The 57671-nt window shown below is 43.9% G+C and carries 50 protein-coding genes (2 of these 50 cut by a window edge); 15 read left to right on the forward strand and 35 right to left on the reverse strand.

Translation table 11 applies throughout. The features are described from left to right. The 7 genes from aguA (FD05_RS05380) to menB all read right to left on the reverse strand — a co-directional run. Positions 1 to 62 carry the 5' end (the start) of an agmatine deiminase gene (gene aguA, locus FD05_RS05380; RefSeq protein ID WP_039932554.1) on the reverse strand. 1027 nt of this gene lie to the left of the window's left edge, so 62 of the gene's 1089 nt are visible here — the first part of the coding sequence; it begins with the start codon at positions 60 to 62; its stop codon lies beyond the left edge, outside the window. Positions 63 to 200: 138 nt separating this feature from the next. Then, the gene (gene arcC / locus FD05_RS05385) at positions 201 to 1160 is read right to left on the reverse strand and encodes a carbamate kinase (protein WP_020280620.1); all 960 of its coding nucleotides are present in this window, start codon (positions 1158 to 1160) and stop codon (positions 201 to 203) included. 12 nt (positions 1161 to 1172) lie between these two features. Then, entirely contained in the window at positions 1173 to 2270 is a 1098-nt protein-coding gene (aguA, locus tag FD05_RS05390) for an agmatine deiminase (protein ID WP_020280619.1), read from the reverse strand. A 24-nt stretch (positions 2271 to 2294) separates the two neighbouring features. Then, a complete protein-coding gene (locus FD05_RS05395; protein WP_020280618.1) occupies positions 2295 to 3710 on the reverse strand; it encodes an APC family permease in 1416 nt (471 codons plus the stop codon). Positions 3711 to 3745: 35 nt separating this feature from the next. Beyond that, a complete protein-coding gene (ptcA, locus tag FD05_RS05400) occupies positions 3746 to 4780 on the reverse strand; it encodes a putrescine carbamoyltransferase (protein ID WP_020280617.1) in 1035 nt (344 codons plus the stop codon). A gap of 262 nt (positions 4781 to 5042) precedes the next feature. Next, a complete protein-coding gene (locus tag FD05_RS05405; protein WP_191980516.1) occupies positions 5043 to 6458 on the reverse strand; it encodes an o-succinylbenzoate--CoA ligase in 1416 nt (471 codons plus the stop codon). Between the two features lie 14 nt (positions 6459 to 6472). Continuing rightward, positions 6473 to 7294, reverse strand: a complete 822-nt coding sequence (gene menB, locus FD05_RS05410) for a 1,4-dihydroxy-2-naphthoyl-CoA synthase (RefSeq protein ID WP_020280615.1) — start codon at positions 7292 to 7294, stop codon at positions 6473 to 6475. Positions 7295 to 7330: 36 nt separating this feature from the next. Here menB and FD05_RS05415 point away from each other — a divergent pair, with 36 nt between their 5' ends. Next, positions 7331 to 7717 (forward strand): PaaI family thioesterase, encoded by a 387-nt coding sequence (locus FD05_RS05415; RefSeq protein WP_020280614.1) that lies wholly within the window; start codon positions 7331 to 7333, stop codon positions 7715 to 7717. A gap of 337 nt (positions 7718 to 8054) precedes the next feature. Here FD05_RS05415 and FD05_RS05420 read toward each other — a convergent pair whose 3' ends face one another. The 9 genes from FD05_RS05420 to FD05_RS05460 all read right to left on the reverse strand — a co-directional run bounded on the left by FD05_RS05420 (position 8055) and on the right by FD05_RS05460 (position 19905). Continuing rightward, complete coding sequence (locus tag FD05_RS05420) at positions 8055 to 8738, reverse strand: ABC transporter ATP-binding protein (protein WP_020280613.1); 684 nt, start codon at positions 8736 to 8738, stop codon at positions 8055 to 8057. Between the two features lie 2 nt (positions 8739 to 8740). Then, complete coding sequence (locus FD05_RS05425; RefSeq protein ID WP_020280612.1) at positions 8741 to 9805, reverse strand: ABC transporter permease; 1065 nt, start codon at positions 9803 to 9805, stop codon at positions 8741 to 8743. After that, entirely contained in the window at positions 9805 to 10329 is a 525-nt protein-coding gene (locus FD05_RS05430) for a TetR/AcrR family transcriptional regulator (protein ID WP_020280611.1), read from the reverse strand. The genes FD05_RS05425 and FD05_RS05430 overlap by 1 nt, the downstream gene beginning before the upstream one ends. Positions 10330 to 10464: 135 nt before the next feature. Further along, the gene (locus FD05_RS05435) at positions 10465 to 11526 is read right to left on the reverse strand and encodes a hypothetical protein (protein ID WP_020280610.1); all 1062 of its coding nucleotides are present in this window, start codon (positions 11524 to 11526) and stop codon (positions 10465 to 10467) included. Between the two features lie 81 nt (positions 11527 to 11607). Continuing rightward, positions 11608 to 12720 carry a hypothetical protein gene (locus tag FD05_RS05440; protein WP_020280609.1) on the reverse strand — a complete coding sequence of 371 codons (1113 nt, stop codon included), beginning with the start codon at positions 12718 to 12720 and terminating at the stop codon, positions 11608 to 11610. A gap of 232 nt (positions 12721 to 12952) precedes the next feature. Beyond that, positions 12953 to 15520: an FtsX-like permease family protein gene (locus FD05_RS05445; protein WP_039932552.1), complete on the reverse strand. Its 2568-nt coding sequence runs from the start codon at positions 15518 to 15520 to the stop codon at positions 12953 to 12955. Positions 15521 to 15532: 12 nt separating this feature from the next. After that, positions 15533 to 16015: a glutathione peroxidase gene (locus tag FD05_RS05450; protein ID WP_020280607.1), complete on the reverse strand. Its 483-nt coding sequence runs from the start codon at positions 16013 to 16015 to the stop codon at positions 15533 to 15535. Positions 16016 to 16105: 90 nt separating this feature from the next. Next, positions 16106 to 17764: a peptide ABC transporter substrate-binding protein gene (locus FD05_RS05455; RefSeq protein WP_020280606.1), complete on the reverse strand. Its 1659-nt coding sequence runs from the start codon at positions 17762 to 17764 to the stop codon at positions 16106 to 16108. 350 nt (positions 17765 to 18114) lie between these two features. Further along, positions 18115 to 19905 (reverse strand): ABC transporter ATP-binding protein, encoded by a 1791-nt coding sequence (locus tag FD05_RS05460; protein ID WP_020280605.1) that lies wholly within the window; start codon positions 19903 to 19905, stop codon positions 18115 to 18117. 148 nt (positions 19906 to 20053) lie between these two features. On the opposite strand from FD05_RS05460, the gene FD05_RS05465 reads away from it, so the two are divergent. Next, entirely contained in the window at positions 20054 to 20392 is a 339-nt protein-coding gene (locus tag FD05_RS05465; RefSeq protein ID WP_020280604.1) for a hypothetical protein, read from the forward strand. Between the two features lie 108 nt (positions 20393 to 20500). On the opposite strand, the gene FD05_RS05470 is transcribed toward FD05_RS05465, so the two are convergent. Continuing rightward, the gene (locus FD05_RS05470) at positions 20501 to 21538 is read right to left on the reverse strand and encodes a lipoate--protein ligase (RefSeq protein WP_020280603.1); all 1038 of its coding nucleotides are present in this window, start codon (positions 21536 to 21538) and stop codon (positions 20501 to 20503) included. 135 nt (positions 21539 to 21673) lie between these two features. Between FD05_RS05470 and FD05_RS05475 the strand changes: the two genes are divergently transcribed. Further along, positions 21674 to 21907, forward strand: a complete 234-nt coding sequence (locus FD05_RS05475; RefSeq protein ID WP_020280602.1) for a hypothetical protein — start codon at positions 21674 to 21676, stop codon at positions 21905 to 21907. Positions 21908 to 21940: 33 nt separating this feature from the next. On the opposite strand, the gene FD05_RS05480 is transcribed toward FD05_RS05475, so the two are convergent. Further along, a complete protein-coding gene (locus tag FD05_RS05480; RefSeq protein ID WP_020280601.1) occupies positions 21941 to 22447 on the reverse strand; it encodes a pyridoxamine 5'-phosphate oxidase family protein in 507 nt (168 codons plus the stop codon). 178 nt (positions 22448 to 22625) lie between these two features. Here FD05_RS05480 and FD05_RS05485 point away from each other — a divergent pair, with 178 nt between their 5' ends. Continuing rightward, on the forward strand, positions 22626 to 23951 hold the full coding sequence (locus FD05_RS05485) for a dihydrolipoyl dehydrogenase family protein (RefSeq protein ID WP_020280600.1): 1326 nt from the start codon (positions 22626 to 22628) through the stop codon (positions 23949 to 23951). Positions 23952 to 24186: 235 nt separating this feature from the next. Here the strand turns inward: FD05_RS05485 and FD05_RS05490 are convergent, their stop codons facing one another. The 4 genes from FD05_RS05490 to FD05_RS05505 all read right to left on the reverse strand — a co-directional run bounded on the left by FD05_RS05490 (position 24187) and on the right by FD05_RS05505 (position 28441). Then, positions 24187 to 25254, reverse strand: a complete 1068-nt coding sequence (locus FD05_RS05490) for a PTS sugar transporter subunit IIC (protein WP_020280599.1) — start codon at positions 25252 to 25254, stop codon at positions 24187 to 24189. A 1-nt stretch (position 25255) separates the two neighbouring features. Next, complete coding sequence (locus FD05_RS05495) at positions 25256 to 26251, reverse strand: D-2-hydroxyacid dehydrogenase (protein WP_191980519.1); 996 nt, start codon at positions 26249 to 26251, stop codon at positions 25256 to 25258. Between the two features lie 15 nt (positions 26252 to 26266). Further along, complete coding sequence (locus tag FD05_RS05500; RefSeq protein WP_020280597.1) at positions 26267 to 27445, reverse strand: aminotransferase class I/II-fold pyridoxal phosphate-dependent enzyme; 1179 nt, start codon at positions 27443 to 27445, stop codon at positions 26267 to 26269. Positions 27446 to 27724: 279 nt separating this feature from the next. Further along, positions 27725 to 28441, reverse strand: a complete 717-nt coding sequence (locus FD05_RS05505; RefSeq protein ID WP_020280596.1) for a demethylmenaquinone methyltransferase — start codon at positions 28439 to 28441, stop codon at positions 27725 to 27727. Positions 28442 to 28504: 63 nt separating this feature from the next. On the opposite strand from FD05_RS05505, the gene FD05_RS05510 reads away from it, so the two are divergent. Continuing rightward, the gene (locus tag FD05_RS05510; RefSeq protein ID WP_020280595.1) at positions 28505 to 29419 is read left to right on the forward strand and encodes a 1,4-dihydroxy-2-naphthoate polyprenyltransferase; all 915 of its coding nucleotides are present in this window, start codon (positions 28505 to 28507) and stop codon (positions 29417 to 29419) included. Here the strand turns inward: FD05_RS05510 and FD05_RS05515 are convergent. The 7 genes from FD05_RS05515 to FD05_RS05545 form a co-directional block, all read right to left on the reverse strand. Then, positions 29416 to 30015 (reverse strand): TMEM175 family protein, encoded by a 600-nt coding sequence (locus tag FD05_RS05515; protein ID WP_020280594.1) that lies wholly within the window; start codon positions 30013 to 30015, stop codon positions 29416 to 29418. The two genes, FD05_RS05510 and FD05_RS05515, sit on opposite strands and share 4 nt — an antisense overlap. A gap of 69 nt (positions 30016 to 30084) precedes the next feature. Further along, a complete protein-coding gene (locus tag FD05_RS05520; RefSeq protein ID WP_020280593.1) occupies positions 30085 to 31143 on the reverse strand; it encodes an SGNH/GDSL hydrolase family protein in 1059 nt (352 codons plus the stop codon). A gap of 182 nt (positions 31144 to 31325) precedes the next feature. Continuing rightward, positions 31326 to 32270 (reverse strand): L-lactate dehydrogenase, encoded by a 945-nt coding sequence (locus FD05_RS05525; protein ID WP_020280592.1) that lies wholly within the window; start codon positions 32268 to 32270, stop codon positions 31326 to 31328. Between the two features lie 93 nt (positions 32271 to 32363). After that, positions 32364 to 33434 (reverse strand): hypothetical protein, encoded by a 1071-nt coding sequence (locus FD05_RS05530; RefSeq protein WP_039932543.1) that lies wholly within the window; start codon positions 33432 to 33434, stop codon positions 32364 to 32366. 241 nt (positions 33435 to 33675) lie between these two features. Further along, entirely contained in the window at positions 33676 to 34599 is a 924-nt protein-coding gene (locus tag FD05_RS05535) for an L-lactate dehydrogenase (RefSeq protein ID WP_039932541.1), read from the reverse strand. Between the two features lie 175 nt (positions 34600 to 34774). Next, the gene (locus FD05_RS05540) at positions 34775 to 36415 is read right to left on the reverse strand and encodes a peptide ABC transporter substrate-binding protein (RefSeq protein ID WP_020280589.1); all 1641 of its coding nucleotides are present in this window, start codon (positions 36413 to 36415) and stop codon (positions 34775 to 34777) included. Between the two features lie 391 nt (positions 36416 to 36806). After that, the gene (locus FD05_RS05545; protein ID WP_020280587.1) at positions 36807 to 37436 is read right to left on the reverse strand and encodes a histidine phosphatase family protein; all 630 of its coding nucleotides are present in this window, start codon (positions 37434 to 37436) and stop codon (positions 36807 to 36809) included. A gap of 388 nt (positions 37437 to 37824) precedes the next feature. Here FD05_RS05545 and serC point away from each other — a divergent pair, with 388 nt between their 5' ends. The 5 genes from serC to FD05_RS05570 all read left to right on the forward strand — a co-directional run bounded on the left by serC (position 37825) and on the right by FD05_RS05570 (position 41854). Beyond that, positions 37825 to 38901, forward strand: coding sequence for a 3-phosphoserine/phosphohydroxythreonine transaminase (serC, locus tag FD05_RS05550; protein WP_020280586.1), 1077 nt, complete (start codon positions 37825 to 37827; stop codon positions 38899 to 38901). 11 nt (positions 38902 to 38912) lie between these two features. Then, positions 38913 to 40079, forward strand: a complete 1167-nt coding sequence (locus FD05_RS05555; protein WP_020280585.1) for a phosphoglycerate dehydrogenase — start codon at positions 38913 to 38915, stop codon at positions 40077 to 40079. A gap of 260 nt (positions 40080 to 40339) precedes the next feature. Next, positions 40340 to 40750, forward strand: a complete 411-nt coding sequence (locus tag FD05_RS05560; protein ID WP_020280584.1) for a type II toxin-antitoxin system HicB family antitoxin — start codon at positions 40340 to 40342, stop codon at positions 40748 to 40750. A gap of 152 nt (positions 40751 to 40902) precedes the next feature. Then, entirely contained in the window at positions 40903 to 41217 is a 315-nt protein-coding gene (locus FD05_RS05565; RefSeq protein ID WP_020280583.1) for a DMT family transporter, read from the forward strand. Positions 41218 to 41302: 85 nt separating this feature from the next. Beyond that, a complete protein-coding gene (locus FD05_RS05570) occupies positions 41303 to 41854 on the forward strand; it encodes an NUDIX hydrolase (RefSeq protein WP_020280582.1) in 552 nt (183 codons plus the stop codon). Between the two features lie 64 nt (positions 41855 to 41918). On the opposite strand, the gene FD05_RS05575 is transcribed toward FD05_RS05570, so the two are convergent. Beyond that, positions 41919 to 43190, reverse strand: coding sequence for a dihydroorotase (locus tag FD05_RS05575; RefSeq protein ID WP_020280581.1), 1272 nt, complete (start codon positions 43188 to 43190; stop codon positions 41919 to 41921). Positions 43191 to 43211: 21 nt separating this feature from the next. Next, positions 43212 to 44159: an aspartate carbamoyltransferase catalytic subunit gene (locus tag FD05_RS05580; protein ID WP_020280580.1), complete on the reverse strand. Its 948-nt coding sequence runs from the start codon at positions 44157 to 44159 to the stop codon at positions 43212 to 43214. 564 nt (positions 44160 to 44723) lie between these two features. Between FD05_RS05580 and FD05_RS05585 the strand changes: the two genes are divergently transcribed. From FD05_RS05585 to FD05_RS05595, 3 genes are all read left to right on the forward strand, one after another. After that, on the forward strand, positions 44724 to 45782 hold the full coding sequence (locus tag FD05_RS05585; RefSeq protein ID WP_020280579.1) for a carbamoyl phosphate synthase small subunit: 1059 nt from the start codon (positions 44724 to 44726) through the stop codon (positions 45780 to 45782). Then, on the forward strand, positions 45782 to 48847 hold the full coding sequence (gene carB, locus FD05_RS05590) for a carbamoyl-phosphate synthase large subunit (protein ID WP_020280578.1): 3066 nt from the start codon (positions 45782 to 45784) through the stop codon (positions 48845 to 48847). The genes FD05_RS05585 and carB overlap by 1 nt, the downstream gene beginning before the upstream one ends. Before the next feature lie 163 nt (positions 48848 to 49010). After that, entirely contained in the window at positions 49011 to 49361 is a 351-nt protein-coding gene (locus tag FD05_RS05595) for a hypothetical protein (RefSeq protein ID WP_020280577.1), read from the forward strand. Positions 49362 to 49495: 134 nt separating this feature from the next. Here FD05_RS05595 and lepB read toward each other — a convergent pair whose 3' ends face one another. Together lepB and FD05_RS05605 are read right to left on the reverse strand one after the other, a co-directional pair. Beyond that, complete coding sequence (lepB, locus tag FD05_RS05600) at positions 49496 to 50089, reverse strand: signal peptidase I (RefSeq protein ID WP_020280576.1); 594 nt, start codon at positions 50087 to 50089, stop codon at positions 49496 to 49498. 152 nt (positions 50090 to 50241) lie between these two features. Beyond that, a complete protein-coding gene (locus tag FD05_RS05605) occupies positions 50242 to 51330 on the reverse strand; it encodes a PTS sugar transporter subunit IIC (RefSeq protein WP_039932537.1) in 1089 nt (362 codons plus the stop codon). Positions 51331 to 51740: 410 nt separating this feature from the next. Here FD05_RS05605 and FD05_RS05610 point away from each other — a divergent pair, with 410 nt between their 5' ends. Together FD05_RS05610 and FD05_RS05615 are read left to right on the forward strand one after the other, a co-directional pair. Next, positions 51741 to 52616, forward strand: coding sequence for a DegV family protein (locus tag FD05_RS05610; RefSeq protein ID WP_020280574.1), 876 nt, complete (start codon positions 51741 to 51743; stop codon positions 52614 to 52616). Positions 52617 to 52698: 82 nt separating this feature from the next. Then, a complete protein-coding gene (locus FD05_RS05615; RefSeq protein WP_020280573.1) occupies positions 52699 to 54543 on the forward strand; it encodes a hypothetical protein in 1845 nt (614 codons plus the stop codon). 71 nt (positions 54544 to 54614) lie between these two features. Here the strand turns inward: FD05_RS05615 and FD05_RS05620 are convergent, their stop codons facing one another. Both FD05_RS05620 and FD05_RS05625 read right to left on the reverse strand, forming a co-directional pair. Then, positions 54615 to 56096 (reverse strand): MFS transporter, encoded by a 1482-nt coding sequence (locus FD05_RS05620; RefSeq protein ID WP_020280572.1) that lies wholly within the window; start codon positions 56094 to 56096, stop codon positions 54615 to 54617. 143 nt (positions 56097 to 56239) lie between these two features. After that, positions 56240 to 57671, reverse strand: the 3' portion of a protein-coding gene (locus tag FD05_RS05625) for an alpha-galactosidase (protein WP_020280571.1). It continues 791 nt past the right edge of the window; only the last 1432 of its 2223 coding nucleotides appear in the window; its start codon lies off the right edge, out of view; it ends in the stop codon at positions 56240 to 56242.

Consider the following 57671-nt stretch of genomic DNA (forward strand, 5'->3'; position numbering starts at 1 on the left):
CGGTGCCATTCGGGTGCCACACTGTATTGATCCTGTTGTGGAGTTGTGTTCTTTATTTTCATAATTCACCTCGATATTTTCTCGTTCAATAATAACATTTAATTAGTGTAAGCACTAACAACATTGCAACAACAGTTATTTAAAATAAAAACGAGGATCAAGCAAAATGAAATTTTCGCTCAAGCCTCGTCACATTTTCGTTATTTAACCGCTGCAGGAACAGCATGCTTCACAATCGTGGTGCCTTCATTGCCTTCGATAATCTGTTGAACATCTTCCAAATCACCGATGACAGCTGGGTTACCGGTATTGCGGACAAATGCGACCGCAGCTTGAACCTTAGGCATCATACTGCCTTTGGCGAACTCATTGGCATCGATGTGCTTTTGAATGTCGTCAATGCCGACTTCCTTTAATTCAACCTGATCAGGCTTGCCGTAGTTATAATAAACGCCACCGGCTGAAGTCAGGATAATCAATTTGTCAGCGTCGATTAATTGGGCAATCTTTGAAGCACTGAAATCTTTGTCGATAACGGCTTCTTTGCCAATCAAACGATTTCCTTTGCGGACAACCGGGATGCCACCGCCACCAGAAACAATTGGCACGATGCCGGCATCGACAACTTTCTTAATCGCCGCATATTCATTGATTTCCAAAGGTTTTGGTGATGGCACAACTCGTCGATAGCCACGACCTGAATCCTCGATGACGTCCCAATCCGGATGCATCGATTTAAGTTCGGGGAGATCAGCTTCCTTATAGAATGGGCCAATCGGCTTGGATGGATTTTCAAATGCCGGATCATTTTCATCGACAATCGTCTGGGTCACAATCGCCATGACATCTTTATCGATACCACTATCCAGGAGTTCTTCTTTCATGGCATTTTGGAACCAATAGCCGATGCTGCCTTGGGTCATCGCACCACACGTGTCGAGTGGCATTGCCGGGTTGGCTTCACTGTCGGCAGCATTTTGCTGAAGCAATAAGTTGCCGACTTGAGGGCCATTTCCATGGGTAATGATCAATTGATCACCATTCTTGATAAATTTAACTAACTCTTTGGCAGTCTTTTTAACTGCTTTCATTTGCGCTTCGGCTGAGGCGTCCTTTGAAAGGATCGCGTTTCCACCTACTGCAACAACAATTTTAGCCATTGAAAGTTCCTCCTATCTGCCAGCTGGCACTTGTTGGGTGATGCAGTGAATATTTCCGCCGCCAAGTAAAATTTCACGGGCAGGAACACCGACAATCTTTCGGTCAGGGTACAACCGTTGCAGAGTTTCTTCAGCTTTGGCATCGTTTGGATCACCAAATGTTGGGAAGACAATGCCGCCATTTGCGGTGTAGTAGTTCACATAACTGGCTGCCAGACGGTCGCCTTCCTTACGTGGTAAGGTCCCGTCAACTGCGTCAACGCCTTCACTTTCTTCTTTGGTGATTGTCACTGGTTTTGGTACATATAATTTTTCGACTTGAATCTTTCGACCGCGTGCGTCAGTCGCATTGCTTAAAATGTCATAGTTTTCTTTTGAAATTTCATATTGAGGATCGTTCTTGTCATCAGTCCAGGCCAGCGCAACCACACCAGGCTTCACAAAATTGGCGATATTATCAACGTGGCCGTTGGTTTCATCCAAATAGATCCCACGCTTGAGCCAGATAACTTTATCCAAATTGAGATATTCTTTGAGGACATTTTCAATCTGTTCTTTGGATAATTGTGAATTTCGACCCTCTGAAAGCAGGCATTCTTCGGTGGTGATTAAAGTGCCTTCGCCATCAACATGAATGGAGCCGCCTTCCAGAATGAAATCATCCAATCGATAACGGTCAGCATGTTCCAATTCAGTCACTTTTTGAGCAACCCGGTCATCTTTATCCCATGGGAAGTATAAACCATCTACCAGGCCACCCCATGCATTGAAAGTCCAGTCAACTCCGCGAAGGTCGCCATCGTCATTGGTGACAAATGTTGGCCCGCAGTCACGGATCCATGAATCATCGCTGGACATTTCAACAACTTCTACTTCGTCAGGCAACATGTGGCGGGCATTTGCATACTGGGCGTCAGAAACGCCAACGGTAACATGCTCGAATTGAGAAATCGCTTTCGCAACATTCACAAATGTGTGTTGGGCTGGTTTAGCGCCATTTCGCCAGTTATCTGGACGTTCTGGCCAGAGAATGTAGACACCCTTGTGATGTTCAAACTCGCCAGGCATCCTGTAACCGTCTTTTTTAGGTGATGATTGTAAAGTTTTCATCGTATTTTGCTCCTCTTGTGTGAATTAGTTCTTGCTTAAGATTTCTTCTGTGTGGTGACTGCTCGCTTTGGCCTTTTTCTTCAGCGGATGATCCTTTTCAGCAACTCTGATGCAGACCTCACCAAGTAATATTGTGATAATTGTTCCAATTAAAATTGGAATCTTAGTGTTCATTTCCTCGGCACTGCCATTGAGTGGGAATGCTGAAAGAATGGTCGTAATTGCCAGCAAAGCAACCGGAATCCAAGTCATTAAGTTAATCATCAAATGGTTACCGGGCACTTTGAATGGTCGCTCCGTATTAGGATCGCTCTTCCGCAGTTTCCAGAATGATGGGAACATCAGTAAGTATGAACCCAGCAAAGCAACGACGTTCAGTGAGAAGAATGCCCAGAAAACATTTTGATTAGGGATCAGTGGTGAAATGACAACCAAGATTGCAGCAATCCCGCCGTTAAGTAGGTTGGCGCCGGTTGGTAGGCCAGTCTTCTTGCTTTCGATACCAAAGATCTTTGGTAAATCATGATTTTTGGCCGCATATGAAGCAACGTAATTCACGCCGGCTGACCAGGAAATTAGGTTGGCAGCTAAAGTATACATGAATAACAACGCGATCAAAATAACGAACCAGTTGTTACCACCGATTAACAGTAAGATACTTTCCATCAAACCACTTGAAGTTGAAAGCTCACTGCTTGGAATTGCCACGCCCATGCCGAATGCGGCAAAGACATAGAAGACAGCGATCAAGATGCCACCCCAGATAATTGCTTGGGGAATTTGTTTCTTCGGATTAGGCATTTCACTGGCCATGGAAGTAACCACTTCAAAGCCCAAGAAGTTGAACAGAATCACTGAGATATAGCCCAGACTCTTAACATCCATTTGTGGCAACATCGTTTTCACAGTGAAGTTGCTTGCAACACCCTTGGTCATAGCGACATAGATTCCTAAAGCCCCTAAGCTGACCATAATGATTACTTTGGCAATGGCAGCTAAGTTCAGAATCCATTTACTGTCAGCGACTGGGTACGAAGAAATCAATGTGACGATTCCAATGAATACCAGCTGGATAAGGACGTTCGTCCAAGTCCCAAAATGAACTGGGAAGACTTGGCCAATCACCCCGGTAAACAAGACTGCCAGACTGGCCATCCAAATCGGAAAGTTAATCCAGTACAGCCAAGCAGCTCGACCACCCCATCGGCGACCAAAGGCTTTTCTGACCCAATCATAAATTCCGCCATCCCCATCATAGGTGGTTCCAAGCTCTGCAGAAATCAATCCGTAAGGCAGGAAGAAGAATATTAACAGAAGTGCCCACCAGAAGAACTGCGAAGGCCCAATTGCTGCCGCAGGTGCCACTGACTCAACAACCAGAACAACAACCACCGACATCAGCACGGCATCAAATAATCTAAATTTTTTCTCTTTTTGCATTTCTTTCACCTTCACAAACTATCGTTGCAACCCGATTAATGAGTGGTGTCGTCAACTAAGTTTAAGATCATCGATTTCAATTTAGGATCGTTGAGATCATCCAATTGTTTTTCGGTGTAGTTCATTCGTGGTGCCATCAAGTAAACCAGGAGTGCTCTCATAGCAGTCAAACGGTTTTCAGCTTCATCCCAGGCGATTGAATGTGGTGAGTCAATCACGCTGTCAGTGACTTCTTCACCACGGTTAGCTGGCAAGCAGTGCATGAACATTGTATGGCTGGTTCCCTTGCTCATCAGGTCATCGTTAACCTGGTACTTAGGATAGAAGATCTTCATTCTTTCGTCGTATGAAAGTGGTGCTTCGTACAAACCGTACCATACGTCAGTATAGACAAAGTCGGCATCTTTCATGGCTGCGTCAGCATCTTCAGTGATTTCAACGCTACCGCCGGATACTTCAGCGTTCTTCTTACCAATTTCCAAAGTTTCTGGCTTAATTTGGTAACCCTTTGGTCCGAATTGAACAAATTTCATTCCCATCTTTGAAGCGATGAACATCAATGAAACGCAAACCTGAGTGGCATCACCGACGAAGACAACCTTGCAGTCGCTTAACTTCTTGCCGGCTGGCAAATGTTCTGCCATGGTGATAATGTCGCCAATTTCTTGAGTTGGATGGTTGTAATCGCTCATACCGTTGAGAACTGGAACAGTGGCGGTTTCAGCCAACTTCTGAACAGTTGAGTGTTTTGCAACTCTGGCCATCAAGATATCAACTAAGCGTGAGAGAACAATGGCTGTGTCGCCAAGCGATTCGCTTTCAGCTGAACCTAAGTGAATCTGACCTGGTGCTAAATATTGAGCGTGGCCGCCAAGTTGCGTCATAGCTGTTTCAAATGATACTCGGGTTCGAGTAGATGACTCTTCGAAAATCATTCCTAATGTGCGGTGTGATAATAAGTCGGGATAGTTGCCATTCTTAATGTCGCGTTTGATTTGTAAGCCCAAGTTGATCAAGTATTGAATTTCGTCTCGTGTGTATGTGTTAGTATCGATAAAGTCTCGTTTCATAATTCGCATCTCCTAAAGTTTGTTTGTCGTTTGTTCCAAGAAATTCTCGAGTATTTCTTTACGTCTCTAAATATAAAGCATGTAAGCGCTAAAATAAATAGTTTGAGGCGTGATAGACCGCGTCAGAACAACGATGTACTTTGTTCCACCTTTGTTAACACGTTACACGATGTTGCTGTAAAAGCGTTTTACTTGGGTTTTGGACAAAAAAATCCTCAACTGAGTAAAATGGTTTACTCATAGTTGAGGAATTTGAAATCGATTATAAAAGATGTTTTAGTTTGAAACGTTGAATTTTGCCGCCGGCATTCATTGGTAAATGATCAACTTGGATGAATTGTCGTGGCACCTTGTAATGAGCGAGTTTCTGACGGCCAAAGTCAATCAAAGCTTGCGGTGACACTTTGCGGTGACTCACCACAAACGCCACTGGTGTCTGGCCCCACTCTGGGTTATCGATCCCCACCACGGCAATTTCGTCAACGTCTGGTCTGGTGAGATAGACAGCTTCAATTTCATCGGGAAAGACATTCTCCCCGCCAGAAATAATCATGTCGTCGATTCGACCATCAACGTATAGAAAATTTTCATCGTCAAAATGGCCAATATCGCCGGTACAATACCAGCCATCCGCTGTTTGCTTGTTAGCAAGTGCGGTTGGACGGTTCAGGTATCCTTTGGTTAATGCCGGCGTTTTGAGCAATATTTCATGATTCTTAGCGAGCTTCAGTTGGGTCAAGAAAAGCGGTTTGCCGACCGAGCCAATACGATTTTCGGCATCTTCGTAGTTTAGGGCCACAATTTGCGAGCAAGTTTCAGTCATCCCATATGATTGGACGACTGGGATTTGATACTTTTGACAGAGAGCTAAAGTTTGCCGATCGATTGGGCCGCCACCCAGCAGCATGCACCTAAAGTTGGCATTATATTGAATCCGATTTTTCTCTCGCAAGGCCAACAACTTTTTCAGCATGTACGGCACCACTGAGATTGTCGACACTGGCTCGGTTGTCAAAATCTGGTCAACGCGCGTTGGTTCAAAATGTGATACCAATCGAACTGTCATTCCATAAATGAGGCCACGCATCATAATCGAAAAACCACTGATGTGAAAAATCGGCACCGCGCAAAGCCATTCGTCTTGTGAGGTCAATCCAAGGTTTAAAGCGGAAGCCATTGCTGAAGCCAGGTGGTTGCCAAACGTCTGCATGACACCTTTCGGCTGCCCAGTGGTTCCAGAAGTATACATAATACTAGCGACATCATTCTTGTTAAATTCCGACACCAATGGATGCCCTTTTGCTTGAATTTTCCGGATTTCAGTAAACTTTATAAATCCATCATCAAAGCTGTCACGCCACAATGCGTCGTCAACCAAACAGACACTGGGTTTGCTATCATCCAGCTGGCGCTTAATTTCGTCATCACTCAAACGCCAGTTAATCCAGACAATTGTTCGCCCGGACCCAAGTATGGCCATGGCAAATAAATAGCCATCGAGTGAATTCTGAGTAAGAATGGCAACCCGTTCGCTATTCAAAGCACCAGCTTGATCCAATTGACTAGCCAGCGCTTCAGTCCGCTGGTTGAGTTCTAAGAAAGTCAACTGGGTCTGCCCATCATCAACTGCAATCCGATTTGGCGCTAATTCACCCTGCTTTAAAATCCAATTATCCAATTGCACTAACCTCTTTAAGGAAACTTAGGGAACTGATCGAAGTCGGGTTGCCGTTTTTCATTAAACGCATCCCGGCCCTCTTTACCTTCGTCAGTCGTATAAAACAGCATGGTCGCATCACCACCAAGTTGTTGCAAGCCTGCCAATCCATCGGTGTCTGCATTCATCGCTGCTTTGATAAATCGCAATGCGGTCGGTGATTTCTGCAGAATCTCATTACACCAATCAAGGGTTGCGGACTCAATTTCTGCTAGTGGAACAACTTTGTTAATCCAATTCATTTGAAAAGCTTCTTCTGCACTGTAAAAATGATTCAAGAACCAGACTTCTTTGGCGCGCTTATGACCAATTACCCGCGCCAAATAGCCAGAACCATATCCAGCATCAAAGCTGCCAACTTTCGGACCTGTTTGGCCAAATTGGGCATTGTCGGCAGCAATCGTCAAATCACAAACCAGCTGGAGAATATTACCACCACCAACTGACCAGCCTTTAACCATCGCAATCACCGGCTTAGGAATAATGCGAATCAGATGTTGCAGATCCAGCACATTCAAGCGGGCAATGTGATCCGGCCCAACGTAACCACCATTTCCACGAACACCTTGATCGCCGCCTGATGAAAACGCCTTGTCACCTGCACCAGTTAGAATTATTACGCCAATTGTGCTATCATCACGACAGATATTAAACGCGTCAATCATCTCTTGAATAGTGACCGGCGTGAACGCGTTCATCTTCTCCGGTCGATTCATGGTAATTTTAGCGATTTTATCTGCTCGTTCAAAAATAATCTCATTGTAGTCTTTAACAGACTGCCACTTAACTGAAGTCATAAGTTCCTATCCTTTCAAAAATGGAGTGTGAAAATTTTGTCTAATTTAATTGATTTACTTGGGATCCAAACTGTTTCCCTCAGCAAAACTAAAGTTATTATATCACTACAGGTAACCGATTCCGCCAAGCAACCATATGGGATTGTCCATGGCGGAATTAATTCAGTTCTAGCTGAAACCGCTGCTTCGATTGGGGCAAATCAGCTTGTGGATAATGATCATTATGCTGTTGGCGTCAACATCTCGACACAACATTTGATGCCGGTATCCAGTGGCAAGTTGGTTGCCACCGCAACGCCGCTTCACGGTGGAAATCGGATTCAAACATGGCAGGTAGAAATTGCTTCGACTAACATCCTCACTAGTACAAGTGTGGTAACACTTACGAGTCTGGAGAAGAAATCTTTGGATAATGTGTTATAGCATACAGAAAAGGGAACCCGTTGAATGGGTTCCCTTTTTTAGTGATCTTTTGCTTGCGTTATTACAATTTTAGTACATAATTTTTTGGGATTAGTCAATGAAAATGGGTGTGGAAAGTGTCTCGGATGTAAAGCCACAATCAAATCCGCGTTTTTACTGCTATATAGCAAAAACGTGCTCATCAAGCCAGCTTCTTCCGCTTTATCCAAACCAGTGTTTTCACTGTCATCTAGCGGAAACGTGCTTCGACAGCCCAGCCCCTAACGTATAAACAAGAATCCCGCATTGATGAACGTATTTTGTTCATTAATGCGGGATTCTTGTTTATACACCGGGTCTAAGCGGGCTTTGTCGCACTCTTCATTTTTCCATCCATAATCTCATACACCTTGTCCGCATATTCCAGCAGCCGAGTATCATGGGTGACCACCACAACTGCCTTGTTTCTGGTTTCTGCCAGCTCCTTAAACAATTTACCGACTTCCATAACCTTTTCACTATCCAAGGCCGCTGTCGGTTCATCGGCCAAGACAATGTCTGGGTTGGCATACAATGCCCTGGCAATCGCTACTCGCTGTGTTTGGCCGCCTGACAGTTCACCTGGGAATTTGTCGACTAGTTCAGATATCCCCAGTTGCTTCAACAGATCAGCCAACTCAGGTTTGTTCAAAGTCCCTTGTTTCTTAATTTTATCAACGAATTCAAATTGTTCTCTGACCTTTAAATATGGCACCAAGTTATACGATTGAAGCACAAAGCCAACTTGGTTCAATCTCAATTTATCACGTTGCGCTTTAGACAATTTTTCCACCGGTTTACCTTCAACTTCGACTGACCCAGACGTTGGTGTCTGCAGGCCGCCGGCAATTGTTAAGAAGGTACTCTTACCGGATCCAGATGGCCCAACAACTAAAATCAACTGACCGCGGTCGGCCGCAAAATTGATGTCCTGCAAGACATGGACCCGGCTAATTCCGGTACCAAAGTATTTATTAATATTCTTCAATTCAATAACTGACATGATTAACCTCCAATTACACTAACAGGGTCGACGGTTGCAATCTTTTGGGCTGGAATGGCTGCACCAATCACTCCCATAATCATCAAACCGAGTGAAATCCAGAGAAGAACTGGAATGTTGAACGCCATCGGGACACCAACCGGCAACAGCCATCCGGTCATCGCCGCTAATGCGCCACCGATAATCACACCCGAGGCCATCAAAATTAATGACTGATTGGTGATGGTAGAAACTAGTGCCCGAGCTGGAATTCCCTGAGCCCGCAAAACAGCGTACGTTGGTAATGCTTGCATCGTCAAAATGTACAAGAACACCGCAATCAAAACTAACGAAATAATCATTAAGAACCCAATCATGAAGCCAAAGGTAGTATTCTCAGCTGAATATCCAGGAAGCTTGGAGATGAACTTATTCATTGAATAGGTCTTCAAATGTGAACTATGAGCGTTGTATTTAGCGTTCTTCGAAACAATCGCGCTGCCGGAAACCGGTGCGTTGGGCATCCCCCGTAAATATTTCCAAGTTGTCATGGTCCCATATGCAACAGGCGCCACGTTCAATTTGGCATTCTTGGTGAAGCCGACAATCTCGTATTTATCTTTGAATGAATTCAAAGTCACTTTATCACCTAGCTTATAGCCATCCGTTTTAAATTTCTCGTCAACCACGATTTGGTGATTGGTGCGAGCTTTATGACCGGATGTCAATTTCAGATCTTTAATGATAAATTGTGACTTCCGCGCACCGATAAACGATGCTGAAATCTTTTCTTTACCCTTATGTTTGGCAACAACTAGTGTGGAGCCAATCACCGCCTCTTTGGAGGATAACTTGGCATCCTTAGCCTGATCTTTGGTGATCAAGGACTGCGTCAAACTAATATTGGAATCCTTGTTCAAGACGATGCTCTTCGCGTCCCAAGAATTAATGGCCTGAGTGTTTTCCCCAGCCAGTCCAAATGCCAAACTGGTTAAAATAAAAATTAAGTATGCGATCAGGGCAACCATTGAGATGATCAGTCCGTATCGCAATTTTTCGTGTCGAATTTCTTTTAGTGCTAAATACATTATGCGTTCCCCTTTCCTGCTAGCAAGTTCAATGCATCCGATAACTTACTCATAACTTCCCGCTGCGTGTCTGGATTAACAATGATTTGCTTGATAGCCTCGTGGCTTAAAATCATCGTTGCCCACTCTGGTGCAGTCACTGTCTTGGGATCCACGCTTCCCTGTGAAATCAGCGACTCATTTTTCATCAAATGCATTTTAATCAGTCCAAAATATTGGCTGTCGCGGGCACCTTCAACGAATGCATCCACTTGATCCAGATAAAACTGCGGTTCAAACGCGCCACCGGTTTCATTGTTAATCTCACTATGAATATCTCTCATCGCAACGCCATACAAATATTTGTAGGCATCGGTCAAATCATCAAAATACTTATAAAAAGCACCGCGGGCAATTCCTGCTGTTTTCACAATTGGAGCGACTTGTGCGGTAGCCAACGGTTCTTCAGAAAATTCTTTCAATAAAGCTTGCCGGATTTTGGTCTGCTTCTCATCGGTTAAGTTAGTAAATGTTGTCGATACCATATTTATTCTCCTTGTATGACACTGTGTCATTAATCTATGAATCGAGTATAGTCCATAAGTGACACCGTGTCAACAATAGAGCTTAAAAGAACCGCATAACAGCCGTGTAAGGCCATTTGCGGTTCCGATTATTGCTTAATAACGAGTAGTTGATCTCAAAAGTTCTGGATTTCTGTTCGACAACAGCATTGCATGACCAGTCGAATCAAAAATCATGCTTTCAAACTCACGGTGTGAATTGAAGCGAGTGTACTTGATGTCACTTGGACGCAAGCTGCCGCGACCATTCAATTTACGTGCCGGAAGAGTCTGAATGGAATCGTCAGAAACCAAGTACAACCGACCATTATGAGGGTTATAACCCATGGCCTGTTGATGGGTTCCAGTTTGCTTTCTCAGCATCTGTTTTGCCAAACGAACGTGGATTGAACGGCTACCCAACTTACCTTTGTAAATCTTGACATGACCACCAGAAATTCCCCACCAGTATGCGTTACCGGAATTATCAAATGTCAGATCATGTCCGGCAGGTACCATCGCACCCCGATTATTCATGTGGAACTTGATTGCCCTATTAGGCTTCAATGATGACATACTGATCCGTTGAATGGTTGACCAGGCAGTCGGCTTCATGTCGGCTCGATCACGCCACATCCAGATTGAGTGCTGTTTCTTATTGTATGCCAATGATTGACCATGACCAACATTGAACATTGGTCCGACCTTCATACCAGCGGTACTCTTGTTCAAAGACGATTGGGCTTTGCTGAAGCTCATATGGTCAAGGGTGCTCTTGTTATAACGAACAACAAAGCCTTTGCCATGAAATTGATGTGGTGCATAAAGCACGAACAGGTATTTCCCAGCGAGTGCTGATGCTTGAGGATTAGTGAGATCCCGGCTGGATTTACCCAGTGCAGCATGGGTCGTTGGCAATAGGTACTTGGTCTTTAACGTCCACTTAGTGCCGCGAATACTCTTAATGGTTTCGCTGCCGCTTGGATTCTTGGACCAGCCATAACTACCTGCCTTCACAAATTGAACCTTGCTATTATTTAGCAAACGCAAGCTTGAGCCAGAATACTGGCTGATTGCGTTGCTATGCTGAACGATCGTTGCAGCATCAACCGTCCCCACAAACGATGTACTCAACAATACTGCTGTTGCAATTCCCACAGATAACTTACCAAATTTCATAATACCCCTCCAGATACTTCATTTGATATATTGATATAACATTATTGTACAACTTAATTTCGAAAAATAAATACTAAATATTTAATATGACCGATCAGCTTGCAATACCTCTGGACAGTGATTGACCAGCAGGTTGCCGCGAGATGAACCATCATACGCGATTCCCTCAAATTCACGTTTGGGGCCAAACTGTGTCCACTCAAAACTATGGTTGGTTAGGTGACCATGCCCGTCCAATCGCTTAGCTGGAAAACTAGCAATCGAGGCATCCGACATCATCAATAACCGTTTGCGAATTGGGTTATAGCCCATACTTTGAATTCTGGTTCCCGGTAAATGCTTTAGGACTTGATGCGTCAACCGAAAATGAACTGAGTGCGCGTGAATCTTTCCTTTGAAGATATAGGCACCCCAACCTGGAAATGACCAGAAGTAGGCGTTGCCGTATTTATCAAAGGTTAAATCATGGCCACCAGGGACTGACGTGCCATGACTGGAAAGTCGGAAACGAATTGCATGATCCGGCCGTAAAGTCGACGCCTTGATATGTTGAATGTATCCCCAGTTGCTGACGGGAACCCTTGGTGCCTTTTCCTTGTCACGCCACATGTACAAGCCGTGATTCTTCCAATTATATGCTAAAGATTGACCGTGGCCGGTGGTAAACATTGGGCCAACTTTGATGTAAGTATGAATCTTCTTCTGTGTCTTGGAATATTTGCCATGGTGCTTATGATAGGCATCCCGCAATTCTTTTGGATGCAAACGAATTCCCATCGCGTCCAGCTTCTTGATGTTAAACCGGACAATTCTGCCACGATTATGTAAGTTGGTTGGGCAATAAACGATGTACATATAACTTTTCCCGTTCATGGCAATCGATTGTGGGTTGCCCCAACGTTGGCCATCTTTACCAGGCAGCGGCAAAATGTAACGGGTGTGGAATTTGACTTTTTTACCTCGTTCCGAAGCAATTTCGTGTTCGATCCCAGTGTGGGCGACATGATAGTACTTTTTAGGCACTTTGACGTAGTGAACTTTTGAATTATTCAAATTCCGTAGACTACCTTTGTGCAGTGCCGATGAACGTTGATAATAAACATGATATTTGGCGTGGGCATCAATAGGTGCTTTAGCGACGACAAATAATGTCAAAAAAAGGACAAAGCAAATAAATGTCTTAATGAACCTCATACAATTCCCCCTCAGAAATTAATGATTCTTAAGATTTCGTAAAGTTCCGATACATTCAATATTAGCCTTTTGGTTAACAAAAGTAAATGGTTTTTATGTATAAAAGGTAATGATTAAAAAAACAAACCAGATCCCGGTAAGATTGGTTTTGAAACAGCCAATGTTTGCCAGAATCCGATTTGTTTGAGTACGTTAAAAAATGATACCCATACTGAATATTTTCTGAATCAGATTACTCCGATGACGACAACGAATCCAACATATCAATATTCTTTAACTTATAATGCGTGATGACACCGACCACCAAGCTGAAGCAGGCCGTCAGTACTGCCGACCAGATATACCCTGGATAATGCACCGTCAGTGGGAACAGGATCGCCCCTGTCTGGGCTTTGATCATGATGAAATGATGGAGTATCAGCCCAATAAACCAGCCAAAGACAATTCCGGCAAGCGTCAACACCACATTTTCTCGAGCAACGTACGCTGTCACTTCATTGTCATAAAACCCGAGCACTTTGATCGTCGAGAGTTCCCGCATTCGTTCGGAAATGTTGACATTGGTGAGGTTGTACAAGACTACCAGACCCAGAGCAGCAGACAACGCGATGAAGATCAGAACAACGGAGCTCAGACCAACTGTCCCCAGCGAGCTGCTGGCGTACCTTGGATAGGTCACATTAAGAACCCCTGATTGTTTCAGCAGATTTCTACTAGTCTGGTGACGGTGGCTGGCAGATTCACTCTTGAGCTTGAGAAGCCGTGACGTCGGTGCGTATTTAGTTGTTGAGACTTGATTGAAGTATTTAGACGTCAAATACATATAGTGGCCGGCATAGTTCTTAGTAACGCCGGCAACTCGGACCTTAAGCAATTTATTACCAAGCTTGGCAGACAATTTTGTTCCCTTTTTGGCATGCATATCAGTGGCCAGCTTCTCGGTAATGATCACCCCTGAGTTGGTCAGTTTTTGTGCTTTGCCAGTCTTGGCACTGGTCAGTGAAACGTATTTGCTAAAATGAGCAGTTGATTTCGGCGCAACCATTGTAACCGTCGCGTTTCGTTTAGTCCCTTTAGTTGGGGAAACGGTAATCGATTGGACCATCGCTGACTTTTGAGCGCTAATATTTTTGTCATGAACCTGTTTACCCGAATCAGACAAAGTCACGATTCCCTGGTAGTGCTGAACTTGGTTAAATTGGTCAGGAATCAAATCGTTGACTGAATCTCGAATCCCAAATCCCGCCAGCATCAACCCGGTACATCCCGCAATCCCGACAATCGTCATGATCATCCGAGTTTTGTATCGGAAGAGATTCCGGTAGCTGACTTTTTGGTTGAAATTCATGCGGTTCCATAGGGGTTTGATCCGTTCCATGAGAATTCGCTTGCCGGCTTTTGGTGCCCGCTCACGCATCAACTCGGTTGGTTTTTCGCGCAGATTAATGATCAGTACAACCGTCGCACTTCCCAGAGTGGCAACGAGGCCGGCGATGATCGCTTCAACAATAAATGCCCATGGAATCACGCCTGCATACTGGGTCAGATTATTGTTACTGAGCATGCTAAAGATGAACTTCGGCAGCGTCATGGTCCCCAGAATGCCACCGGCAATTGAGCCTAGTACACCCGCCAAGACTGAATAAATCACGTATTTCATCGAAATAAACCCTTTGGTATATCCGAGGGCCCGCATCAAACCGATTTCCCGTCGGTTCTTCTCAATCATTCGAGAAATTGTCGTAAACGTGATCAAAACGGCAATGAACAGGAAGAATCCTGGGAAGATCACCGCGATGGCCGCGATACTCTTGGACTCGTCAAAATAGTCCTGGTAACCGACGTTAGCAGTTCGATCATTGTACAAATATGTAGCCCGGGGAGTCTTTTGGAGCTGTGTTTTGGCCGCTTGAAGTTTGGCAATGCCTGCATCAAGCTTCTTGGCAGCAGCTTTTGTGGTCGCAGACTGGTATTGACTCGGTACAGATTGGAGTTGCTTGGCTTGTTTTTGAAGTTTGGTCAGTTGTTGATTGACCTTAGTAAGCTCTGGTCCAATCAATTCGGCCCGCCGCTGCTCCGGTCTTGCATTCAATCGGTTTTCCAGTTGGGCCTGATCATGATTGACCTGCTTGTTATATTGACTCGTGCCAGCAATTAAATCAGCGGTGTTGTTGAATCGCACTGCCAGCGTTGCATACGCTTTTTGATTGAATACCTGTTGAGGTGTATAGGCAAAATAGTCCACCTCGCCACTCCCGACGTTGGTGGTGCCGCGATCGGTTGAACTGACGAATAACGGTGAATTCACAAAGCCGACAATTTTGAACGATTGCCCTTTTAAGCCATCCGTTTTAGGCAAGGTATATGTTTGCCCAAGTTTGTAGCCATCTGACTTGGCCTTTGCGTCCAGGACAATCTGGTTTGCCTTAGTTGGAAGCTTTCCTGAGACAACTTTTAACTTGTTCAATTTAGCTGCCTTTGAATAGGAATAGACTTGGACAACCTGGTTCTGCGACTTCTTCACAGTAACCATATGGCTTGGCTCGACAGTTTGGATATTTTTGTCATGACGCACCAAATTCAAGTCCTTATTGGTCAGTCCCAAAGTGGACGTCACATTCAGGTCGCCGAGATTCTGCTGGGCAAAGTATTTGTCGGCAGAGTTGTCCAAATCAGGTCCAGTCGCCCGAATACCCACATAGAGCAATGAGCCCAGCAGGATGATCAGGACAATCGAAATAAACTTACCCCAAGAGTAAGTTATTTCGCGAATCGTTGCTTTGAAATAGGTAGAATTCAACTTTCCACCTTCTTATAAGACGGATTTCTTGTTAAGTGCGGTGTAGATGGCTTCTTCCATCGATTCCGGCTTGGTAATTGGCGCATATCGATGAATCAGCTTGCCATCTTTGCCAATCAGGAACTTGGTGTAATTCCATTTGATTTTGCCATGGCCGGATTCTTCTTTAAGATGGGCAAATAACGGATCCTCGTTATCCCCGTTCACCGCAACCCGCTTGGTCATCGGGAAGGTCACACCGTAGTGAATCCGGCAGTAATCATCAGCTTCTTCATCAGTAGCTAATTCTTGATGAAACTGATTTGAAGGCAGGCCGAGAATCACTAAACCCTCATCATGATACTTCTTATATAATTCTTCCAGGCCTTCCAGTTGAGGTGCAAGGCCGCATTTGCTGGCAGTGTTTACAATTATGACGACCTTGTCCTTGAACTCGCTTAAGTCAATGGTCTTGCCGCTCATTTCAGTTTCTTGATAATCATAAATTGTCTTCATTACTAGTCACCCATTTTCTGTATTTATGTTAAGTGTAAACTAAAAGGTCCAAAAACAAAACTGGTTTTGTTTTTGGACCTTCATGAGTGATTATTTGGCAACATACATCCCTTTTAAATTAAATGACAATCCAGCACTGTTATATACAATACCCTTGATCTTTGATTTTCTCATTTGTGGAATGGTAGCTTGATACAGTGGTGCAACTCCTTGGTCTGACATAATGACTCTTGAAGCGTCAATCATATCTTGCCAACGTTTTTGTGGATCTGTTGCATCTGTTGAAGCGGATTTTTTGACTAACTTATCATAGCTCTTGTTTGTCCAGCCGCCTTCGTTAAAGGTATTGTTCGACTGTAATACTTGCAAGAATGTATATGGATCAGAATAGTCGGCACCCCAGTTTGAGACGAAGAAATCAAATTGGTGATGAGTTTGCCGCTGAATCAGTGATTTCAGAGGTACTGATGAAACATCAATCTTCAAATTTGGTAAGATCTTTTCAAGTTGGCCTTGAACATATGCGGCAGAATGTTTTGCAGCAGTACTATCACCGCATAGCACCTCCAAGTGCAGTGACTTTTTATTCAATTCTTTCAAAGCTTGTTTATACTTTGCTTTGGCCTTTGTTGGGTTGTACTCCAAACCTTTATTACCCTGTTTAGCTTCCTTAGTAAAGTCCTCTCCGGTCTTTGGATTATTTGCCAACCCTTGCGTCACAAACCCTTGTGCCGGTGCAGATCCATCTGCCAGAACGTTCTTAGTGAATGATTGACGATCCATGGCGTATGAAAATGCCTGACGTAAAGCCTTATTCTTAAATGATGGTCGAGTTCTCTGGTTAAATTCCAAATAGAAAATTCGTGAATCTTTCAAAAGGTGCATATCTTTGTTGTTTAATTCATTCTTAACTTGTGTTCCCGATAACGTAGCAACGTCTAACTGGTTTCCTTGATACATGTTGTACATCGTTGAAGGATCTTTAACGACTTGATCATTAATCTTTTCAAGGTAGACGTGTTTCTTATCCCAATAATTTTTGTTGGCTGTTAATGTCCACTTTTCATTTGTTCCAGTCCAGCCCTTCATCTTAAATGGACCGTCGTACACCATTTTAGAAGCGGATGTTCCATATGCCTTTCCATACTTTTCAACCGCCTTTTGATTTTGTGGGAAGAATAACGGAAATGCCATTAGCAGTTTGAAGTATGGAATCGGTCGCTCGAGTGTAACCTGCAGCTGATGATCTCCGAGAGCCTTCACACCAAGCGCACTCGGCTTAGCTTTGTTAACTTGAATCTTATTGGCGTTCTTAATCCCATCAAAAATATAGCCATATTGTGATGCGGTTTTAGGATTAATGGTCCGCTTCCAGCTATATTCAAAATCATGGGCAGTTACAGGGTCACCATTGCTCCACTTGGCATTCTTTCGAAGATTGAATGTATAAACCTTTCCGTTTGACGATTCACTCATCTTAGTCGCAATTCCTGGCAACAACTTATGGTTCTTTCCCAATCGGAACAGACCTTCATTCGTATTCCCAACCATTGTAATGTCGATTGGCTGAGTCAATTTGGAAGGATCCAAAGTCGTTAGATCTTCAGTTTCAGACCAGTTAACGACTTGTTTAGTAGCCATGTTTGACTTCAAATTTCCTGAGTTCTCTGCCGACTCCTTTTTACCACAACCTGCCAATAGTAAAACGATGGCTGCACAGCCACCAATGAAATACTCAACTTTTCTCATTTCGAACCTCCATGCGAGTTCCCTCATTGTATAAAAATTCATCTCATTTGATAATTCAAGCATAAAGGGAGATAGATGGTGTGTCAATATCAAATAATAACAATATTGGTGTTTGATGAGAGAATTAAAGGATTAAATTGACTGAGACTTCACAATATTATATATTACAATTATGAAAAGACGGTTCGACCGTTCGCTAAGGCTTTAGCTCGTCTATTGCAGTGGTTATCGAATTGAGAAGGTCCCGACACAGTATAATGCTGAGTCGGGTTTTTCTTTTTTATCAAATATTCACACATATTAAACAAAAAAGCAGCCATGAATTAATAATCCACAGCTGCTAAAACAAACTATTCAAACTGAGCTTCATAAAGCTGCTTGTAATATCCGTCCTCATTCATCAACTCAGCATGCGTCCCGCGCTCAACAATCTTACCGTCATCCACCACCAAAATCTGATCGGCGTTGTGAATGGTCGACAATCGATGGGCAATGACCAGTGAAGTTCGTTGCTCCATCAAGTTCTCCAGCGCATGCTGAATCGTCTTTTCGGACTCATTATCCAGTGAGGCGGTGGCTTCATCAAGGACCACAATCTGGGCATCCTTCAGCAACGCTCGGGCAATCGCAATCCGCTGCTTTTGACCACCTGACAAACGAATTCCTCGTTCGCCAACTTGGGTCTTCATCTGATTGGGCAACCCTTTAATAAAATCATCAATGTCAGCCAACTTGGCAACTTCCCAAAGTTGGTCTTCAGTGGCACCAGGCGTCCCGTAACGGATATTATCTGAAATGGTCCCATCAATAATGAAGATATCCTGCGAGACAATTGCGATATTCTGCCTCAACGACTTCAACTTGATATGGTTGATGGGAATGCCATCAAAGTAAATCTGACCGCTATTAACGTCGTACAAGCGATCCAGCAAATCAGTAATCGTTGATTTACCGGCACCAGAGTGGCCTACCAGGGCAGTCGTTTTGCCAAACGGAATATCAAATGTGACATCCTGAATAGCTGATTTATGCGGTGATTGTGGCTCATCGGATGCGTATGAAAACGTAACGTGATCGAATTTAACCCCAGACTTGATCTGCGGAAATGCAACAGCGCCTTTTTCATCAACAATAGACGGTTTTAAGCCCATGATGCTGACAATCCGGCCATATGAAACCAGTGACTGCTGGAATTGATTGAGCAATCTTGAAAACGCACTAATTGGACTTTGTAAAATGCCGACATAGCTCAAATAAGCGACCAATTGTCCAACTGTCAGCTGATTTTTGAAAACGAACAGAGTTCCGAGGAACAACACAATCGCCGTTCCAAGGTACTCAATAAAAGTCACAAGTGGCGAGAAAATCGCTTGGTTCTTGGTAGCTTCAATAATATTATCTTTGTTCATGTTGGCCAATTTATCAAAGCGACTTGATTCCAAGTCTTCAGTGGTATAACTCTTGATTAACTGGATTTGGGTCAAGGTGTTTTGGAGCTGATTGGTCATCAATGCTTGGGATTGGCGGGCTTTGCGATAGGATTCCCGAATTCGGGTTCTAAAAATACGCACAACCAGGAAAATCAGTGGGAAGGTTAAACTCACAGCCAACGCCATTTCCCAATTGACAAAGAAGACAAAGCCCAGAACCCCGATAAACGTGAAAATACTGCCAATCAACGACAGCATGTTTGGCGAAATGAGGTTCTGCAGGTTGTTAATATCAGACGTCAACCGAACCATCAAATCCCCCGTCTTGCTGGACTCAAAGAAGTGAGTGTCCAGTCGAATCAGGTATTGATAGAGTTGGTTTCGCAGATTGGTAATGGCACCTTGACTCATAACCCCCATGTAATAGGTGGAAACATAAGTAAAAATGCCGGAAATTGTCACTGTCAGCAGCAATAATCCCACAACAATTACCAGCTGAGCAGTGCTTTTATTTGGAATAACGTGATCAATAATGTATTGGTTGAATTGTGGTAATAAAAAATCCATCAACGACAAAACTGTGAGAACAACGACGTTCACAATTAGGATCCACGGCCGTTTGAGGACCGTTCCAAAGACAAATTTGAACATCCCCATCATGGTGACCCCACCCTGAACTTCCTCGTTGTCATGACTTGGTGCCTGCTTCATATGCCCACCCCCGGTAACTTGTCGAATTCCTTATGACGGTATATTTAACCACGAATAAGCAGGTGTGGTCAACGGATTAGCTCGAACTGAATGGTTGTAATTACTAATCATGACATTTATAATGTAATTACAAGTAAAGACATTAGAGGTGATTGAATTGGAAACTCAAACCCGCAAACAAGGCAACTCAATTATGTTAACAGTTCCCAGCAAATTTAATATCGGCCCAGGTGTAACTGTGAAACCAAAGTTGACCCCTGATGGGATTTTTTATGAATTTGTCAAAGACGACGATGATTTTTTCAACTTTGATGAAGACATTTTAAAGGATATCGTCAAAGATAAAGTTCCAGAAGATCAAGTTCCGAAAGAATTTACAAAACGCAAAAAAGCTTTGAGTGGCGCATGGAAAAAATTAGTTAAAGATGCCAAGGGCTCCTCTCACATCACAACCAGAGAGGAGTTTGAGAAGGAAGTTGGCCTATGACATTCAAAAATTCAAAAAAATAAACAAACAGGCTCCCAGATAAGATTTCGCACTTAATTCTCTGGGAGCCTGATTGTTTATTTTTAACTCTTCAACAATAATTTTTATCTAACCAATCTTAGTCTTCTCCAGCAACAAGTCCGCCAACTCATCAGCCGAAACATCCCCAAGATTAGCCTTAATATCAACCTTACTCAAAGCATCGACCAAAGCATCTTTACTGAGATCAACGCCATTCAATGCCTTTTCAATAACGGAAATATCACCGCCAGTGATGAAGTCACCATAGATTTTAATATCAGAAATCTGATTATCACTCAGCGAATAATTGAAGCTAATCGTTCCGATGTCGTAATGCTTAGAAACATAGTAATCGAAACCAGGGTTCTTCCCATAGTTCCACTCATCAGTATCGTATTTACCCTTCAACCGTTCGTCGATGATAGACCAGTCGTGGTCGTTTAGATGATAGGTCTCAATATCGTCCAATGATTTGGCATTAAACAGTCTGAGCAATAATGCCTTCTTAAAGCCTTCAATATCCAACTTCTGGAATTCTGGTTTTAAGAATGGCTTAACGTTAGTGACTCGGCTTTCAACTGACTTGACGCCCTTAGATTCCAATTTATCTTTCTCAGGTGTCAGCACCTTAGTGGCGACATCCATTGCCAAATCAAACATTAGCGTCCCGCCGGCAGCGTATGATTGGCCAACCTTGAACATCGTCATGCCAGAAAACTTCTGGTTGCCGATGACCATATCATTACGCCCACGCATTTCAGCATCTGTGGCACCCATGTCATGCAATGCATCAATAATCGGTTGCGCAAAGTATTTGAAATCACCAAAGTGCTCGTCGTCATTAATCACAATATTTTCAAAAATAATATTGCCATAATCGTGATAAACCGCACCACCACCTGAAGTCCGGCGAACTAATTTGATGCCCTTTTCTTTCAAATAAGGCATATTCACTTCGGCATAGGCATTCTGATTAACCCCGACAATCACTGCCGGTTGGTTAACATACATAATTAATCCGTGACCAGGAAGCTTCAAATCATTGACCAAATAGTTATCCAACGACTGATTCACAATCGGATCATAGACAGGCTTGCCATTTCTTGACGTATCAATAAAAAACATAGATGAACCTTCTTTCATATCCGTTAGTTCTGGAACCGTTACCATCATGATAGAACGAAAGACTATGAATGTATATACCATTGCACATTTTTTCAGGGGGGGTAGAATACATACAATTGTAAGGAGATGATTTCAATGACCATGCAGCAACTCCGCGACCGAATGATCCACTATCTAACAATTACCGTTCCGTTCTGTGGATTAATCATCTCGATCCTTGGTGTATGCTACTTCATGTGGTGGAGCGGCGACCATTCCACTGGGGCGTTAATTTATAGTCTCATTCCAGTCGCAATGGGTGTCCTGATTTCAATTCCTGGTTGGTTTTGGAAACGTGAAGCGCAAAAAAATGATAACGACAAAAAATAAAGCATTGACCTCAAACTTGGTCAATGCTTTTTACTACTTAAATTCCGGATCGTTCCCGCCATGCACTTTCGCGGTAAACGACTTCACAGTAATCTTAATAATCCCAACATACTCAATTGTCTTCTCAGGCACATCAAAGTCACTCAATTTCTGACCAGTTTCGTGTGCCAAAACGACTTGGAGGGCATGCTTCTTGACCGCTGGATCATCAACCAATTCTGCATCCCCATACCCCATCACACTGCGATAGGCAAAGCTTGGCGTATTTTGCTTGGGATCCTTTGGCACCATCAGTTGACCACCGTCATCAATCGCAAAGCCCATCCGACCATCTTTTTTGATCAATTCACGCTTGGTGCCGACTGGTGCGCCGTGAATGTATAAAGTTAATTGGTTATCATCATCGAACTCGTAGCCGAAGTTGGTTGGCACTACATAAGGATAATCATCGGTTCTAAACCCACTATGAATTACGTGAGAATCTTTTAAAATTTGCTTGATTTCATTAATGTTGGTTACTTCTCGGTCTTTTCTCCGCATACGATCAGCTCCTCTTATTTGCTTTAAGTATAGCCATTTTGACGGATTCCGTACATAGACATTTTCCCGCCACCGAAAATTTTCAAACCAATTCGTTGCACACAATTTGTTTACAGGTTACGCTTTGAGTAGTTCAAGTGTAATCGTTTTCCGAGCAACTTAATGGGAGGAATATTTTATGGCAAATTATGATTATGACGTCTTATATATTGGTAGCGGTCACGGCACCTTTGACGGAGCCATTCCGCTGGCAGCGCGCGGCAAAAAGGTCGGCGTTATCGAATCCGGTTTAATCGGCGGCACCTGTCCCAACCGTGGCTGTAACGCCAAAATTACGTTGGATGCCCCAGTTGCATTAACTCGTTTAACTGAGAAAATGCAGGGGATCGTCAACGGCGACCTGGCAATCAACTGGACCGCCAACGAAAAACACAAGCAGGAAGTTATCGAAGGCTTACCTGACATGATCGGTGGCTTGATGAAGTCTGTTAACATCGATATCATCAAGGGTCACGGCACTTTCCAAGATGCGCACACGGTCGTTGTTGACGGTGACGCAAAAACAGCCGAAAACATTGTCATTTCAACCGGTCAGCATCCACACCGTTTGGACATCCCTGGTACTGAGCTCGCTCATGATAGTGCCGATTTCATGAATCTTACTCATTTGCCAGCCAACATCACGATCATCGGCGCCGGCTACATCAGCATGGAGTTTGCGACAATCGCTAACGCTGCTGGTGCTAAAGTCACCGTTATCACACATGGCGACAAGATTCTGAGAAAATTCTACCAACCATACGTTGATCAAATTGTCGCTGACTTGAAATCTCGTGGCGTTGACTTTATCAGCAATGCCAAAGTCACCAGTTTTGAAGAAGACGGCAGTAATTTCATCGTTAACTACGATGGTGGCCAAGTAAAGACGAACTGGATTTTGGACGCCACCGGCCGAGTACCAAACGTTGACGATGTCGGCTTGGATAAAGTCGGTGTTGATTATAGCGAAAAAGGCATCAAAGTAAACGATCACCTGAAAACCAACATCGATAACATTTATGCTTCAGGTGATGTGATCGACAAGGATCAACCCAAGCTCACCCCAACGGCGATCTTTGAATCGACTTACTTAATGCATACTTTCGCAGGGGACACCACTGATCCAATCGACTACCCAGAGATTCCATCGGTTGTCTTTACGTCACCTAGAATTGCGAAGGTCGGTGTTTCGGTTGAAGACGCTAAGAAGAACGGTTTGAATACCAAAGAAAATCATTTGCCGAATGACTGGTACCGCCAAGTTACCAAGGAAGAAATTGGTGACAACACACTGGTTTACGATAAGCAAAACCATTTGGTTGGCGCTACAGAAATCAGTGATCAGGCAGAGGATGCCATCAATGCTTTACTGCCAGCCATTGTGTTCAAGTTTGAACCCGCCCAGCTGGAACGATTAGTAACATTGTTCCCAACGATTGCGGCGGATGCGTGGGGTCAGATTTAGAGTGTGACGAGCAACGGTTTGACACGGAGAGCTAAGGTCGCTTTGATTTAAATCCCGCATTTGGATTTGAATCAAAGTGGCTTAGATCTCCGTGTCAGTTGCGTCGGAACACGTTTCGGCTATAGAGGAGAAGACCTCAATCAAATATCCTGTTCCAAATAAAACCACTAAATTAAAAAATGATCATACAAAAAAGTCCGCCCACTCGGCGGACTTTTTACATCTATTAATTATCCTAAGAATAATCCAACTCAAAATCCCGACTATCAAAATAATCAAATCGCGAGTTAAACAAATAATTGCTGGCAATCCCCAACGCAATTGGAATCACGAAGAACAGCAAGGTTACCAACCCAATATTCAATAAGTTAGCAGCGCCATAGCCGTTAACTGCAGCAATTGGACCAATCAGCCCGGCAAAACCAAACCCAGCGGACATTGGTGTGCCGGCCACTCCGAACAAAGCACCCAGTCCGCCCATAATGCCGGCATTTAACGTAACTGGAACGATGAGCTTTGGTCTGGATAAAATATTTGCCATCTGCATTTTCGGTGACCCCAAAAAGTGGGCCAACGAGGTGCCAACTGAGTTCACTCGCCAGCCATAAATGGCTAAAGCAAAACTGGCGGCGACGATTCCTAAATTGGCTGATCCGGCAGCCACACCATTAATCCCAATCGCAGCTGCAATCCCAACTGATGAGATCGGTGACACAATTAGAACGGCAAATACCATTCCGATCAAGACGCCCATCACAATCGGCTGCAGCTGTGTGAGCTGTTCAATTCCCATCCCGATCAGCTGAGTCAATTGACCAACTGGTTTCAAGGTGAGGACTCCAATACCACCAGCGATGATTAACACCAGTAATGGAATCAACAAGATGGTATAAGCTTTCAAAGTTTGGCCAAGCAAAGCAATGATCAGGTACCCGATCATAATGGTGATGGCGATATTAATCACGTCACCACTGCCAGCGACAGTGTATGTCGCACCCCTCAGCTGAAAGTTACCAGCACCGGCAATCGCAGCCAATGCCAGTGATGACGTTTGAATCGGTGAAAATCCCGCCATCATGCCAACACAGACGGCACTGATTGGCGCCATCAAGACAGCCGCCATGCCAGTCAAAGTCAGAAAGAAAGCAGCCTGTGGAAACACCGGAAGCAAAGCCTTTAATAATTGATTAAGCAAGGCGCCAGGGACAAGTGCGACAATGATCCCAATCGACAGCCCGTTTAGTGTATTCATGATGAGGTCACGGCCACTCAGCCGTGTTGATGATTCCGCTGTTAGATTCATATTATTCTCCTACTTCGTGGGGACTCTTTTGACCATTTAAAATGGTGACAACATCGTTCAAGGCAATTTCAACCATGTTCCGAACGGCAACTTCAGTGTAGAAACCAATGTGGGGTGTCACGTTGACATTTGGCATTGCCAATAACTTCTTCAAGTTATCGTTATCAATTTGTTTGCCAGTCAAATCCTGGCCAACGATGGTGTTTTCACCTTCAAAAGTATCGATGGCCGCCGCAGAAATTTCCTGATTTTCAAGAGCAGCAACTAATGCGCCCGTGTCGACAACCTGGCCTCGTGAACAGTTGATGAAAATTGCAGATGGCTTCATCTTTTTGAAGACGTCGGCGTTAATCATCTGGTTGGTTTCATCCGTCAACGGGGTATGCATCGTCACGATATCAGCCGTTTTGAAAACTGTATCATGATCAACATAAGTCAAAGTATCGTTCAACTCTGGTCGATGAATCGGATCGGCCGCAATGACTGTGGCACCCAGCGCTCTGAAAATCCGGGCAACGGCGCTACCGATTTTACCAGCACCGATAATTCCAACAGTCAATGTATGAATTTCTCGGGCTTCAACACCCTTCCAACTGAAATCGCCATGCTTTTCGCGTTCGCCAACTTCACCAATATGTCTGAGCAAGCCCATGACGTCGGCTAATACCAATTCACTCACTGAACGTGGTGAATAAGCTGGTACATTGGTGACAATCAAGTCATTTTTCTTAGCTTGATCCAAGTCAACAATTTCAAAACCAGTGATCCGCAAGGTGAGTTGCTTGATCCCAAATGAATGGAGCTTTTCGTAAATTACTGGGTCTGAAATTGGTCCGTGTTGCTGGATCACGATGCCATCATATCCTTTGGCAAGGTCCACAGTGTCAGCGCTCAGTGGTACCGAGTTGGTATCCACTTGAACACCATTTTTCTTAACCCAGCCATCCAGTGGCTTTTGTTCATCTGGTCGGACATTGTACATTAAAATTTTCAAAATAATTCAAGCTCCCTTTTATTTGACTGATTGTTTATCGACGTATTTTTGAATGCGACTAACTGCTTCTTGGATATTTTCTTCGCTGGCAGCGTAACTGATCCGGACATATCCTTCACCGCCTGGCAGGAAGTATGAGCCTGGAATTAAGGCTACTTTAGCTTCTTTGGCCAGGTCGTAGCAGAATTCCTCACTATTTTGGTTCAAACCAGCTGGAATTTTGGCGAAGACGTAGAACGCGCCATTGGGGTTCGGACAGCTGAAACCGGCCTTTTCCAACCCAGCTACCAGGATGTCGCGACGTTTCATATATTCGGCCTTCATTGGTAACGCATCGTCCATACCATTCTTGAAGGCCTCTTCAGCGGCGGCCTGGGCGTTGGTGGTGAGTGATGTAATTGTAAATTCACTCACCTTGGCGATTTCATTAATAATATCTTCAGGGCCGCAGATCATACCGACTCTCCAGCCAGTCATGGCGTGTGATTTGGAAACCCCGTTCATAACTAAGGTTTGTTCTGGCAGAATCGACCCCATCGAAACGTGGGTGCCGTCATAGGTTAACTCACTGTATATTTCATCACTCAAACAAATAATGTCGTGTTTTGAAATCACGTCAGCCAACTTCTGTAGGTCATCCTTATGGTATGTAACACCGGTTGGGTTGTTAGGAAAGTTCAGAATGACTGCTTTGACAGTGTCCTTGTTGGCATCAATCGCAGCGGATAATTTTTCTGGTGAGAGAACAAAGCCATTATCAGAGGTGTCTACGAAAATCGGCTTGGCACCGGCCAGCATCAAAATCGGCACGTACAACGGGAAGATTGGCGTTGGCACGATAACTGTATCACCAGGGTTGATCATGGCCGTCAGTGCAGCGTAAATCGCACCAGTGGCCCCTGCAGTCATGATGACCTGTTTGTCAGGATCGTAATTCAAGCCGTACTTGGCATTCAGGAAATGGGCGGCTGCTTGGCGCAAACCTTCAGTTCCTCTCGAGTTGGTGTAGTGACTTTCATTGTCATCAATGGCTTTGATGGCTGCCTGCTTAACGTGCTCTGGCGTGTTAAAGTCCGGTTCACCCAAAGTTAGTTTGACGATATCTGGAATCGCCGAAATCTTCTGGTTGAAAGTCAAAATTGCTGCTGGGGTTAAAGCTGCCACCCGTTTGTTCATTCTGTCTGATAATTTACTCATTGTGTTCTCCTCCTAAAAAATATGGGTCCCCAAAGTCAACGGACTGACTGTGAGGACCCACCATAGGTATAATCCCGCACAGTCAACTCAGTGATCTGTGCGGCCTTTAAATTGCATTACGAAATGCTTTTGGCTTATCCACAGATCACACTCGGAAAAACCAAAAGTAATATCGACAACTATTCATTTGGATGTTTGAATTATTTTTCATAATTAAAAACTCCTTAGAATATGTTAAACATATGATAACGTTTTTAATCTTGTGAATCAAGGGGAATTTTATGCGTGCTTGGTGCCAAGGTGAAATGCGGCTGCCCCAAAGGTGAATTGGCGATAGCTAACATCAGTGAGGCCGGCGTTTTGAAACATCTCAACTAATTTTGCGGCCGACACAAATTCTGCCGTGGTTCGCTGTAAATATGAATATTCCTGATATTTATTGACTGTCAGCTTTGCCATAATTGGCACCAAATTGAAATAGGCCCGCCAACCCAATTTGATAATTGGGTTAGTCGGCTTTGAAGTTTCTAAGCAGGCAACCCGCCCCTGATCGTGGATGACTCTGGTCATTTCGTGTAACACTTGATCCGCATCCGGAACGTTGCGGAGCCCAAAACCAATCGTTGCCAGGTCAAACTGATTGTCATCGTAAGGCAAATGCATTGCATCCCCCTTCACCAACGTCACCCGATCACGTAACCCGGCAGCAGCCACTTTCTTCTCGGCGATCTTCAGCATTTCTTCACTGAAATCCAAGCCAATCACCTGACCGGATGGGCCAACGGCTCTTGCCAGAGCAATCGTCCAGTCACCGGTCCCGCAACAAACATCAATCGCAAAGCTGCCGGGTTGAACATTAAGCTGTTTCATGACCAATTTTCGCCAATGCTTGTGGTTCCCCAAACTAATCAACGAGTTCATGCCGTCATAGTTATCAGCGATTTGATCAAATAGCGATTCAACTTTTGTTTCCGGGGTTTTATTTGTCAGGCTCATTTTCCTGCTCCTTTGTTATAATTAGTGTATGTTTTTGAAATTATTTAAATTTTGGAGGTCAAGATGAGTTTATCAACTTTTACTGAGCTAGTCGAGCTGAGAGCCAAAGCAGCCAGCATTTTCCCGTTCTTCACGGGATTATTCTTCAGCTGGTACGTGCTGGGATCGGCAAATGGCTTATACGCTGCGCTCTTTTTTATTGCCATGCTATTATTCAACATGACCGTGGACACATTGGATAACTATAACGATTATATGCACTCCAGCGCAGATGAGTGGAAGACCGGCACCAACATTATCGGCCGCGAGAACATCTCGCTGAACCTGATTCGCACGTTAATTGTCGGGATGGTGGTGCCATCCGCATTGATTGGCATTTACCTGGTCTTCCAAGTTGGCTTGCCATTACTATGGATGGGCTTGATTTGCTTTGCCATCGGAATTATGTATTCTTCAGGTCCACATCCAATTTCCAGTACACCATATGGTGAGGTTGCTTCGGGATTTGCGATGGGTGTCATGATCACCCTGATCTCGGTCTACGTAAATTCTTATCAGATGTTTACTTGGAATGCATCCCTGTTGGGACAAATTTTGCTAGCATCGTCGCCGCTGTTCTTCTGGATCGCCAACATTATGCTCGCTAATAACATTTGTGATGCCCAGGAAGATGAAGTTAACCACCGTTGGACAATTGTCCATTACATCGGTGTCAAAAATGCCCTATTGATGTTCAACGCTGCCAATGTCCTGGCAGTTCTCCTGGTATTCTACGCCATGTACGGCGGCGTGTTCCCGCTGGCACTGTTCTCAATCTTATTGGCAGTGCCACTGATCATCAAGGAATCATTGATCTTTAACCACGAACAGATTAAAACGAAAACCTTTGTCTGCGCCGTTCAAATCATGATTTTTGGCTCATTAAGTTTGTGTGTTGGCTTCCTTGGATACTGGATTTACACGCTGATTATGCATTAGTTAAATAACTGATCGCTGTCTTTGTTAAATCGGGCGCCAACAAAAATGATCAATAACGAGACAATGACCATTTGAAGGGCCGGAAAATAGATAAGGACAACAATCGACGCAATAATCTGAAGACCGACCCATTTCCAATTACTCATAAATCGATAAATGACCATTGACCGAATGCTCTGAGCAGCTTCTGGCCGATGGCCTTTTTCGTTAGCCTTCACCAGCATGAGAGAGAGGATGAAATAGGCCATCGACCAAAGCATATAGACCAAAAAGTAAAAGGTCTCGGGTCCCTGTTGGTTCAATCCTTTGCCGACCCAAGCCGTTGCCACCGGCAAAAATGACGTTGCAAACATCCAAAAGTTGTTTGCCCAGTAAACATTTCGACTGATCCACCTGGTCTTCGAAAACATATAGTGATGGTTGTACCAGGCCACCCCGATAAATAAATACCCAATTGCATACGAAATTAAATAAGGGACCTGATCCAAAATTGCACTGATCGCAAATGATTCCGGCGTTTTAAATTCCAAAATCATAATCGTTAAAATAATTGCTAGTACAGCATCCGTGAACGCTTCGACTCGTCCTTTGTTCATGAGCTCACCCCTCACACTATTTACTCATAATATACAGCAAATATCCTCTCCAAGTTCATAAATAGACTACTATCTGATTAACCACTTGGCCAAATAATAGCCCAGCTTTTGTGCAGTCCGGGTGGTGGGGTGAATTTTATGATCCTGTAAAGTCATCGTCCGATTGGCTGCAGTTATGACGCCTGGAGCAATCCGATCAAAGTCCACAACGGTTGCCCCAAGGCTTTTGTAAATTGCCGCTTCAACTCGTCTTAATTGATTAAGCGTATAACCGTACATATTCGGCAAGTTACCGCAATTTTGACCATAGTTCCCAAATCTGGATATTGGCAGGATTCCATATACCTTTGCCTTGGGATTTGCTTTTCGTATATATCTAATCTCTTGATATAAATGCCGAGAAACGTTCGTCAAGCTGCCGGCTCCTGACCAGTTGGTATAATCATTGGTGCCAGCGTGAACGAAAATGATGTTCATGGACTTAATTCTCTTTCGATTATGTTTAAGCACAACACTTATATCTCTAGGCACAATTTTATTGTACTTTCCACCAACATATCGATACTCATGGCCAACAATTTGAGCATTGGGAACAGCTTCATTTTGCAGCTTGGGTTGGGATCCCAAATACTTTCGCGTCCAGTCTGGATACGAATCGTTGAGGTAAAAGTGATAGCCATCCCAGCCTGAGGGAATGGAGTCACCAAAGACGCCAATCCGTTTATGGACAAATCGTTTTCCAGCTGCTGGTAAAGCAATTTTAAATGACTTGCAGGCAATCCCTTTAACCTGTGAATGAAATACCCAATATGTATATTTATTATTGGCACTACGAAGTTGAAATGCGGATTTCTTTTTCCCGTTAACAGTCAATTTGGCAAGCCGTTCTCGATACCAGACAGTTCTTAAATAGTGTTTGGCAGGGATATAGTGCTTAAAACTAACACCTGTATACAGCTTGGCATGTTTTTTAACTGCATACGCATGAGAATGGATCCGCGAAATGCTTTGAACCTTGATATTATTTACATGTTTAGCGTAAGTATCGCTTGGATTGAACAAAAAATCAGCCGTGCCAGCGAAAATTAGCACAGCAAAAAAAGTCATGAATCTTCTTAGCAACTGCATTTTCCCCCTCAGAAATATAACAGAATATTGATTTGTTAATCATTACGTATAAAGCATAGTTTCATTATAATATAGTTGTCCCAAAAAGATCACAAAAAAATTGTGAGAAATTATATTCTCACAATTTTTAATACGATATACATCTATGAATGGATATTTCTAAATATTCTATGTGTTGGAGCCTATTCTGTGGCGAAATCTTTCGCCTTTGATTCTTCAAACTTCTCTTTAATAATGTTGGCACAGTTTTGCAGCTTCTTGAGTTCCTCATCTGTTAAGTCAAGTTGGAGTTGTTGGACAATCCCGTCACGCCCAACGATTGCCGGGTATGAAAGGTATGAATCGAGTTCCTCACGATAATTGGAAACTGGTAATTCAGTTCTCGCATCATTTAACACGACATTGGCTAGGCGAACTGCCGCACTGGCAATCGCATAGTTAGTGTACCCTTTGCCACGGAAGACGACGAAGCCGCCCATACGGGCATCTTCATCAATTTTATCGAGATCAAGGCCTTCTTTATCAGCTAAATCAGTAATCGGTTTGCCTAAGACGCGAACCGTAGACCAAGCAGTAAACTGTGAATTCCCATGTTCACCTAAGTTGTAACCTGAAACAGAACGGGGATCGATGTTTAATTTCTTCGCAACGGCTCGTTTCATTCGTGATGAATCCAGCAAGGTACCAGTTCCGATGACGTGCTTTTTTGGTAAGCCGGTCACCGCCTGGTAAATTGACGTGATCGCGTCAACTGGGTTAGTAATCACGATCAAAATGCCATTAAACCCGGAATCCTTAATCTTACCAGCAACTGAAGCAGCAGCCTTCTGAGTAAATGGATACTCAACGAAACGATCATTGCTGGGATTGTCGCGTTGCAGCTGAAGCTTACCGATTGCAGAGATAATGATGTCTGCATCAGCTAATTCACTATAATCATTCACCACGATATTTGTATGTGTCGGCAAGTTAGCCATGGCATCTTCAAAATCTAACGCATCGGCTTTAACCTTTTTCTCATTTACGTCAATCAAAACTAAATCATCCGCAAAGCCGCCAGATACTATGTAATGAGCCACCGTTGAGCCAACACTACCCATTCCAATAACACCAATTTTTCTTGTCATTCAATCACCTCAAAAATTTTTAATGACAATAGCATAACACTTTTAGATGTCAGCTCAACAGTGAATTTTCATTTAATGAGATTTTCTCAAATTTTAAGACAGGGTATTCCGCCAAATGTCATCTGACAAATAAGGCAGCTGCCGGGCGCGCTTTTGGACCTCCTTCAGCCGATACGTCAGCATCCGGTTAAAAGATCGACGGAAGTCTTTTCCATCGGTCGCGTACTCGGTGCCGGCAAACCTGGGAACACCACTATTATCGCGATATTCAATGGAAACATCGCGCATCAGCCACTCGTGATTTTTCATGTAACGCATGACCGCATTTGGTGTTGAAACCGTCAAGCCAATTCGAGTGAGAAATTGCCGTTCGCCCACCTGATCGCGATAGTATTCGGGCTCTCGTGCCGAAAGATAGTCGGTATCAGTCACCAGAAGTTGGTTGTCCAAGAGTGATTGAAATTTGTCATACACTGTCAACTTGCGAGTCCCCTGCGGATCTGTGTACTCTACTCTATTTAATTCATATTCCTGATGTGAATTCAATTTTTGCGTAATCTGCTGTTTGGTCCCAGCTTCGCCACCCATTTGGACACGAAAATTATTCATGATCAACGGCATATCCAAGGTGAAGGTCATCTCGGAAATTTTTGGTGAGACCAATAATGGTAGGACCTGTTCAATAATCAAATCAATTAATGGCTCTTCAGGTACATTTAAGAACCGGTTAGGATTGATCGTCAATGTCACTTGAATATCATGATTTCGACCACCTGCTGGTTCACTTGTGACGGCGAAGAATTGACTAACGGTGTAGCCAAATCCCAGCGGACTTCGAACCACGTATTGCGTCGAATCAAACAACCGGTAATCGTGATACAAAATGATGCTTTGATAAGCATCCTTACCTGTGACCGGTGCTTGGCCACGACGCTGTTTCACAGGAAATGATTCCACAAAGCTTTGGAGCTTCAAATAGTGCTGCTGACTCATCGTACTGGTGATTTTAACAGTCTCAATTTCAAATTGCAGCTTTTTGGCCGGGAAGTCGATTCGTCGATGGGAGAAAAGTTCGGCCATTTTCTCTTGATAGGAATAATTTAAGCTGCGATATTCGGGAGAATTATAACGATTTGAATTAAACACTTCTTCGTAACTTGGCAAAATTTATTGCTCCAATCGTGATTTAGTGGCTCAATTTTAGGCTGAACATGCCACTGTGTCAAACTGGAAACTATTTTACTGGCAACGTTGACAGATCGAATTTTGCGAGTTATAATATAAGTATATTAACAATTCGAGTTAGATAAATAGATTTTAACCGCTGGTACTTCGGTGCCGGGGGTTACTTTTTTGTACCAAAAAGGCCAGTTGGATGATTGCTCATCCCACTGGCCTTTAAAGATTATTCCATTGATTCTTTAAACTTTGTTTTAATGTAATCAGCTGAAATCTGAAGCTTCTTCTTCTCTTCATCAGTTAAATCAAGCTGAACCTGTTCAACAATGCCGTCTCGGCCAACAACTGCCGGATATGATAAGTAGGTTCCCAGCTCTTCACGGTAGTTCGAGACAGCTAATTCCGTTCGAGCATCGCTCATAACCGTGTTTGCTAAACGCACAGCAGCAGTGGCGACACCGTAGTTCGTATATTTCTTGCCATGAAAGACGTTGAAGCCGCCTTCTCTTGCTGCCTTGTCCAACGCATTCAAGTCTAAGTCGCGTCCTTTTGCGATTTCCGTAATTGGATGACTCAAGACCCGGACAGTTGACCAAGCAGTAAATTGTGAGTTTCCATGCTCGCCTAAGTTAAAACCAGTGACAGAACGAGGGTCCAAATTTAATTCTTCTGCAACTGCCCGCTTCATCCGTGAGGAATCCAGCAGGGTACCAGTGCCAATCACATGTTTCTTAGGCAGACCGGTGATCTGTTGATAAATTGATGTGATGACATCCACGGGATTGGTGATTGCCACAATAATGCCATTGAAGCCGGAATCTTTGATCTTTTGGGCGACGGATTTGACCGCTTTGCTGGTAAATGGCAGTTCGGCGAAACGATCGTCATTTGGATTATCTTGGAGTTTAATATTACCTAGTGCTGAAATAATCACGTCTGCATCCTTCAGCGCAGAATAATCGTTCACTGTAATGTTGGTGTGGACAGGCAGATTCGACATTGCATCTTCAAAGTCAATCGCATCGGCCTTCACTTTATCCTCATTGATATCGATCAGTACCAAATCATCTGCAAAACCGTTTGCCACAATGTAATGGGCTGCAGTTGAACCAACGTGACCCATTCCTATAACACCAATTTTTCTTGTCATCTATTATCACCTCAAAAGTATTTGTTGAAATGAGTTTAACATGATTATGACTGAATTTGTCATGATTTTCTCATTTTATAACCCCGTTTATCAAATTATCCCCATCCCAAAAATATTTCGGCACAAAAATGATCCTTGCAACCGTCATGTTGTAAGGATCATCTTGCATTCATCATTATTTCATATAAGCATACTTATAACTCCACTGAGTTCCAGCAGTGTTATGAATCACGCCTTGAACACTCGGCTTCTGCAGGTATGATGTCACTTGCTGATACAGTGGTGTCATCCCTTGATCGGCATTGAACAGCTGAGCGGCTTTAACCAAGTCGTCCCAACGTTTATCAGCGTTGTTAGCATCTTGATTTTGAGCCTGCTTAATCAGCTTGTCATAAGCAGCGTTGCTGTACTTGCCACTATTGTATGCAGTACCGGTTTCTGGAATCTGTAAGAAGGAAATTGGATCGTTGAAGTCAGCACCCCAGCCGGAAAGTGAGAGGTCAAAGTCACCCTTCAAAACTTCCTGATTGGCGACTTGACTTGGCACATTTCTGATATCCAGCTTGAAGCCGGGCAAATCACGTTGCAGTTCCGACTTCATGTACTGAGTAATCGGATTGCTGGTTGGATCATCGTTGGAAGCGGTGATCGTTAAAGTAATCTTCTTGGTCCCCAATGCCTTCAAACCTTTTTCCCAGTGCTGTTTAGCCAGCTTCACGTTGTAATCAACGGTATTTGGCACCGACTGTTCCTTCGCAAAGTCTTCACTGGTCTTAGGATTCTTGGCGAGTCCGGAGGCCACAAAACCGGTTGGTGTATCGGACCCGTCACCAAGCACCTTTTTAGTTAATTGCTGGCGATCGATGGCTAATGAGATTGCGAGACGGATATCCTTGTTACTCATTGCTTCGCGTTTAGCTTGCGAGGCATCCTTGAAGTTGTATTTCAGATAACCAATATACGAATATGGATACTGTTGAAATTGCTTCTCGCCCTTGTAATGCTTAACCTGCTCATTTGAAAGTGGTGTCAGATCAAGTTTGCCTTGTTGATATAGCTCAAGTCCTGTGGTTGGACTGGAAACCACAGTGTAGTTAATCTTACTCAGTTTAACAACCCCTTTATCCCAATACTGATTGTTCTTCACAAATTGCCACTTATTGCCAGTTCCGTTCCAATTTTGAATTTTGAATGGTCCTGAATAGACCATGTACTTGGAATTAGTGCCATACTTCTTGCCATATTTGTCGACGACTTTTTGGTTCTGAGGGCCAAATAATGGGTAAGCCATCAGGACTTTGAAGTATGCAATCGGCTTCTCAAGTTGGATTTGGACCGTCTTGTCATTCAATGCCTTGATGCCAATTTTATTTGGTGAAAGCTTACCAGCATTCACCTGATCAGCATTCTTGATCCCACTGAATAAGTAAGCATAAGTCGACTTGGTGCTTGGTTTCAAAGTTCGTCGCCATGAATAAACAAAGTCTTGCGCGGTGATCTTGTCACCGTTACTCCATTTGGCGTTGCGCAGTTTAAATGTCCAGGTCTTGCCATCCTTGGAAACTTTCCCGCTCTTAGCAAGCCCCGGTGTTGGCTTACCATCTTTTCCCAAACGGTAGAAGCTTTCAAAAACGTTTCCAGTTTGGCCGTAACCGGTCGACTTGGAAATGTCGATGGTGTCCAAAGGTGCGGTTGTGCTCAAGTTTAACGTTTGTTTTTGACTGTTGGATTTGGTTGCTGACTTGCCGCAGGCGGCTAATGTCACGACTAAAACGGTTGTTAAGGCTAACAATAAAAGTGATCTGAATTTTCGCATGAATCATTCCTCCAAAGAATTTTAATTGATTATTTTCACTTTGATCAACATCTGACTACACACTGCAACCGCCACCTTTTAACTTATTAAATGAAAGAGTTTGATTTGATACCCGAATATACAAAAAGAGTGCCTCACTTCAGCAATGACGCTGAAATGAGGCACTCTTGGCGTTCATAATTCTTGAGAGAATGGCTGCAAAGTCCTAGCCCACAGTCTGTCTTTCAAGTATGAATCGTTTACCAAAGAAGCCACGATCAGCGCTAACCTGAGCTTGACACATTGAACAACACATCATTTTAGCAGCTGACATTTGCATGAATGGCTTCCTCCTCTTTCGTTACTTGTTGGAACAAATATAAATGATTAGAATTCGTTTGTCAAACATTTGTCAAAAATGAGAATTCACGACACGGTTATAGTACCGCAAATAATAAGTTTTGCTTGAAACGTCTCTGGTAATTCGGGTGACACTGGTATTATCCGGTTCTTCAACAACCATCATATTTTTCGGGCGACCAACCGATGCCAATACAGCAGCTTTAATCGTAAACCCGTGGGTGACCAGAATGATTTTTTGATCAGGGTACTTGTGAGCGACGTCCTGCATGAAGGCATCGACGCGATCAATCACGTGTTCAAAAGTCTCTCCATCAGCAACAGACGCATAACTGGGGAAGACATCGTTCAGTGTGTGATCGAACAATTCGGGATACTTCGCCATCAAATCGGCATTCTTCTCGCCATCCCATTTGCCGTAAGAGATTTCGAGAAGCCGTTTGTCATAAGTTATCGGTAAGTTCGCGCTCTGATTCAGAACGTTTGCGGTATCAATAGTCCGCTGCAACGGGCTGGCAATGATTTGATCCGCAAACGATATATCGAAACCTTTTCGCAAACTTTCCGCTTGTTGCTTACCAGTTTCCGATAAGTATGTAATTTCGGTATTAATTGTCCCCTGCTTAAGCCCAGCGGCGTTTGCGGCCGTTTGTCCATGCCGTACAAAATAAAATTCAGTCATCAACTTGCCTCCCAATCACAATCTATTATTCATTGAATTTACCATGTTATTTAGGCACTTGCAATCATCATCGCGGAAAATGATTCAAAATTGGTGTTGCTTTTATCTGTGAGTTCTGTTAGATTTTAGTTATAAGAAATGGAGGTTGTTCATATGAACGTCAATTTAGCTGGTTATACAACAACTGCATCATCCTCCTGGTCCACAGTCACATCTGTGTGGGCCATCTTTTGAGACGCATGATTTTACAAAAGGCCTTGCATAGATGAAATGTACACTCTTCATCGCTGTGAGACCGCTAATAACGGAAGTTTGAAGCTCTCACAGTCTAGTCTGTGGGAGCTTTTTTGCTTGTTGGCTTTGTAATTTATATAAAGGAGTTTTGGTAATGACTATCTATAATTTTGCGGCGGGTCCAGCAACCCTCCCAGATCCAGTAATCAAGCAGATTCAAGCTGAACTGCCTTCTATTAACGACAGTGGTATGAGCATCATGGAGATTTCTCATCGCTCCGCACTATTCGATGACATTATCAACGCAGCTGAGCAGGATGTCAGAGACCTGATGCACGTCCCAAATAATTATCACGTTCTATTTTTCCAAGGCGGTGGAACTGGTCAGTTTGCGGCGGTACCAATGAATTTAGCAACCACCCACAAACGGATTGCCCTGCTGGACAGTGGTCATTGGGCAACCCGAGCTGGAGATGAAGCCACTAATCTTGGTTATCAAGTAGATGTCTTAGATTCCACCAAGGATCAGCATTACCAAGCTCTCCCTCAATATGACAAGCCAATTTCTGCAAGTGATTACGATTACCTGCATATCACCACCAACAACACCATTGAAGGCACCGCTTATCACACGATACCTGAACACGGCGATGTCACGCTGGTGGGTGATTTATCATCCAATTTCATGGCTGAAGAATACAACGTAGCCGACTTTGGCTTGATATTCGGCGGTGTCCAAAAGAACTTGGGGCCAGCTGGGGTCACACTGGTCATCGTCCGCGATGACCTGGTCAAACCAGTTGAACATATTCCAAGTATCCTCAATTACAGTTTGTTTGTTAAGAAAAATTCGATGTTTAATACCCCACCCGTCTTCAATATCTACGCAACTGGCTTGGTATTGAAATGGCTTAAGGAACAAGGCGGCATTGCTGGCATTCAAAAAGTTAATCAGCAAAAAGCATCCCTACTATATGATTTTCTGGACGATTCCAAGCTATTTGCCAACCACATCAAAAAATCCGATCGTTCGTTAACCAACATTCCATTCACCACCGGTGACGCTGATTTGGATAAACAAGCAGTCACCTCTGCCACGGAGGCCGGCTTGATGAATCTAAAAGGCCACCGAAGCGTTGGTGGTCTACGGGCCAGCCTTTATAACGCGATGCCATTAGCCGGCGTCCAAGCACTGGTTGATTTCTTACACAATTTTGAAAAACAACATTAGGAGGAACTCACATGTATCAAGTAAAAACATACAATGCCATTGCCCAGGCCGGTTTAGATCGGTTCACTGACAACTATCAAATTAACAAAACTGACGATGCCGACGCTTATCTGATTCGCTCGGTCAATCTCCATGAGCAGAAATTTCCAAAGAGTCTGAAGGTCATTGCCCGTGCCGGTGCTGGCTTTAACAACATTCCTTTGGAACAGGCCACTCAGAATGGAACTGCTGTCTTTAACACCCCCGGCAGTAACGCCAACGCGGTTAAGGAATTGATCATTGCATTATTAATCGCATCATCAAGAAATTTATTTGCCGCAGCCGATTATGCCGCTCACAACAGCGGAGCGGACATTTCTCTGCGAACTGAAAAGGACAAGACTAAGTTTAAAGGGACAGAACTGACAGGCAGAACTTTAGCTGTCATCGGTGTCGGCCATGTTGGCTCATTGGTTGCCAATGCTGCCAGTGCTCTTGGCATGAAAGTCATTGGCTACGATCCCTATTTATCAGCCGATGCTGCATGGCACATTTCAACCACCATTACCCGGGCAGCAACCCTTGGTGAGGCCCTCCAAAAAGCTGATTACGTGACGGTTCACGTACCCAAGAACGAAGAAACGACTGGTTTAATCGGTCCTGAACAAATGGAAATTATGAAAGACGGGGTCAAGCTGTTTAACTATTCGCGTGATGGCATTGTTGATAATGATGCCGCAGTCGAGTATTTAGACGCTCGGAAGATTCGAACCTACTATACTGATTTTGGTGAAAATATCTTGTTGAACCGTGATGATGTGGTCGTTACCCCTCACATCGGCGGCTCAACCTTGGAAGCCGAGGCAAATGGTGCCACTCAAGGTGCGGATACGATCATGACCTATTTGGAAACCGGAAATATCAAGAATTCAGTAAACCTGCCCAACCTTCAAGTGCCATTTACCACGCCTTATCGTTTGACATTAATTCATCAAAACATCCCAAACATGGTTGGTCAAATTGCCACTTTGCTGGCAGACGCCGACATTAACATCGAGAGTATGAGTAACGCTGCTCGTATGGACGTTGCTTATACCATCGTTGACTTGGATGATTTGAAGAACGAGGAAGCCCACAAATTGGTTGACCGATTGAGTAAGATTGATGCAGTGTATCGAGTACGAGTTTTGCAGAAGTAAATTTAATATTTAGAAAGAGTGACTGGCGAATGTCGGCCACTTTTTTGTGTGGTGACAGATAATTTAAGCACTTTCCGCGTAATTAATACTATAGATCATCATTTTGCTTGTTTCATAATCAAGATGATTGCTTGACCTACGTATAATGCACGTATAAAATAAATGCAAGTCATTCCAAGGCACCCCAACATCAACGAATTTCTTGCCCGAGATCTGATCCGGAAGCATAAATTGCAATGAGCAGACATTTGGAGGTTATTATGAAAGATACAAAAATTGTCTATCCAATCATTATTACCAAGGATCCCAAAGATAAGGAGGTTCCCTACCTTGTTAAAATTCCAGCATTAAATGGTTACACACAAGGGACATCCATTGAGAATTCAATTGAAATGGGCCGCGATTTCATTGGCCTCAAAGTAATGGATTTAATGGACGATGGCGATCCAGTCCCTGAATCAGTCTATGATTTGCCTAAAACTGAGCCAGATGAATTGGCAACTTTGGTGGATGTGAATGTGAGTGCCTATCGACGCCAACACGACTCGCATCCTGTCAAAAAAACCGTCAACATCCCAAATTATCTAAATGAAAAAGGAATCGAATCCAATTTGAATTTTTCTCAACTGCTAACAAAGGCATTGGAGAAGAAACTGGGCGTCAAAAAATAGAGTCACAAATTCACTTTCAAATTTAAGTGTGCTACACTAATAGCAACTTGATATTCGACTGCCACCGGGCAGCAACTTTAGGTACTTTTTACAATTCCGTTAGGTCATAGAAGGAATTGCAAGGGGTGCCCTTTTTCTTTAGGAGGATTTTTATGAATTGGGTATTTTTAGTGATTGCAGGAATTTTTGAGGTTGTATGGGCCACTGCTATGAAATACAGTCATGGATTCACCAACTTGATGCCATCAATCGTCACAATCGTCGGCATGCTGATCAGCTTCTTTTTGCTTGCCCACGCCACGAAAACATTGCCTTTGAGTATTGCCTATCCAGTGTGGACGGGAATTGGCGCCGTGGGAACCGTGATTGCCGGAATCATTTTATTTGGTGACAAAATTTCACCGATCACTTGGGGATTTGTGATACTGTTGCTGGTTAGTATCGTTGGGATCAAGATGACTAGTTAACGAATACTTTTGACTTGGTGATGACCCCAGATATAATATAAATGAGGTAACACAAAGCGTTTGCTTCATCAAAGGAGATAATCAATTGTTCAAAACATGGCATCAACCCGGAAAAATTCTCGACCGTAAAAATGTTTACACCGGTCGCGTTTTCGCCGTTGATCAATTACACATTCAAACCCCGGACGGGCTGAAAGTTGAACGGGATCTCATTAAAACCGATCCCACAATTACCATTCTAGCGATCTCTTCAGATGACCAGGTTGTCATGAGCAGTGAATATCGGGCTGGTGTGAATGGTGACTCGGTTTCATTGCCCGCTGGAATTGTTAATCCTGGTGAAACCAGTGAACAGGCAGCTGCTCGAGAGTTGCGTGAAGAAACCGGGTATGTTGCCAAATCGGTGACTAAAATGACCCGAATCACATCGTCTGAAGGCTTCATGGACCAATTTGCGGACCTGATGTTGATTAAATTTGATCTCAGTGAACGCGTTGAACGCCATTTTGATAAAGACGAATTCGTGAATAGTGAACTGGTGCCTCTCACACAAGTCGTTGATTGGATCAAGGCTGGTAAAGTCAACACAGCTCAAGCGGTTTCGTCCGTCGGCTATTACATGATGTTTCTCAAATAACAACAAAGCTGCAGTCCATCGAGTTAGGAGTCTCGATGAACTGCAGCTTTTTCATTTTATATTCTTATTTCTGATAAACGATTTCACCATCAACTAAAGTCATCACAGTGCCGCCATACACGGTTTCACCCGTAAATGGTGAATTCTTACCCTTGGATAAATAGTCGCTTTCCTTGATTTCGTGTTCGTCTTTCAAATCGAAGATCGCAATATCAGCCGGCTGACCGGCCGCCAACGTGCCTGCACCCTTCATATTAAAGACAGATGCCGGTTGCTTGGTCATCCAATTAATTAACTGAGACAATGTGAACCGGCCAGTCTTCACAAATCTGGTATACAGCATACTAAATGCCGTTTCACTGCCAGTAATTCCAAAGGATGCCGTGGCAATTGACTGGTCCTTATCTGCCTTGGTGTGCGGGGCATGATCAGTGGCAATCATATCAATGGTGCCATCAAGCAAGCCTTCGATCAATGCTTGCCGATCATCCTCTCCGCGCAAAGGTGGGTTCATTTTGTACATTGAATTGTCTTCTTTTATGTTTGCATCTGACAAAAGCAGATGGTGAGGCGATACTTCCGCGGTAACGTTAATGCCGGCCTGTTTAGCAGCTCGGATCACGTTCACGGTATGTTTAGATGAAGCATGGCACACATGGTAGTGCACGCCAGTTGCTTCAGCAAGGATGACATCTCTGGCAACTTGAGCAGTCTCACTGACCCAAGGCATTTCTTTCATCCCCAGGCGCTTGGCAGCTCCACCATTCAAAACACCACCGTAAGTCAGCGCATCATCTTGAACATGTTCAACAATGGCCATATTGAGCTTGGCAGCTTGTTGCATTGCTTCATACATGGTGCTGCTCTTTTGAATTCCGTTGCCATCGTTACTAAATGCAAAGGCGCCGGCATCCTTGAGAGCTTTAAAATCAACTAATTCATCACCACCACGATTAGTCGTGATTGTCGCATATTGCTTAATATGAACAACACCATCAGTATGGTTCAATTTAATTAAAGCTTCTATATTATTAACCGAGTCTGGTGCGGGGGTCACATTTGGCATTGCACACACGGTGGTAAATCCACCATGGGCTGCAGCCATACTGCCAGTTTTGATGGTTTCTTTTTGCTCCTGTCCTGGTTGACGGTAATGCACATGCACATCGATCAACCCGGAACTGACAAAGTTCCCCTTGGCATCAATCACTTCATCAACCCCATCGGCTGGAATTGATGGTGCAATTTCTGCAACATTACCGTTCTCAATTAAAATATCGCGTTTAACTAATTCTCCCTGATCAAGTACCTGTCCGTTAGCAATTATGCGTTTCATCAGTTAACATTCTCCTCGTGATTAATATTCTTCCTTGATAAGGTCGCGGTTGCGAAGCATGCTGGTCATGATTGCCATGCGGACAAAGACACCATTGTGCATTTGTTCGAAGATGCGTGATTTGTCGCATTCAACCAATTCGTCAGCGATTTCAACACCGCGGTTAACTGGAGCTGGATGCATGATGATTGAACGTTGTGGCATTCTTGATTCACGTTCTGCAGTCAAACCATATTGAGCGTGGTACTTTTCAGCTGAGAAACTGCCGTTTTCATCATCAGCGATTCGTTCGTGTTGAACCCGCAGGAACATCATAACGTCCATTTCTTCTACTAAATCATCGATTGGCATCCATTCGCCGTACTTGGCAAATTCTTCTGTGTACCATTTCTTTGGTCCGCCAAAGTAGACATGGGCACCAAGCATGGTCAAAACTTCCATGTTTGAACGAGCAACTCGTGAATGAGTCAAGTCACCAACAATGGCAACTTTCAAACCTTCAAAATGACCAAACTCTTCATATATAGTCATCATATCAAGTAATGATTGTGATGGATGTTGTCCTGAACCGTCGCCCCCGTTAGCAATTCCAACGTGAACGTTTGGATCAGCGATTAAGTCTTTGTAGTATTCATTCTTCTTATCACGGATGGCAACCAAGTCAACGCCTATTGCTTGGAATGTCTTAACCGTGTCACTCATTGATTCACCCTTGCTTAATGAACTGTTTGAAGGATCAAAGTTGACAACTTGAAGTCCTAATTTACGTTCAGCCATTTCAAAGCTGGTGTGGGTCCTTGTGCTGCTTTCAAAGAAAAGGTTGGCGGCATATACTGGCCGTTTTAACTCAATCTGCTTTCCGGTCTTGAAATCCTGTGCTTCATGGATAAATGATAAAACATCTTCGGTTGAAAGGTCTTCCATACTTACAACATTTTCGAAACTTACCGGTTTAGTAATCTGCATCATTGTGATTTCCTCCTAAAATTAAAAGCGCCTTGCCATGTTCGCAAAGCGCTCCTTATGTGTAGGGAACCACATTCCAGGACGTTTTGCTCTCACGGGAACAGTTAAATCGTCAATAAGAATAAGTGATATGTAACAAAAAACCTCTTCACCGAGTTCGGTAAAGAGGTTTTAGTTAGCCCTGAGTAGTCCTCAAGATTCGCCATACCTTCTTAACCTCACGGGGTTAATGTTAAAGGTTCTGTTTGATTACTTAGAATCATATTCTATTTTGAGACAAAAAACAAGTCTATTTGTGAAATTAATTTTGAAAATGATTATTTATCCAAGAATTCGAATATATTTAAAAGTGACGACTAACTTATCTATAAGGGCGGTATTTTAAGCCATTTGTCGTTATTTAATAAATATACATATTGTATTTTATTTGTACATATTTATCCGAATATCGTCAAATATTGCATATTTTCGCTTGACATTTACCCAAAATACTTCTATCTTAAATAATCAAAAGCGTTAACTGTAAATGTCACGACGTTGTGAGGAACAAATTGAGGAGGTTCGGACATGAAAAAATATCTAACTCTAGAAAATGGCGATGTTTTCGTCGGGGAAGCATGTGGAGATTTAGGCGCCGAAATTGACGGTGAACTTGTCTTTACCACCAGCATGACCGGCTATCAGGAAACATTGACCGATCCATCGTACAAGGATCAAATCATCAGCTTCACCTATCCATTGATTGGCAACTATGGAATTTCACTGGGCACCAACCAATCAGACACCGTTCAAGCAGCAGCGGTCATCGTTAAGGAAATGACCGATCAAGTATTTCACTACCAAAGCGTTATCAGCCTCGATGCTTTCTTAAAGCAGTCAAAGGTTCCAGCAATCAGCGGGATTGACACCCGACAGTTAACCAAGATTATTCGCCGCTACGGTACAATGAAGGCCAGCCTGACCAATCAACCAATCGTTGAGAAACCAGAAGCAGACCGCCAAGCATCAATCATCAAATCAGCTACATTGTCCGCTGGCGACGCCAAAGATGTTGAACATGTTGTAGTCGTTGACTTCGGTGTCAAAGATAACATCGTCAAGTCACTACAGCGTCCGGGCGTAGACGTCACTGTCGTAACACCTGAATCGACATTTGAAGATATTGTCAACTTACATCCAACCGGCGTTTTGCTTTCAAATGGCCCTGGCGATCCAACCGACTATTCCGACTTTGTGCCAGTCATCCAAAAGCTTCAAGACAACTTCCCACTATTCGGAATTTGCCTTGGACATCAACTTCTGGCTTTGGCTAACGGCGCCAAAACTTACAAGATGACGTTTGGTCACCGTGGAATCAACCATCCAGTTAAGAATTTAATTACCGGTGATATTTACATCACCTCACAAAACCATGGTTACGCGGTGGATGTTGACTCCGTTAAAGACACGCCACTCGAGGTAACTGCACTGGAAGTCAACGACCAAACGTGTGAAGGCCTGCGCTATCCTGGACGTCCGGTATTCTCAGTTCAATACCATCCAGAAGCTGCACCTGGCCCACACGATGCAACCAAATTGTTTGACGACTTTATCGAAATGATGCACGTAAACGGAGGGGTTCATTAATGCCAAAAAGAGAAGATATTAAAAAAGTATTGATCATCGGCTCAGGTCCAATAGTCATTGGCCAAGCCGCAGAATTTGATTACGCCGGCAGCCAGGCGTGCTTAAGTCTCCGTGAAGAAGGTTACTCAGTAATTTTGGTGAACTCCAACCCAGCCACCATCATGACTGATGACGAAATTGCCGACAAAGTTTACTTGGACCCACTGACGGTTCCAAGCCTTAAGAAAATCATCAAAAAGGAACATCCCGATGCCATCTTACCAACTTTAGGCGGCCAAACTGGTTTGAACCTCGCCGTTGAACTCAGTAAAGACGGTATCTTGGATGAACTTGGAATTGAATTGCTGGGTACCAGCTTACAGACCATCAACGAAGCCGAAGACCGTGAAAAATTCAAGGACTTGATGCAAGAATTACATCAGCCAATCCCTGATTCAAAGACCGTTTATGACCTCCAAGACGGTATAGATTTTGCTCACCAAATCGACTACCCGGTTATCATTCGTCCTGCATACACGTTAGGTGGTACTGGTGGCGGGATTGCCCACAATGACGATGAAATGAAGACCATTTTGAACCGTGGCTTAACAATGTCTCCTTCAACCGAGTGTTTGGTTGAAAAGAGTATTGCCGGCTTCAAAGAAATTGAATTTGAAGTCATGCGTGATCATCATGGCAGTTCAATCATCGTGACTGGAATGGAAAACTTCGACCCCGTGGGTATTCATACCGGCGACTCAATTGTTTTTGCCCCAACTCAAACGTTGACCGACAAGGAATATCAACGACTTCGTGACGCCTCCTTGACCATCGTCAACGCCCTCAAGATCGAAGGCGGCTGCAATGTTCAGTTAGCTCAAGATCCGAACAGTGAAGCTTACTACGTCATTGAAGTCAACCCACGTGTCAGCCGTTCATCAGCCTTGGCATCAAAAGCAACTGGTTACCCAATCGCTAAGATTGCCGCTAAGATTGCGGTTGGTTTGAACCTCGATGAAATCATGAACCCAATAACGCAAACCACGTTTGCGATGTTCGAACCAGCTCTGGATTACGTCGTTGCGAAGATCCCACGTTTTGCCTTCGATAAATTCACAAACGCAGATCGCAAACTAGGAACCCAGATGAAAGCCACCGGAGAAGTCATGGCAATCGGCAGTACCATTGAAGAGTCGCTACTTAAGGCAGTTCAATCATTGGAACTTGATCAACAAGCGCAAACCGACCTGATTCCAACTTATACTCGAAACATGTCGATGGGTGACCTGCTTGAAAAGATCAAAACACCAACTGATTATCGTCTATTTGAAATCTTTGCCGCCATTGGTAAAGGTGCAACTATTCAACAAATCAATCGTTCAACTCAAATCGATATGTATTTCTTATCCAAACTCGAAAACATCATCAAGATGCAACAACAGATGACTGACGGTTTGCTCAGTGCTGATATGGTTTTGAAAGCTCGTAAATTAGGCTTCAACGATACCATGATCAAAGCTATCCATCACGCCACTGACGATGAATTAGTTAAATTAGATAAGATGGAAGATCAACATCTGGTTTATAAGATGGTTGATACTTGTGCCGCCGAATTCGAAAGCACAACGCCTTACTACTATAGTACAGTTGGTAATGAGAATGAGAGTAAGCCACTCGGCAACAGCATCGTAGTTATCGGTGCCGGCCCGATCCGAATCGGCCAAGGGGTTGAATTCGATTACGCAACCGTTCACTGTGTCAAAGCGATTCAAGCTGCGGGATACAATGCCATTATTATCAACAATAACCCAGAAACCGTTTCAACCGACTTTTCAATTTCTGACAAGTTGTACTTCGAACCATTAACGATCGACAGTGTCATGAACATCATCAACTTGGAACAGCCAATCGGCGTCATCGTTGAATTTGGCGGCCAAACTGCCATCAACCTGACTGAAGATTTGACCAAGCATGGTGTTTCAATCCTCGGAACTTCCCTTCACGGAATCGAACAAACCGAAGATCGTCACCAATTTGAAGACCTGTTAATCGACCAAAATATTGCCCATCCAAAGGGTAACACCGCAACCAACGCACCAGAAGCCTTGGAAATTGCCAACAAACTGGGTTACCCAGTCTTAGTTCGTCCAAGTTTCGTCCTCGGTGGTAAAGGTATGGCGGTTGTTCACAACGATGATGAGTTAAATGAATACCTCATCCCTGCCCTTAAAAACAGTCACGGTGAACCAATTCTGATTGACCAATACATCCCTGGAACTGAATGTGAAGTCGACATTCTCAGTGATGGCAATGAAGTCTTTGTCCCTGGAATCATGGAACATCTTGAAGGTGCCGGGATTCATTCAGGTGACTCGATTGCCATGTATCCACCACAGACACTGACCGATGATCAGAAAGAAAAAATCGTGGCCATCGCTACTAAGATTGGTAAACAAGTTCACGCTGTCGGCATGATGAACATTCAATTCATTGTCGCAGATGAAGTATACGTTATCGAAGTGAACCCACGGGCTTCCAGAACTGTGCCATTCATGAGTAAAATCGTGAAATTGCATTTGGCACAGCTGGCAACTCAGTTAATCTTAGGTAAATCATTGGCTGAGATCGGCTTAAAGCCTGGTCTGCATCCAGAACCAACCAAGGTTTATGTTAAAGCGCCAGTCTTCTCATTCGCCAAATTACCGGGTGCCCCAACCGCGTTGAGTCCAGAAATGAAGTCAACTGGTGAAGACATCGGTGCCGGTGATAACCTGCAGGAAGCTTTGCATAACGCACTGTTCGACAGTTACCACATCGATACAAATCACTTGAGTGGCGATGTCCTGCTATCAGAATTTGACGCCAACAATGCCAGCTTGGTTGGCCAATTAAAAGAGAGTGGCTTCGGTATTCAAACCTACCACGAAGGAATGGAATGGCCAACTGATCTCGCCTTCGTCCTAAGTTCAGAAGACGAAACAGCAGATCAAAAACAGTTGGTTGCAAATGCCTTGAGCCATCAAGTACCAGTCTTTACTGCACAAGATACGGTGATGGGTGTGTTTCAACCACAATTGATTAAGTAAAATCGTTTTAGAAATGACAAGCACCCTTGGAGTGGAATTCTCCGAGGGTGCTTGTTTGTTTTGTCCAACTTTTGGTCCAAGTCGAATCACTTGCCCTTCTCTCAAAAACGCGGTTCAATGAATCTGATTAATAGATTGTTGTTGTTTTAGGGGAGGTAATAACATGTTAGACGTTATCAAATCATTGGATCGATTAACTTGGAATACACAGCACCACTTTGCCCACATCGAGGCGCAGCACGACTTCATCCGAGCTTGGGCAATTCAGTTCGAGCTGGGTTACACTGACGTGCGCGTGGTTCAAATGGCCTTACAGCTGGATGGCAAACACCACGATCTACTACAAAAATTCACCGCAGCCTATGAGAAAGTATATGATTATGAATATGCCTTCGTTGCTGGTGGTTTGGAAGGCTTCAATGAAGAATACGGGGATAACATTGAAGATTACCGTGCTGCAGCCAATGAATTTCTGGGCTTGATTGATCAAGTCCGTGAGTTGAATGGCAAGTAAGTGATCCAAATAAAAAGAGCTGTGACAAAACTTGCGTTTTGTTCACAGCCCTTTTGCATTTTTGCTATTATACAGCCAGAACGTGTTCCGAAAGGCTGCTTCCTATGCATAACCGCCTTTCGCCACACTCCTTATTACGCATATGAATTAATCTCATCACGTTTCGAATCCCACGGGAACGTGTACACCACGCCTTCCATGTGCGATTTCGGCACAAATCCCCAGTAACGACTATCGTAGGAGATATTTCGATTGTCACCCATGACAAAGTATTCGCCCTTAGGAACCACGGCGTTTTGCTGGCCCTTACGCCATTTCTTAGAGAGAATCGACAGGTTAAAACCATTGTCGTCAACATTACTCAAAGTTCCGGTCGTCTGCTGCTGGTGGGAAATGAATGGCTGCTGAATGTACTTGCCATTCACGTACAAGTGACCCGTCTTCGTATAAACAATCTTATCGCCAGGCACGCCAATCACCCGCTTGACAAAGTCGGTGTTCGGCTGAGTGTCCGGTGCCAATTTGTATGCGTTGAACACTACCACGGACAGCCGTTTGATTGGCCTGGTTTTTAAAATCACCACGTGTTCGTTATTCTGCAAATTGGGCATCATCGAATCCCCATCTACTCGAACCGGTGAAATAATATAAGTCTTGAGGAACAGTGCCAGTCCCAGCCCAATCGCAATTGGCAGGATCCAGCTGAAGATACTTTTGATAATTTTCATCTTTTCCTCCTATTGTCTGTACTTAGCATGCCTACAAGTGTATGCCTCTTGATCACAATTTTCAACGTACAAAAATAGAAGCCCCAGAGCAATCCAGCTCCAGGGCTTCCATTTGTTATTGATTTTATATTACTAATATAGGTAATAATTAACTAAACGATTTCAAGATGCAGTTGTTGATCCTTAACCCAGTGCATGCCGAGAAGAACTCTGTAAAGCACAACTGAGATGATAGCTGGAACAACGATTCCCATTGCCAAGTATGCAACGAACATGTTCATGTTGGTTGATGCCAAGTTAAGTGGGGCGATGAATGAGTTCAAGCCCAGTCCACCTAATGTGTATGGTACCTTGAAACCAAAGAACATGGTTGCAATTGGTGCAGCCACCACAGCGGCAGTCATTGAAGGAATTGCCAGCCGTGGATTTGCTAGTAAGTTCGGGAATTGAACCTTTGGTGTGATGAAGCCTTGAGCAATGTTGGCACCAATGTTATTTTGACGCCATGAGATAACCGTGAACCCTACGAATTGGGCAGTGGTTCCGATCAATGCGGCCCCTGATGACAATGGATCAAGCATAACGGCAACAGCCAAGGCAGCTGACGATGCTGGCGTCATCAAGAAGAGTGACCAAGCTAAGGCAACGGCCATTGAACCAAGAACAGGGTTAACTTGCATTGATTGAGCGATGAACGCACTCAGCCAGTTAAGCGCTGGCGTGGTGACACTTGCGAGTCCTAAGCCGGCGATTGAACCAACTAAAGTTGAAGCAAGTGGTACTAACATCATATCAAGTGGCGTCTTACCAGTTAAATACTTACCAACTAAGGCAGCGATTAATCCAGCGGCAACGGCACTAATAGGTTGACCAGTTGTAAAGACACCGGTTCCGGCTGCTTGTGCCATTTGGTTACCAGTAGCGGTTGCTGCGTGAACGCCGGATGAAATGAAGTAAACGGCGTTGGCACCAACGGTTGAGGCGATCATGGAACTAAACAGGACCAGTGTGTTGGTTTTTAATTGAGATGCAACAGCGGCACCGAATGCTGGCGCCAGTAACCATTGGGCAATTGCCCCGACCTGATGTAATTGTGGCCAATTCACGAAGTTGGCAATGGTTTGGGTTAAAAGGCCGACCCCTAACATAACTAGGACGGCGTTTGAAACCCCTGCTGAAACTAAGTATACGTAATCTTTGACCGTCAGCTTTTCAGCTGGCTTATTTGCTTCTGTATCCATTGGCATTACCTCGCTTTTTCTATAATTATAATTGCATGAGAACAAAATGATAAAAATGAAATTGTTATCATTTAAACATCGTTACGCGAAGATGTCAACACCCATTTTACAAAAGAATTTTGAGATAAGTATTTAATTCCATATGCCACTTTTTAAGTAAGCGGTAGCATGCTATCAGTGCAGTGGTTAATCTTAGTTAGACAGATTAAGACGACCTTCTTGAATTATCAACAATGAATATTTTTTATTTCCAGATTAATTCTCATTCTTCGTCGTTTTTAAATGAGATTTCTATCATAATGGTGGAATCTAATTGGCCAGACTTACCACCCCATTACCAGATACAGCATGGCCTACCGCACTATATGCTATAATCGATTTAATAATAAGAAAGATCTGGAGATGAAACCATGAGCAAAATCGCAATCGTCACTGATAGCACAGCCAGTCTTTCTAAAGACGAGGTCAACCGGATGGGCAACGTGACGGTCGTCCCAATTGTTGTCAACATGAATGGCACGACCTATCGTGAGGGCATTGATATCACCAATGATCAATTTTACACTGCGCTGACAAAGGCGAAGAAACTACCAACCACTGCTCCACCGACACCGATGGAGATGCTGAAAGTGTACGATGATTTAGTAAACGAAGGCTATGATGAAATTTTGAGCATTCATTTAACCGCTGGAATTACCGGCTTCGTTAACAATCTCAAGACTGTCGTCCGCGGGTATTCGAACGCGAAAGTCCACGTGTATGATTCACACATTACCATTGAGCCACTCGGATACCTGGTAAAATATGCGTCAATGTTAGCTCATCAGGGCAAAGAAATGGCGGAAATCATCCAAAATCTGGACAATATTCGCGCCACCATCGATGAATATTTTGTCGTGGATGACCTAAAGAATCTGGTCACTGGCGGCCGATTGACCAACGCTGCTGCATTTGCTGGGGGCCTGCTTCGAATCAAACCACTATTAACATTGAATGATCAGCACCAAATTGTGGCTATTGGCAAGATCCGCACCATGAAAAAGGCCCTCAAGTACCTGGATGATGAATTCAACACCCAGTATCAAAAACTGGATTATCCGGTGCACGTCATGATGACTGGTACCAACAATTTACCTGCTGTCCAAAAATGGTGCGATTCAATTAAACCAAAATATCCAAATGCCAGCTTCCAAGTCGGCCAAATTGGACCAGTCGTCAGGACGCACATCGGCTCCAACGCTTTTGTCATTTTATGGTGCAGGCAAGTTCCTGAATTACAGGTTTGAAAGCGGTTAGGCGTTGGGCGTTGAGTAAGGTATAATATCCTTAATACCCAAACTCGTTTACAGTATTGAAGGGAGAAATTTCATGCTTAGTTATTTTGCACTTATCACCCTGGTTAAGCTGTCAGGTTTACTGATTCCATTTATCTGGCTGCTGGTTATTGCAGACCGCCGGGGTCGCACATACGGGACTTTAGCCATCGTGCTATTGTTCATCGTAAGTTATGTCAATACGTACTTTAATCTACCGGATCTCGCTTACCCATCCTTAATCGATGGCTGGCTGATGTGGTTCATCTTCGGAATGATCGTCGTCGCTGCTTTACGTCGATTCCTGTATTCACCAAATGCTGAGGTTGCACGAACGTCTCAAGCTGGTGACGGGATCATTGGTCAGATTGTCCAGCGATTCACAGGTGCCTTTGGCTGGTTGGGTAAAATCGCCATGGTCGTCGTCCTCGCTGTGGTTGTCTTCATTATCCTGGGAAGTATCACTTCTCTGGTAACCCAGATGAATCCCCGTCCGGCCGTTCAATCCATCCAAACGGATATGAACGATGACACTAAAGGTGCCCCAATGCCAGTCATCAAGAACAGTGCCGAAACGCCAGTGGTTAACGCACCGCAGACCATTTCAACTGATATGAACAACTCACTGAACAGTTTCAAGAACTCCAACGTGTATGATTTGAATCACATGCGAGTTCAAATGTACAAGGGCAAGATGGTTTACGTTGCCCCAGTTGAATTCTCAGGTGGCTTCTGGCGTTACATTCATTATTTGAAAGTACCCGGTTACTTTAGAACCAATGCTACTGACAAGAATGCCGATCCAAAATTTGTCGCCAAACCGATGAAGTACACGCCAAGTGCCTACTTCAACAATGATGCTGACCGTCGAATCAGTGCCCACAGCTTGGGTTATTCAATGGTTGGTGCTACTGCTCAACTGGAAATTGACGACAACGGAACACCTTACTATGTTCGGACTTTAGCCAAACCAATTTCCTACATTAACCGGAATTATGATTACAGCCACTATAAGGTCGCTGTTTTAAACACGATTACCGGTAAAGTTAAAGTATACACACCTAAGAAGGTCCCAAAGTTCGTTGATATCGCCGTTACACCTGAATTTGTGAGTCAGGAAGTTTCATTATTTGGCCGTTATCGTCACGGTTTCTGGAACGCAACCAGCTTTGGTGGTCATAGTGGTGTTATGAAGCCCACAACTGCCGGAACTGAAGGTGGCGACAAGCTGACACCATATGCTTACAAGGGTCGGGTCTACTACTTCACTGGAATGACCAGTGTGAACGAACACCAGAGCTCAATTCTGGGTTACACGTTCGTCGATGCTCGGACCAATACCCTTCATTACTATCGTGAGCATGGTAACGTCATGACACCTGAGCGAGCAATCTCATATGCGCAACAGGATATCAACCCACAGAACTACCGTGGGACTTTGCCACTGCTGTACAGAATTAATGGTGATCCAACTTGGGTTGTTTCGATGCTTGATCGGGATAATAACTCATTTATGAAATACGTTTACCTGCTGGCTGATGGGAATAACCAAAGCGGCACTTACGCGATTGGTGATGATGCCCAAAGCACCTTGGCTCTCTTCGAACAACGAGTTGAAGCCAAGACTGGTGTCACGGCAACTATTCCAACCGGTAAGACCGTTAACGGTACCATCAACCGAGTCGTTCGAACGGATGACAGCCTGCTGTTTATCCTGAAGAACAATAATCAGGTTTACAAGATTGATACCAGTGCCAAGAACTTCAACCCATTGCTTCAGTTCATCGCTGAAGGCGACCGAGTCAGTTTCAAGGCAGAAGCAATTGGCGACAATGGTCTGGCAACGGCGAATGTTTCACTTTCGACGTTTAAGGATGCTTCATTGACTGCCAAGAAATAGTTTCAAATGAAAAAGTCGCCATCGAAAACCAGTTTGTGAATTGGTTTTTGATGGCGACTTTTTTGTTGTGTTTAGCTGGTTTGTTTCGCAAACTTGTCATGTTCCAACTTTTGTGCCCAAATATTAATCAGCAGGGAAATGATCATCAAGATTAACGACAGCCACATGATATTATGGAGTCCATTATACAAAATCATCCGCATCTGCGGTAACAGGTGATGCGGCAATGCACCACTACTGGAGGCATCACTCAATTCGTTCATCATTTTCATCGTAATCGAACCACCAGACTTGTTAACCCCATCACGGAGCGCATTATTCATGATAATTCCAAAAATCGATGCGGTAAAAGTCTGACTGAGCATCCGGATTAGGAAACTAAAAGACGTCGCGATCGGAATATCAGTCGGATTAGCATCCTGTTGAACCTTGACCTGTAATTCATTGAAACAGGCACCATTACCGAAGCCTTCAAATGCCCCGGCGATCAACAATACCCAGTAAGGTGTTTGCACACCGGAAACGACCATGATAATAAACGATATCATCAGCATGACGATTCCCGCCGCAATCACGCGTTGTGGGGTGAGGAAATTCCGCATTGGCGCAACGGCTTCCGACCCAATAAAATCCGTAAAAGCACCTGGAATCTGTGTGGCCCCACCAATCAAGGCGGAGGTTGCCAATAATCCCTGCGCCCACATCGGACTATAAATCAGAAACGCGATGAAGGCGCCCCAGATCAGAGTGAACAAAACAAAATCAATCATCAAAGGTAGATTTCTAAACAATCGACTAGGAATAATTGGATCATCAACGTTTTCTTCCAGTACCGCCATGACGATTAAGATAATAATTGCAAATGCAATCACAGCGAGAACCAAGATCAAGCTGGCATTGCCGATCATTTCAATTCCTGCCAACAAGCTGACCAAACCAATTGTCATCATGATCGCACCTCGATAATCAACCGCTTGGGTTTGGCGAGTTTCATGACTGACCTTGTAATAAATCTGAACCAAAATAATTGAGATTAAGCCAATCGGCACATTTAGATAGAACACCCAATGCCAACTGAAGGTATCAACGATGTAACCACCAACTAGTGGCCCAATGATCGTTGCCATACTATAACTGGCCGAAACGAAGCCGAGAACCTGCATTCGTTTCCGTGGATTCTTGTACATCCTGGCATAGATGATATACGGGAGGGAAACGGTTCCCCCATTCCCAATTCCCATCAATGTTCTGGCAAGAATCAGGAAAACAATATTGGGTGCCATCCCTTGAAGAAATGAGCCAATCACAAACAAGGTAGCGGCCAACTGGTAGCTGCGCTTGTTGCCAATGTGCTCTCCCAATTTACTCCATAAAGGGGTGCTGACCGCAGTCCCGAGCAGGAAAACGGCAACAATCCACCCCATTAATTCAATTCCGTGGAGATCGGATATAATTGCTGGTAATGCAGTATTGATGGTTGTGTTGTCCAGTCCACTCATTGCGTTTGACAGCAACAGTGCGCAAGTCACAATCATGATATCGCGTTTAGACAAGATCTTCTCCTCTTTCTTATAAAAGTCACTCTTTCTATACTACAACTTTTATGGCTGAATAAGAAAGGTAGGATTTTGAAAATCACGCAAAAAACGTTTCCCAACGGCAATTAAAATACGTTGGAAAACGTTTTGTTTTGGCATTATTTAACAGCATCAATCACAAATAATTTCGAATTAAAGTCAGCCGATTGACCAGTTCCGTGGGTTTCATGAAGAATGTCACTCACAAACAATCCGGCGTTCATCAGTTCATCGCCGTAGAACTGTTCACTGCCACCATTCACTGTGTACTTAGTGTCCGGATCAAGTCCTTTAATATATAAACGAATATAACCGGTATGTGGTCGATTCAAGATTTGGTAACGAGCAGCGATCGCGTGCTGTTTGTCGTCGCTAACGACTTCCCAGCTCATGACGTTGCCGTTTTTAAATGGATTCTCGATTCGATAAAATTTCCCGAACTGGAACAACTTGCGGTGCTCATTATAGAATGCCGTCTGCTCTTTGACTTGCTGCTGTTCTTCAGAGGACATCTTGGTGATATCCAATTCGTAACCGAAATCACCGAAGTAGGCAACGTTGGCGCGAGTCTTCAGTGAAGTGATCCGACCAACTTGATCATTTGGGACAGCTGAGACATGGGCACCCATCATCATTTGCGGGTAACCATACGAGGTGCCAAACTGAATCAGCATTCGTTCCACGGCATCGGTATCATCGCTGGTCCAAGCTTGAGGCGCATAATACATCATCCCCAAGTCAAAGCGACCACCACCTGATGAGCAGGATTCAAACAGGACATCCGGATAGGCTTTGACCAGTCGATCATAAAGTTGGTAAACTCCGAGAATGTATCGATGCGGCATCTCCAGTTGATCATCGGCACTCAACTTACTGCTATAAGTCTCGGTGATATTGCGGTTCATATCCCACTTGATGTAATCGAGTTTAGTCATATCAATGATCTTGCTCATGGCATCAAAGAGATAATCAACCACTTCTGGACGGGTCATGTCGAGGACAAATTGGCGACGTTCTGGTGACGCATGACGCCCAGGCGCATTAATCAGCCAATCTGGATGTTCTTTATACAATTCGCTATCGATTGAAATCATTTCCGGTTCAAACCACAACCCGAACTTTAATCCCAGTTCATGAATTTGGTTGGCAAACTTATCAAAGCCGCTCGGGAATTTTGGCTGATTGACAAACCAATCACCCAAGGAACTATTATCCGCATTCCGATGACCAAACCAGCCATCGTCCAGCACGAACATTTCCAGTCCCAATTTCTTGGCGGTTTTGGCAAAATCAAGCAGCTTATTTTCATCGAAGTCCATGAAAGTAGCTTCCCAATTGTTAATCAGGGTTGGCCGTTCTTCATGTGCAAATCGTTGGTTAACCAGATGATTCTGGTAGAAGGCACCCATTTGTTGGCTCAACTGGTTCATACCGGCATCGGTATAGCTCAAAACGGCTTCCGGTGTCTGAAACTTATCACCAGGCTTGAGGTTCCAGGCAAATTCGGCTGGATTAATCCCCACAATCACCCGACTGGTATCATACTGGTCG

The organism is Lentilactobacillus otakiensis DSM 19908 = JCM 15040 (genome assembly GCF_001434145.1).
In the GTDB taxonomy this organism is placed as follows: Bacteria; Bacillota; Bacilli; order Lactobacillales; family Lactobacillaceae; genus Lentilactobacillus; species Lentilactobacillus otakiensis.

What these genes read in the sequence shown, in the direction of transcription:
- FD05_RS05510 (WP_020280595.1), top strand. Translation starts at nt 28,505, where the DNA reads ATGAGTTTATCAACTTTTACTGAGCTAGTCGAGCTGAGAGCCAAAGCA.
- serC (WP_020280586.1), top strand. Translation starts at nt 37,825, where the DNA reads ATGACTATCTATAATTTTGCGGCGGGTCCAGCAACCCTCCCAGATCCA.
- carB (WP_020280578.1), top strand. Translation starts at nt 45,782, where the DNA reads ATGCCAAAAAGAGAAGATATTAAAAAAGTATTGATCATCGGCTCAGGT.
- FD05_RS05395 (WP_020280618.1), bottom strand. Translation starts at nt 3,710, where the DNA reads ATGCAAAAAGAGAAAAAATTTAGATTATTTGATGCCGTGCTGATGTCG.
- lepB (WP_020280576.1), bottom strand. Translation starts at nt 50,089, where the DNA reads ATGAAAATTATCAAAAGTATCTTCAGCTGGATCCTGCCAATTGCGATT.
- FD05_RS05545 (WP_020280587.1), bottom strand. Translation starts at nt 37,436, where the DNA reads ATGACTGAATTTTATTTTGTACGGCATGGACAAACGGCCGCAAACGCC.
- FD05_RS05540 (WP_020280589.1), bottom strand. Translation starts at nt 36,415, where the DNA reads ATGCGAAAATTCAGATCACTTTTATTGTTAGCCTTAACAACCGTTTTA.
- FD05_RS05505 (WP_020280596.1), bottom strand. Translation starts at nt 28,441, where the DNA reads ATGAGCCTGACAAATAAAACCCCGGAAACAAAAGTTGAATCGCTATTT.
- FD05_RS05520 (WP_020280593.1), bottom strand. Translation starts at nt 31,143, where the DNA reads ATGCAGTTGCTAAGAAGATTCATGACTTTTTTTGCTGTGCTAATTTTC.
- FD05_RS05460 (WP_020280605.1), bottom strand. Translation starts at nt 19,905, where the DNA reads ATGAAGCAGGCACCAAGTCATGACAACGAGGAAGTTCAGGGTGGGGTC.
- FD05_RS05605 (WP_039932537.1), bottom strand. Translation starts at nt 51,330, where the DNA reads ATGGATACAGAAGCAAATAAGCCAGCTGAAAAGCTGACGGTCAAAGAT.
- FD05_RS05575 (WP_020280581.1), bottom strand. Translation starts at nt 43,190, where the DNA reads ATGAAACGCATAATTGCTAACGGACAGGTACTTGATCAGGGAGAATTA.
- FD05_RS05500 (WP_020280597.1), bottom strand. Translation starts at nt 27,445, where the DNA reads ATGAGTAAATTATCAGACAGAATGAACAAACGGGTGGCAGCTTTAACC.
- FD05_RS05475 (WP_020280602.1), top strand. Translation starts at nt 21,674, where the DNA reads ATGACCATGCAGCAACTCCGCGACCGAATGATCCACTATCTAACAATT.
- FD05_RS05585 (WP_020280579.1), top strand. Translation starts at nt 44,724, where the DNA reads ATGAAAAAATATCTAACTCTAGAAAATGGCGATGTTTTCGTCGGGGAA.
- FD05_RS05610 (WP_020280574.1), top strand. Translation starts at nt 51,741, where the DNA reads ATGAGCAAAATCGCAATCGTCACTGATAGCACAGCCAGTCTTTCTAAA.
- FD05_RS05525 (WP_020280592.1), bottom strand. Translation starts at nt 32,270, where the DNA reads ATGACAAGAAAAATTGGTGTTATTGGAATGGGTAGTGTTGGCTCAACG.
- FD05_RS05515 (WP_020280594.1), bottom strand. Translation starts at nt 30,015, where the DNA reads ATGAACAAAGGACGAGTCGAAGCGTTCACGGATGCTGTACTAGCAATT.
- FD05_RS05480 (WP_020280601.1), bottom strand. Translation starts at nt 22,447, where the DNA reads ATGCGGAGAAAAGACCGAGAAGTAACCAACATTAATGAAATCAAGCAA.
- FD05_RS05435 (WP_020280610.1), bottom strand. Translation starts at nt 11,526, where the DNA reads ATGAAATTTGGTAAGTTATCTGTGGGAATTGCAACAGCAGTATTGTTG.
- menB (WP_020280615.1), bottom strand. Translation starts at nt 7,294, where the DNA reads ATGACTTCAGTTAAGTGGCAGTCTGTTAAAGACTACAATGAGATTATT.
- FD05_RS05555 (WP_020280585.1), top strand. Translation starts at nt 38,913, where the DNA reads ATGTATCAAGTAAAAACATACAATGCCATTGCCCAGGCCGGTTTAGAT.
- arcC (WP_020280620.1), bottom strand. Translation starts at nt 1,160, where the DNA reads ATGGCTAAAATTGTTGTTGCAGTAGGTGGAAACGCGATCCTTTCAAAG.
- FD05_RS05420 (WP_020280613.1), bottom strand. Translation starts at nt 8,738, where the DNA reads ATGTCAGTTATTGAATTGAAGAATATTAATAAATACTTTGGTACCGGA.
- FD05_RS05485 (WP_020280600.1), top strand. Translation starts at nt 22,626, where the DNA reads ATGGCAAATTATGATTATGACGTCTTATATATTGGTAGCGGTCACGGC.
- FD05_RS05490 (WP_020280599.1), bottom strand. Translation starts at nt 25,254, where the DNA reads ATGAATCTAACAGCGGAATCATCAACACGGCTGAGTGGCCGTGACCTC.
- FD05_RS05560 (WP_020280584.1), top strand. Translation starts at nt 40,340, where the DNA reads ATGAAAGATACAAAAATTGTCTATCCAATCATTATTACCAAGGATCCC.
- FD05_RS05565 (WP_020280583.1), top strand. Translation starts at nt 40,903, where the DNA reads ATGAATTGGGTATTTTTAGTGATTGCAGGAATTTTTGAGGTTGTATGG.
- ptcA (WP_020280617.1), bottom strand. Translation starts at nt 4,780, where the DNA reads ATGAAACGAGACTTTATCGATACTAACACATACACACGAGACGAAATT.
- FD05_RS05535 (WP_039932541.1), bottom strand. Translation starts at nt 34,599, where the DNA reads ATGACAAGAAAAATTGGTGTTATAGGAATGGGTCACGTTGGTTCAACT.
- FD05_RS05425 (WP_020280612.1), bottom strand. Translation starts at nt 9,805, where the DNA reads ATGTATTTAGCACTAAAAGAAATTCGACACGAAAAATTGCGATACGGA.
- FD05_RS05595 (WP_020280577.1), top strand. Translation starts at nt 49,011, where the DNA reads ATGTTAGACGTTATCAAATCATTGGATCGATTAACTTGGAATACACAG.
- FD05_RS05455 (WP_020280606.1), bottom strand. Translation starts at nt 17,764, where the DNA reads ATGAGAAAAGTTGAGTATTTCATTGGTGGCTGTGCAGCCATCGTTTTA.
- FD05_RS05615 (WP_020280573.1), top strand. Translation starts at nt 52,699, where the DNA reads ATGCTTAGTTATTTTGCACTTATCACCCTGGTTAAGCTGTCAGGTTTA.
- aguA (WP_020280619.1), bottom strand. Translation starts at nt 2,270, where the DNA reads ATGAAAACTTTACAATCATCACCTAAAAAAGACGGTTACAGGATGCCT.
- FD05_RS05430 (WP_020280611.1), bottom strand. Translation starts at nt 10,329, where the DNA reads ATGGTATCGACAACATTTACTAACTTAACCGATGAGAAGCAGACCAAA.
- FD05_RS05450 (WP_020280607.1), bottom strand. Translation starts at nt 16,015, where the DNA reads ATGAAGACAATTTATGATTATCAAGAAACTGAAATGAGCGGCAAGACC.
- FD05_RS05580 (WP_020280580.1), bottom strand. Translation starts at nt 44,159, where the DNA reads ATGATGCAGATTACTAAACCGGTAAGTTTCGAAAATGTTGTAAGTATG.
- FD05_RS05440 (WP_020280609.1), bottom strand. Translation starts at nt 12,720, where the DNA reads ATGAGGTTCATTAAGACATTTATTTGCTTTGTCCTTTTTTTGACATTA.
- FD05_RS05470 (WP_020280603.1), bottom strand. Translation starts at nt 21,538, where the DNA reads ATGTTTTTTATTGATACGTCAAGAAATGGCAAGCCTGTCTATGATCCG.